This window comes from Paenibacillus spongiae (assembly GCF_024734895.1).
In the GTDB taxonomy this organism is placed as follows: Bacteria; Bacillota; Bacilli; order Paenibacillales; family Paenibacillaceae; genus Paenibacillus_Z; species Paenibacillus_Z spongiae.
The window spans coordinates 7,122,843-7,180,513 of the sequence record NZ_CP091430.1 but is presented as its reverse complement, the minus strand read 5'-3'; the positions used below and the strand labels follow the sequence as shown (position 1 = coordinate 7,180,513).

The window sequence follows — 57,671 nt, the reverse complement described above, 5'->3', positions numbered from 1 at the left end:
AAGAAAAGCGGCTGCTTGCATTGTTCTATGCGCTGGTGGATGGATTGATCGTGGAACGGGAGCTGTACGAGAAGGAGCTGTTTCTGGAAAGACAGGAGCAGCTGTGGAATTGGTTCTGTAAAGCAATAACTTGCAAGAGAGGATGAAAATTAAATATGGCATGGGTGTATTTGCTCGTGGGCGGCATGCTTGAGATCGGCTGGGCATTCGGGCTGCGCGCTTCGGAAGGATTTACGATTCTGCTGCCTTCCGTGCTGACGGTTATTATGCTGGCAGCCAGCTTCTATCTGTTCGCGAAGTCGATGCGGATCATCGAAGTCGGTACGGCCTATGCGGTCTTCACGGGGATCGGCACGGCAGGAACGGTGTTGATCGGAATGCTGCTGCTGAACGAGCCGGCGGATTGGCTGAGACTGTTTTTTGTGGCGCTGCTTGTCGGCGGCATTATCGGGCTCAAGATGATCTCGTCAGACGATAAGTCGGATAAAACCGGGGCGAAGCAGGAGGAAGCTTCGATTCAAGCGGCACAAGCCGATAATTGAACATTGATATTAGCACCAGAGTAAGGCAACGGAGGAATGACGAATGGCTTGGATCTATTTGCTGCTGTCCGGCATAGGTGAAATCAGCGGCGTTACTTGTATGAAATGGTCGGACGGATTTAAGAAGTGGAAAGGAACGGTCGGCGCTATTATTTCGGGCTTCTTCAGCTTTTATTTCTTATCGAAAGCGCTGCAGGAAATTCCGATCAGTACGGCTTACGGCGTATGGACCGGCATTGGCTCGGCCGGAAGCGTTCTGCTGGGCATGTATCTGTTCGGAGAGTCCAAGGACAGGCGGAAGCTGCTGTTTATCGGCATGATTATTGCCGGCGTTGCCGGCTTGCGGATCGTTGGGGGAGGGCATTAGTGCCGAGCCTGCGGCGATCTTTCTTTTTGCTGCAGTGCGGATTACAATGGTATGCAAGAGAAGATAATAATCGTGACTGAAGGGGCAAAATCGGACGTGATCAACCCTAACCAAATTCGCGAGTTCGCATCATGGGTAGAGCAATCGCTGCTTCCGGAGCTGGTGCTCGAAAGCGTGCATGACGGAGAGCCGATCATTGTCCGGCGTTACCCGGAGCAGTGGAGCAAGCTCGGAGCCGGCAATTATGCAGGCGTATTCGCGCATCCCCTTGCGGATGATCTCGTCGTCAAAGTATATACGCCCGGCCGGGGCGGCTTCGAGGACGAGGTTGAGGTGTACGGACGGCTCGGCGAGCACGCAGCCTACTCGCAATGTTATGATGCGAACGAAACCGGAGGCTTTCGGTATTTAATATTGAAACGGCTGAGAGGAAAGACGCTGTATCAATGCATCTTGGAGGGGATTCCGATTCCTGCCCGGGCCATTGAGGATGTAGATGAAGCGTTGGACTATGCACGGTCAAGAGGGCTTCGCCCCCACGATGTTCACGGGAAGAATATCATGATAAATGAAGGACGCGGATTTGTCGTGGATGTATCGGATTTTCTGAAGCAGGATGCTTGCACGATGTGGGACGATATGAAGAAAGCATATAAGCATCTCTACTTGCCCTATCTGTCGAAGCGGCCTGTTCCGATCCCGGAATGGATCATGGATGGCGTGCGCAAAGGCTATCGCTTGTTCAAGTCCTGAGCAAGGGCAAGCGAGCGCATGACCCTATAACAGAAGAAGCGGGCGCCTGCATCTGGCAGGGAGCCCGCTTCTTTTCGGTTATTCCGAGTTCTTCACGCGATGCATGAGCTCGACGAGCTTATCGGGCGGATAGGCTCCGGACAGCGCATATTTGTTATCAAAGATAAAGAAAGGCACTCCGGTAACGCCGATTCTCGACGCTGATTCCAGGTCGGCATTCACGGCATCCTCGCCGGCTCCTTGGCGGAGCTGCTCAAGGACGGCAGTGGCTTCCTCGCCCAACTCAGTTGCAATGGCTTCGATCTCCCCGAATAACGCAATATCCCGGCCTTCTTCGAAGTAAGCGCGGAATATGGCGTTTACGGCCCTTTCCTGAAGATCCGGCTTCAGCAGCGCGACGAACCGGTGCGCGAGCTTCGTATTCGGCATCCGCTGTACCCGGTCAAACCGGTATGTCAGTCCGACGGCTGCACCGGCGCTGGTTACCTGCTCCGTAGCTTGCTGCACGCGGGAGCTGTCTCCCATCTTCTGTGTCATGGCTTGCTTGAACGGAAGACCTTCGGGAGGCAGATCCGGATCAAGCTGGAAGGCACGGAACGTAATTTCGGCAGGCTCGCCGCCCTCGCTCGCCCATAGCTCGAGCGCTTTATTCAAATTCTGCTTGCCGATTCGGCACCAGGGACATACCATATCGGAATAGATATCGATTTTCATGTGTGATCATTCCTTACTCTTATCGATTTGGAACCTCATTTTCATGCTAAATCAGTTTGCATTCGATTGCAAGTCAGGTTTCTTCATCAACTTTAGAGAGGGGGAGTGAGCGTGATCGCAATTGGCCTTGCCGGCTGGGGGGATCATGACGAGCTCTACAATCCCGGCGTAAGAGCGGGCGATAAATTAACGCATTACGCCAAACATTTTCCAGTCGTTGAAGTGGACTCGACGTACTACGCCATTCCGGCTGCGGAGACTTGCAGGAAATGGGCAGACATGACGCCGGCATCGTTCTCCTTCATTGTCAAGGCCTACAAAGGGCTTACCGGTCATGACCGCCGCCAACCAAGCCTCGCGGAGCTGGAGGCAGCGATGCGCTCATTCCTCGAATCGGTTCAGCCCTTCTGGGAGGCCGGCAAGCTGAAGGCGATATTATGTCAATATCCGCCCTGGTTTGACTGTACCCGGGACAACGTCGAGGTTCTAAGGGAGACGAAGCGCATGATCGGTCATTTGCCGGCGGCACTGGAATTTAGGCATGAAAGCTGGTTTTCAGATGCATACCGGACGAAGACGCTGCACTTTATGAAGCGTGAAGGCTGGATCCACAGCATATGCGACGAGCCCCAAGTGCCTCCCTTTTCAGTGCCGACCGTTCTTCAAGCAACCGATGCCGAGGTGACGATGGTGCGCATGCATGGACGCAATATATCCGGTTGGAGCAAACGCGGAGATCCGAACTGGCGTGCTGTCCGTTACTTATATCGTTACAGCAGGGACGAGCTTCGGGAATGGGCGGACCGTCTGCGCTTACTCGAACAGGAGAGCAAAGAGGTCTATGTCGTGTTCAACAACAATTCCGGAGGCGATGCGGCCGCCAATGCGAAGGAATTGATGAACTTGCTTCATATGGACACCTTACCGATGGCCCCGCGGCAGCTGGATCTGTTCGAATAGCCTTATCACGGGAAGAATCATGAAGAAGAAACGGTGAAACGGTGTTTGACTTGCCAGGTACGTGGTAATGGAAGGTGGGAGCGCAAGGTCGGCGGGCGTAAAATAAAGCCAGCATCTATTGGGGACGGCAGCGTCGAATAAAAAAGTGCCCCATTTCGCAAAATAGGAACCTGTCCGCATTGACAACGACAACTGTAACTGATATGATTACAGTACAAAGCGGGGGTGGCGGTTACACATGAATAGCGAATTTACGATAGCCGTACACAGCTTGGTTTACTTGGCCTATATACCGGATCGAATGGCATCCAGCGAGGCGATTGCCGAGAATGTGTCGACCAATCCGGCTCGGATCCGCAAGGTCATGAGCTGCTTGCGCAAGGCTGGTTATGTGGATACCCGCGAAGGTGCCGGCGGCGGATACCGGTTGACGCTCAATCCGGCTGTTGTAACCTTATCCGATGTGTATCGGCTGATGGCGCATGGGTCTCTTATTCCGAACTGGTGCTCAGGCAATCCGGAGATGGATTGCGTTGTCGGCTCCAATATGCAGGAGGTTATGCACGAGATTTTCTGCAAAGCGGAGAAACAGCTGGAAGCCTACTTTGGGAGCATTACCATTGCCGATGTGCTTGGACAAATTCACAGCTGCGAGGAATGCTGACTCTCTTATGCTGAAGCCGGCAAGAGAGGCAAGAATTGGTGTGATGGGTCTTTCCCTTCTCATACATGGAGAATAAATATTATTATACCGAGAGGATGATTTTCAATGGCAGTAGCATTGACGAAAGATACGTTCAAACAAAACATCGAGAGCGGCGTAACGCTCGTTGATTTCTGGGCGCCATGGTGCGGACCTTGTAAAATGCAGCTTCCGATCGTTGAAGAGCTTTCCGGCGAAATGGAAGGCCAAGCAACAATCGCGAAGATCAACGTTGACGAAGAGCCTGAAATCGCGTCCCAATTCGGCGTGATGAGCATTCCGACGCTGATTCTGTTCAAGGACGGACAGCCGGTAGACAAAATGGTCGGCCTGCAATCCAAAGACGCGCTCAAAAACAAAATCCAAGGCCAACTGTAAGACGGTTTGACCGCAGCTTGCAGCGGCCTAGAGGCAGAAGAATCCCTGCGCCAATATGGCGTAGGGATTCTTTGTGTGTACATAATCGGAATAACGGGATAGGCTGTCAATTGAGATTACGTGCCCTCACTGTCAGCGGCATTGCTCCATTTTCATTTTCAAATGGTCTGTATCGATGGCGGTGAATGCGGGCGAGTTGTTACATAACCTTGTACATCCAACTCGTATAGAAAAGCTGGTGCAGCCTATCGGATATATCGTATTCATCCGTATAATTACTTTGTTCAAAAAATCTATGTAACCCCTTGCAACTTTTCCTTCCAACCATGCGTCATAACTCCTGAATGGCAAACATTGGGGGGGAGAACGGATGAGTAAACGCAATAAACAATGGCTAGTCGCACTATCGACCGCGGTTGCGCTGAGCGCGGTAGTACCGGCGGCCGCCTATGCGGACAAAACAGCTCCCGGGGTACAGGCGGGTGCAGGGGACAGTTCTTCGGATTTACCGATTAAAACCGAGGTGACCGCGCCGGTGAATACGGCGATTACGAAGGAGAAAGCGATCGCGCTTGCCAAGAGCTACGTCAGCGTACCGGAAGACTATAAGCTTCAGAATGTAAGCCTGAACAGTCGTTTGGATATAACCAATACGAAACGCAATGTGTGGAACCTGTCCTTCGTAAAGACGGTCAACGGCAAACATAAAGGCAGCATCGAGGTGAGTCTCGATGCCGATAACGGCGATATGCTCGGATTCAATACGTATATTGACGATCCCGGCGCCAAGCCGTCTTATCCGCTTAAGGTAGACCGCGAGAAGGCGCAGGAAGTCGCACTCTTCTTCATTGCGAAGATGTCGCCTAAGCTGAAGGATCAGATCCGGCTTAACGCCGATTACGGCGCCGATGTTAAGCCGCCGCTGAACGGGCAGGTGCGGCATTTGCTGCGCTATGACCGGCTTGTGGGCGAGTTCCCGTTCGCGGACAACTACATTAATATCGAAGTGGATAGCGAGGGGCGCGTTCTAAGCTATCAGATCAATTGGAATAATGATGCCCAATTCGAACAAGCGAAGCCGGGGCTGTCGATGACGGAGGCGTTGGCGAAAATCCGCGAGGCGGCGAAGCTGGAGCTTGCGTATGTCGTTCCTTATCAAATGAAGCAGCCGCGCAAGCCAGTGCTCAGCTATGAGCTAGGGCCGGCCGTTCTGGATGCTGTAACCGGCAAGGTTCTGCAGCCTTCGGGCGATTCGCAGCAGGTTGCACCGGCCCCTCTCGCCGAGTCCGCGCTTGGAAGCAAGCCTGGCAGCGGGAAGAACTTGACGCGCGAGCAGGCGGCGCAGGCCGTGAAGGACAGCTTCACGATCCCGGCCGGAGCTGCTCAGGATCAAGCCAATTATAACGAATATACGGATGAAAACAGCGGAATTACGACAGCCGAATGGAATATAGGATGGACCTTGAAGGACGGGGATAAAGAAATCGGCAGCGTGAATGCATCCGTCGACAGCCGTACGGGCGTCATCCGGAATTTCTACTCGTATACGTGGCAGGAGCAATCCGGGCAATCGGCCAAGCGAATCTCATATGAGGATGCGCGTAAGAAAGCGGTTGACCTGGTGAAGAAGCAGCTGCCGTGGCTTGTCCAAGAGCTCTATCTGAGCGAGCCGAGCGAGGCGGAAATCAAGCGGATGAATGACGAGAAGTACGGCGAGTATTCGTTCCAATTCGTACACAAGGTGGGCGATGCCCGAGTCGATTACGATAATATCCGCGTGTCCATCGATGCTAACACCGGTGAGATCCGGAATTACTACGGCAATATTTCAACATTCGACTATCCGAAGCAAGCCCCGGCCGTCATAAGCCGTGATAAGGCTATGGATGCATGGTTAAACTACTATAAGCTGGAACTTACGTATGTGTTCGACTCCGAATTTATGTTGAACGGGCAGCCGATCTCGCGGGAGAAATACAATCTGATGGTAGCGTCAGGCGAGCTGAAGCCTAATGAAGGTCAGACGAAGACGAAGCTGGTTTACCGTCTGGTGCCCAAGGCGATCGACGAGCCTGTCTTCCTCGATGCGCAGACCGGCCAATGGCGCGATTACAGCACAGGCGATGCGGCATCGTTAGAGAAGCCGAAGGCAAACGATATTCACGGCCACTGGGCGCAGCGCGAGCTGGAGCTGATGGTAGCCTACAAGGCGCTTGACGTTGTCGACGGCAAAGTGCGTCCGAACCAGGTCATTACCCGCGGCGAGCTGATCAAGATGCTGGTGCTGTCCATGAACAGCGGCCGTCCGCCGATCATGTACGAAGGGGCTGCAGCCAAATCGAGCTTCGACGATGTGAGTGCAGACTCCAGCTACTTCGTGTATGTGCAAAATGCGCTGCAGCAAAACTTGATCGACCGCGGCGATGGCTCTTTCAATCCCGAGGGCAAGGTCGACCGTGAAGAGATGGCCGAGCTGATCGTCCGTGCATTGGGATACAACCCGCTTGCCGAGCGGAACGAGCTATTCAATATTACGTTCAAGGATGCGGCCAAAACGGAGCAGAAGGGTCAGGCAGCCATTGTCGTCGGCCTTGGCATCATGAGCCTCAAGGACGGCAATTTCGTGCCGGACCGTGAAGTGACCCGCGCAGAAGCGGCTGCCGCATTCTTCCGGTTCCTGAGCGTCAGCGCCGATCTGAAGGAAGCGCCGCTCCGCAACGATTAATGCGAATATAGAACAAGAAGATCCCGTTCACTGGTGAACGGGATCTTCTTTTTGAATAAGTACCCACAACTCAATTAGCCGCCAATGACGGTGCTCCATTTCTTTTTTACCCTCAAATCCGGGAAGTCCCTTGCCTCTAAACTTCCTGACTCAGGTAGTGAGCGTGTAGATGAGGGACGAATCGGTGCTCGTAGTATTTTGTTTGCCGACAAACATACGAACGTACATTCCTTTTTTATGGTATAATCGACGAATGGGGTGATCACGTGAATACGGCTTATTGGTTCAGAATCTATCCCAAATCTATCCCACAACAGAGCAAGAGAGCTGAAGCAGCAGAGGTAGCGGACACCAGAGACGCTATTCATGCGAATATAATTGTGGTCATTTGGTGCGAATAGAGGATCTGATGTCCGGACGGTTCGTCCATATAAGGTGTTTGTCACAAATAACGGATGCTATTTCCGTATACCGTATATTGAAAGTGGGCTGGAATGGACATCGGATGCGCTATTGTTGGATATGGAGCCGAATTGGAGAGGTAACGGATACTAGATCCGTAATTCATGCGATTATCGGAGGAAATGTGGTCATTTGGTGCGAATAGCGGATCTGATGTCCGGACGGTTCGTCCATATAAGGTGTTTGTCACAAATAACGGATGCTATCGGTTCAACCCCCTAATATTGGACACTAACCACGCTCATACTACCGAAATTACATCATAGCGCAATTTCTTTCGGTTTTAGTGCTCCGGAGGTAACCAAACGTAAGTATTCTTTGGGAGGCCAGTCTTTAAGACTGCCGTGAATACGATCATTGTTGTAATAACGAATGAATCGATCGACCTCAGCAAAAGCTTCTTCGTAACGTTCAAAGCAATTGCGGAGGTAACATTCCCTCTCCAAAATGCTGTGGAACGATTCAATATACGCGTTCTTATTTGGCGTTTGGTTCGGGATACGCTCATGCTCAACGCCTGCCTGCTCACAAAAGGCATAGAAGGCTTTGCTAATGAACTGAGGCCCATTGTCCGTCCGAATCACCAGCTTGTCAGCTTGCTCATGTATGTTACGTTTCAGTAAGGCTTTTTGTACCGTCCTTATGACATCACTTGTGCTGCATGTTTTGCCCCGATGGTACGCCACAATGGCACGGTCGAACACATCGATGATGCTTGCAAGGTAGAAGTGTCGGCGCATTCCGGCGATATACCCGTACTTAATATCCAACTGCCACAGTTGGTTCGGTCCTGTAACGGTCCGGTTATTCGCGATCTTTTTGGGTACGGAATGGCTTGTTTCTCGCTGTGGAGCAAGTAGGTGAAGTTCCTTGCAAAGCCGGTACACTTTCTTCTTGTTGATGACCAACCGGTATCTCCGACGCAACAAGACGGTCATTTTCCGGTAGCCAAAAGATGCGTTGAGCCCTTGAAACAGACGTCGTAAATACGTCTTTATCCGAATATCGCTGACAACTTTTCCTGTTTTATCGTACGAATAGCCCGGAATCGAACGTCCCGTACTTACAGGCTTCCGCCTTTCAGGATGCCGCAAGTGGTAGTAATACGTGGAGCGAGGCACATCACAGATTCGTAGCACTGTCCGAACGGGATGACCTCGTTCAATCCATGCTAGCGCTGTCTCCAGTCGGGGTGCTTTTTTTACCAGCTCTCTTAATATGCTGAGCTCTAATTCCTTCTCACCCAGCTGCTTGATCGCTTGGTCATATCGTTGCTGGAGCTCCTCCAGTTCGGCTGCATCTTGCTTTAGTTTTTCTGCATCGTCACGTTTCTTTGCCATCAGTTCGTCCACCTCATCCTGGTATTGCCGGACCCAGTTACTAAGCGTTTTTGGGGACATTCCGTGTTGACGTGCTACCACTTCTGTTCGATAACCGGATAACACTTCAACCACTAACTCCTTCTTCACTTGAACGGGGCACCGAAACCGTCTCTTCATGAACCTTCACCTGCTTATCTATTAGTGTATCTGAAGTGGGTGAAGTGTCCAAGTGGATTAGGGGGCTATATAGCTATGTCCGTATACCGTGTAATGAAAGTGGGCTGGAATGGACATCGGATGCGCTATTGGATATGGAGCCGAATTGGACTTGTAACGGACACTAGAGCCGTCATTCATGCGAAATCTAGGAAATGCACGAAATTTAACTTTCTTTTTGAATGAGGTTTCTCTATCATGGTTAGAAAAAACGAACGTGGTGAATGCAATGACGAATGTTCTCTATATTGAAGACGATTTGGAAATCGGCCGTTGGACGGCCGGCGATCTGGAGAAGCGCGGCTATACGGTGGAATGGCTGACCTCCGGCGAAGGCGCATCGGAGCGGGTGCATGCGGCGGATATTGTCGTGCTCGATGTGATGCTCCCGGGGCTGGACGGCTTCACGGTCGGGCAGCGCCTGAAGAAGGAAGCGCCGGGCGTGCCGGTCCTGATGCTGTCCGCCCGGTCGTCCGTTGACGATAAGCTGCAGGGGCTGCAGTTTGCCGACGACTATTTGACCAAGCCGTTTCACCCGGATGAGCTGGCGGCGAGGCTTGATGTGCTGCTTCGCCGGTTCGGGCAGACCGGGGGGCAGGAGGTAAGACTGGGCCATCTCGTCGTACGGCCGGATCAGCAGACGGTGACGGATAGCCGGACGGGCGAGGAAATACCGCTGACCGCCAAGCAGCTGCAAATTTTAATGTATTTTCTGAAGCATCCCAACCAAATTATGACCAAAGAGCAAATTTATGAAGCGGTCTGGGGGGAGCCCTACATGGAAGGCGACAAAACCGTCATGGTCCATATTCGTTATCTGCGGGAGCGAATCGAGCTGGACCCGGGCAATCCGACGATTATCGAGACGATCCGCGGGCTGGGCTACCGGGTGAAGCAATGAAGTTTTTTAAGCTGAAGAATTCGCTGCTTTCGAAGTATTTGCTTATTATTCTGATTGCCCTTGTGCTGCTTCCGTTTACATTCCCGATCATGATGGTTCTGATCTATTTGCCGATGACGCTCAGCGGCAATGATGCATTCATTGCCGAGAATGAGATGTATAAGGACGGCTTGAAGTTAGAGCGGATGTGGCATGCGGAGGCGGGCAAGCTGAAGGATGCGGAAGACTCCGAAATCGACCGCCGCCTGCGCGCGCTCAAGGAGAAGTATCCGAAGGCGGCCATGTTCTGGGTGGACGAGTCGGGAGCGACGCGCCTGCAGCTGCCGGCGAATCCTAAGCTTCCGAAGGTGTGGACGCCTTCGTATACGGTTCAATTCATGAAAGAGGGCTTTAACGGGAATCCGTTTACGATTGTAGCTTTCATCGGAGGCAAGCAGCAGGGCGGGTTCATGGTCTTCCAGCTGCCGCGCACGGTCATGAAGCCGGTGGGCCAGGACATTCAGGACAATTACAATACGATCTTTATAGGAGGCACCTTTCTCGTTCTGGGCTTATTCCTGTTTATTTCCCTGCTCTTCTTCTATCGGATCCGCAAGCGGCTCGTACGGCTGCAGACCGCGATGACCGAGCCGAGCGGAAGCGGAATTCCGGGTGCTGTCGACGTGCTGAATATGGATGAGATCGGCCGTCTGGAGAGCGCGTTCAACGGGATGGTCGAGAAGCTGGAGAGCAGCCGTCTGCGGGAGGCCGAGGAGGAAGCGCTTCGCAAGGAGCTGATTGCCAAGCTGTCGCATGATCTGCGTACCCCGCTAACGACGATCCGCAGCCATGCCTATAGTCTTCGAAGCGAGCCGCTGACGGAACGCGGCAAGGAATCGATTGATCTGATCGACCGCAAAATCGTCTATCTGAGTCAGCTGATCGAGAACCTTTTCTCCTACTCCCTGCTCTCGGCGGGCAAATACCCCTACCGTCCGCGCTCCTTCGATATTGTGCGGATGGCCAGGACGTCGTTCGCAGGCTGGTATCCGGTATTCGAGCAGGAAGGCTTCACGATCGAGCTTGATCTGCCGGAGGAGTCGGTCCACTGGACGGTCGATCCCGAGTGGCTGGAACGGGTGCTGGACAATTACTTCCAGAACGCGATACGCCACGCCAAGGCGGGCCGGTATGTCCGGCTGGAGGTAAGCGCCGAGTTGGGAGGCCGAATCGTCATCGCCGACCGCGGACCGGGGATGGGCGGCGACTCCAACGAGAAGGGCGCAGGGCTGGGCTTGTCGATCGCCTCGCTGATGCTGAAGGAAATGGGGCTTCGCAGCGAGGTTATAAGCGGCGAAACCGGAACGACCATTACGATCATGAAGGTAGAACGAATCGGCGTTAAGAGTCTCCAAACCACGTGAGCCGTGGCGCGGAGGCTCTTTTTTCGTTTCGAGGCAGCCGCACTGGAGGTTCCGCAGCGTTTTTTAAACGGATTTTAAACGCCGGTGCACATTCGCTTTAAACTTCATCCGTTACGATAAATACCGAGGTGATTAAAGTGAATGAATGGATCATGCAAACGGAAGGTTTAACGAAAAAGCTGGGCGGCAAAGCCGTCGTCAACAATTTGAATTTGAAAATAAAGAAAGGGGATATCTACGGCTTCCTCGGACCTAACGGCGCCGGGAAGACAACGACGATCCGTATGCTGCTCGGCCTGGCCAAGCCGACGCGGGGCCAGATCCGCATATTCGGCAAAGACATGCGGAAGGAGCGGATGGCTGTACTGCGCAAGGTCGGCTCGTTAGTCGAATACCCGTCCTACTATGGCCATCTGAGCGCAATAGAGAATTTGGAAGCCGTCCGCCGTCTGCTGGGCGTGCCCAAATCCCGGATCGATGAAGTGCTGGAGGTCGTTCGTTTGACGAAGGATGCGAAGCGGGCCGTCAAGGGCTACTCGCTGGGCATGAAGCAGCGTCTGGGCATTGCAACCGCGCTGCTGGGCCAGCCGGAGCTGCTCGTGCTGGACGAGCCGACGAACGGGCTTGATCCGGCCGGCATCCTCGAAATCCGCGAGCTCATCAAGAGCTTGCCGCGGGAGCAGGGCGTCACGATTCTCATCTCCAGCCACTTATTGTCCGAGATCGAGCAGATGGCGACGCGCGTCGGCATTATTACGAAGGGTGCGATGATCTTTCAAGACTCTATCGATACGCTGCGGGACCGGGCGCGCAGCAAAATCCGCATCGGCGTCAGCGATCCGGAAGCGGCGTGGAAGCAGCTGCTCGCGGGCGGTTACCAAGCCGATTGGGACCGGCAGAAGCTGACGGTCGACAGAGCGCCGGACGAGACCGTCGCGGCCATGGTCGCGAGTCTGGTGAAGCATGACTTCTCCGTCTACCGGGTGGAGGAGGAAGGCGCTTCGCTGGAAGATATCTTCCTGGATCTGACCGGGGGGGAGGGAAGCTTGTGATGATGCGCGTGATGTCCGCCGAGCTGCTCAAAATCCGCAAAAAGATGGTCTGGTTTCTGGTTGTTCTCGGACCGCTAGGGGTCATCGGCCTTCAAGCAGTGAACTTCGGCCTGCGGTACGATTACTTAACCAAGCAGTACGCCGACGACCTGTGGGGCGGTTTAATCGGCAACGTCGCCATGCTCATGGTGCCGACCTTGTTCATGGGGCTTGCGATCCTTGCATCCATGACGGCCGGAATCGAGCATCAGACGAATGCATGGAAGCAGACGCTGGCGCTGCCGATTTCAAGGGCTCAGGTATTCGCAGGGAAGTTTCTGCTCAGCGTTCTGCTGCTGTTCTGCTCCAGCACTCTGCTGGTCGCAGGAACAATCGGGCTGGGAGCCGCGCTGGGCTTCGATCCCGGCACTGTTCCTTATGCCAAGCTGCTCGAGCTGATCTATTACCCTTACCTGGCCATTATGCCGTTCATTGCTCTGCAGGTATGGATGTCGGTCATGATGCACAATCAGGCGATCCCTTTGACTGTCGGCATCGTGGGAACCGTATTCTCCATGTTTTCCACCCGGTTCGAGGATTGGATGCCCTACAAATGGCCTTATTTGATCAATGCGGCGGATAATCCGCTCTACTCCGTTGCGGCCGGCGTCGCAACCGGTATCGTGGTTCTCGCTGCCGGTACATTGAACTTTGTCCGAAAGGATGTGAAATAGCCATGATTCGGATGTTTCGTTCGGAATGGCTGAAGCTGCGCAAGTCGGTGATCTGGCTGCTTGCCGTGGTCAGTCCTCTCCTCGCGGGGCTCGTCGGCTTTCTTAGCAGCTTGGAAGATGCGGAGGTGATTGGCGGCTCTCCTTGGCTGTACGCGCTATCGATGATGGCGGCACTGCATGCCATGCTGTTCCTGCCGCTGCTGACCGGCGTATTCGCCGCCCTCGTATGCAGGTACGAGCATGCCGGCGGCGGGTGGAAGCAGCTGTTTTCGCTGCCTGTGTCGCGAAGCCAGGTTTATTTGGTGAAATATGTGTTTATTATGCTGCTTCTTGCGATTACGCAGCTGTTATTCTTGGCAGCGCTCATTGGAATCGGTCTGGCGCTCGGCTTCCCTGGCCCTATCCCATGGAAGGAAATTATCATCTCCTGCGCCGGCGGCTGGATTGCCTGTCTGCCGTTAGCGGCTCTGCAGCTCGCCGTATCTACGGCATGGTCTAGCTTCGCAGCCCCGCTTGCCGTCAATGTGGTCTTCACGCTGCCGAACATGCTGGTGGCCAACTCGACTGAATATGGCCCGTATTACCCTTGGGTGCAGCCGATGCTTGCCATGATTCCGAGCGATGAGATGAGCTTCGGCGCGTTCAATATCTCTCCGGTTACGTTGTTTGTCGTCATTGGAGGAAGCTTCCTGCTGTTTCTGGTATCGGGCTGGACGTATTTCGCGAAGAAGGCGGTCTAAGGACAGGCCTGATTCTTCCGGCTCTTGCTTGAAACGGCCGCCTTCTGGTATGTTCTTGTCACAGGATGATCAGGAGGGGAGCTGCCGTTAAAGTGAAGCTGGATCGATTGCTGGCCATTACCATGCTGCTCCTCGGACGCCGCAGAGTCAGCGCCAAGGAGCTGGCGGACCGCTTCGAGGTATCGCTGCGCACTGTATACCGGGATTTGGAGACGATTAATCAGGCCGGCATTCCGATCGTTTCGTATACGGGGGCGACCGGCGGATACGAAATTATGGATCAATACCGGCTGGACCGCCAGTTCCTGTCGCTGGAGGAGCTCCAGTCGATCGTCATTGCCCTAAGAGGGATCAGGTCCTCCATGGACGAGAAGGAAATCGGCGGCTTGCTCGACAAGGTCGGGGCGCTGGTCGCCAAATCGGAGCAGGGCGCAGCCGCCAGCATGAGCCAGCAGCTGTTAATCGATATTAATCCTTGGCACGAGGGAGAGGCGGATAAAGAGAAGCTTAACGTGCTGAAGACAGCTATCCGTTCGGCGCGCCTTATCCGGTTCGACTATACGAACGGGAACGGAGAAGATTCCCAGCGCGTATGCGAGCCCATGAGCGTCGTGCTCAAGGGCTATGTCTGGTATTTGTACGGATACTGCCGGTTACGCCAAGATTTCCGCATCTTCCGCTTGTCGCGCATCGGGAAGCTGGCGGAGCTGCCCGAGACGTTCGAGCGCCGCGAAGGCAATTTGGAACAGCTCAATTACCGTTCCATTCGTCCGCAGGATGCGCCGACGCTCCATCTTGTGCTGCGGTTCCAGCCTCGGCACAAAGCGCGGGTCAAGGACTATTTTCCAAACTGCGAGATCGAGACGGAGGAAGAAGGGACGCTGCTCGTCACCGTCGTTCAGCCGGATGAACCGTGGGTGCGCGCCATGCTGATGAGCTATGGCACCGATGTAACGGTGTTGGAGCCGGTATCGTTGGCACAGGAGCTTGTCCGGGAAGCGAAGAAAATTATCCGCAAGTATGAAAGCACGCTGGCATAGGGTGAAAAGACCGGAAACGGATGAAGGAATTTCGAGAGCAAGAAGGAGAGTGGCGGAATGCGGGAATGGCTGAAGTCGCTTCGCAGAGGATATGGGAAAAAACTCGTACAGCTTCATGCTTGGAACGGCTGGATCGTCGTGCTGCTGGCGATAACCGGCCTCGTCCTGTTCGGCGGCTTCTGGCGCGGGGTTCTTGGAGAAGGACGCGTGTGGGTACGCTGGCTGCATATCGTTGTGGGCCTGGCTTCCTTGCTTCCGGTAATGTACTATCTCCTGCTGGCGGGCAAGCATTGGAAGCAGCTGAAGGGTAGGCCATGGCAGCGGGCGAATGTGCTTATCGTGCTTGCGCTCCTTCTGGGGTGGCTGCTCTCGGGCGTTCTGCTCTGGCAGTTCCGGGCGGTTGGCCCGTATTGGTCGAATGCCGCGCTGTACGCGCATGATCTGCTCACCTGGATCGGACTGCCTTACATCATCTATCACTCCCTGGCACGGACCAAATGGTTGAAGGAGCCTCATAGGCGTACCATTAAGAGCGGCAAACCGGAGCCTGAAGTCGGCATACACCCCGCTGCCGGGCCGCAAGCGGTCTACACGCGCAGAGCCTTCATCAAGGTGTCGGTGGGAGCGGGACTGGCGCTTACGCTCGGACCATCCTTCCTGCAATGGCTGGGCAGCAGCCTCGGCTCCGGTGCCAGCCTGGAGAAGCTGATCGAGGAAGACGCCAACCGGCTCATGCCCGCCCCGGTACCGCTTCCCGGATCATCGCCGCCGCTCGGCGGAGGAAGCCAGGGATCGTTCCGCGTGTATACGGTAACGCCTATTCCAGCCTTCACCAATACCAATTGGTCCTTCGTTGTGGACGGACTGGTCGAGCGCAGTATAGAGTGGGATTGGGAGCAGTTCGTCCAGCTGAAGCGCACCGTCCAGGTCAGCGATTTTCACTGCGTGACGGGGTGGTCGGTCTACTCGAATACGTGGGAGGGAATCCCGCTGAAGGAGCTGCTTAAGCAGGCAGGCGTCAAACCTCAGGCGACGACAGTCAAACTATATTCCGGAGACGGGGTATACACCGATAGCCTGACGCTTGAACAGGCGGATATGGACGACGTCATGGTGGCGGTCCTGCACGACGGCAAGCCGATTCCGAGCGACCTCGGTGGACCGGTGCGGCTTGTCGTGCCGAAGATGTACGCTTATAAATCGGTCAAATGGCTAAATCGAATCGAGCTTATCGACCGCGACCATACCGGGTACTGGGAAGAGCGCGGATACGCCAAGGACGCATGGGTGTAGCTGCGGTAGTGCCGCGAGGAAATGAATATATGATAAAGAAAGCCTTCCAGTTTGCCGTGTTTGGTGCGGTGCTGGAAGGTTTTTTGTGTTAATGAGGCGGCGGCAGCCGAAGCGTCTGCTTAACAGGACCGGACACTGGAAGAAAGATATTCGGAGCAATATTTTCCTAAATATGTATTTACAGAAATGGAACGTCCTGCTAGGATTACTCTGGAAGCACTACGTTTTGTATCATTTTCACAAAAAAATGATGAGGAGAGAACGCTTTGTCCAAGTTGAAGCAGGTTATGGCATTGTTAATCGTACTAGTACTTGCATTACCGAACAGTGTATACGCGAGCGAGAAGAATTTCACCGATACGACCGGTCATTGGGCGGAGGAAACGCTGGCCAAGTGGCACGAGAAGGGCTGGATCAGCGGTCAAGCGCCCGGACGGATGAATCCGAATCAGCCGATTACGAGAGCTGAGGTCGCTTCGCTCATTAACAAATCATTCGGGTATACCGAGACCAGCAGTGAACTCAGTTATAAGGATATCAAACAGGGACAATGGTTCTATAACGATATTTCGATCGCCGCGAAAGCCGGGTATATGAAAGGCTTCGACGACAAAACCTTCCGGCCGAACGCAACGATTACTCGTCAAGAGGTTGCGGCTCTGGTTGCGCGGCTCCTGGAGCTGGAACCGAGCGAACCGGATCCGGCCTATGCAGATGCAGCAGATGCTCCGCAATGGAGCAAAGGGTTGATCGGCGCCGTTATGAAGAATGGCCTCATGATCGGCAAGGACAAGCAGTCCTTCGGGCTGCACGCCCAGACATCGAGAGCGGAAGCGGTTGTCATCCTCGATCGTGCGCTAGCCTTCAAAGATCGTGCCAACGCAACGATCGTGTACGATAAGCCGGGCGAGTACGGAACCGATGAAATGACTGCCGTAAACGGCTCGGTTCGCATTACGAAGCCGGGAACGAAGCTGCGGAACATGACGATTACAGGCGATCTGACCGTAGATAAATCAGTAGGCGAAGGCGATGTGACCTTGGAAGGCGTCACGGTAAAGGGGAAGACGAGCCTGCTCGGCGGCGGTCCGAACAGTATCGTTCTTATCGACTCGACGCTGGGTACGGTCATTATCTTCAAGGAGAACGGAGTGATCCGTGTCGTCACTCAAGGCTCTACCACCGTTCAGAAGTTCGAGCTTCGATCGGGGGCGAATTTGGAAAGCGCAGGTACGAATCCGATCGGAAGCGTCATCTTGAGCAGCCTTATTCCTAAAGGCGCGGAAGTCCGTTTAAGCGGAGCATTCCAGCAAATTGACGCACTGTCGAATGGAATCTCGATTCTGCTGCAATCCGGCTCCGTTCGCACATTCAACTTCCTGCCGGAGGCAGGCCGCAATGCATTCAAGCTTGAGAAGGGCACGCAGGTGGACGAGCTGACGCTCGGAGCTGGTACGGACGTTACGGGTGAAGGCGGCATCGCATCGGCAATCATCACAGCGGAAGGCTCGAACCTCCAGCAAAATCCGGACAAGCTTACACTCGACAACGGCATCTCCGCGACCGTTGCGGGCAAGAAAGTAACGGAGAGCTCCGGCGGTCTTCCGGTTGGAGGCATTCCTTCTGGCGGAGGAGGCGGTGGTGGTGGAGGCGGATTCCCGCCGAATCCAGGCGGTGTCGTCGTCAACTTGAAAGGGACGGTCGAATGGAAGGGTGAACAAGATGAGAAGGCGATGCTGGATCTCTATAATGTAGAAATTAAAAAGTACTTTACTGTTACTATTAAAGAAGGGAAATTCAGTATTTTCCTTCCGGATGGAATATATGAAATTTATTATTCTGGAAGTAAGCAGTCTATGAAGCTAGAGGATACCATCACGATAAAGAATGGTAAGCCGGACCCGAACAATGATTTTAGAATTACTATCCCGGCAGCCAATGTTAAAGGAACGTTGGTCCAACAGGCTTCTACAGATGGGGATCGTGCAGAGCGATTGTTTTTTTATAGTGCAGACGAGGGTAGCGTCTACAGTACTACTGCCGTAGTGAGCGATGGTAAGTTTAGTTTATACATGCCGGTTGGCGAGTACAAAATGAATGCTTATGTTACGCAGGATGGGACATACATCTTGTATGACTCACCTGCTTTCAGTGTGGATGATGAGAAGAAGCAGATAGAGATATCTATCCATCTAACGACTCCTGGAAGAGGAACCATCAAATATGAGTCTAGTGAACCTGTCTCAGAAGTCGTTATTCTTCTCCAACAAGGAGACAAGCATTACAAAATCTTTTCAACAGAAGGTACATTCAAGTTCCATTTACCTGATGGCGAATATGTCGTTACGGGAATAAGGGAGCTACGAACGCAGCGATATTATAATTTGTTCTCAACATTCAATGTTATAAACGGTCAACCCGAACATCCGCTTGAACTAATTGTTCATGCGGATAATGTGGAGGGTGAGTTAAAATTTCCAGATGGATCAAAAGTAAATGATGGTCTGGTTGCAGTGACTAATTCCGTGACATCACAAACTTATTGGCTGCAAGTCATGAACAATAAGTTTCGAGCTTATCTACCGGATGGCATGTATACCGCAAACATAGATTCGCTTATAGGATTCGCCGTCAGAAATCATAACAAAAATTTCACCATTAAAGACGGAAAACTGGAGAATGGCCCAATTGTTATTGAAATTGATGCTTTGGTGACTGGAAGCTTATATACCGCAAGCGGTGAAAAATCGGGAGAAGGTGTAGTGGAAATCACCCGTCGTACAAACGATACTGATAATAGCATCGCCCATCTCATAAGTGTACATGAAGGAGAGTTTGGAATCCGACTGCCCGATGGAGACTATGAAATAACGTCTTACAAGGATGGGCAAACCGAGGTGGAGTATCCGTTGACATTCAAATTTACGGTAGATGCCGCAGGTAATCAGCCGGAACTCATGGAACTGGAGCTGCCGGATCTGAATGTAAATGGAACTGTCACTAAGGACGACGAATTACTCCCTGATGGAGAGGTTATATTCCGGGAGGAAAAGACAGGAAAAGAATACTGGACTAAGGTAAAGAACGGCACATTTCAGACGTACTTAACAGACGGTAACTACTCGGCGGTTTCATATTCGTCTTCTTCTCGTGAGTTTGTTTTGCCTCTTCTAGGTTCTTTTAGTGTGAAGAACGGTGTAACTGAGCCGCAATTCATTGAATTGATAGTACCGGCACACAATGTAACAGGTACTTTGGTGTATGAAGACAATACACCAATCCATGCGGTCAATCTTGAGATTGTAAATTTACTGGAAGGACGGACATATTTTGTCCCGGTGAATGATGGCAGCTTCTCCATGTATTTGCCGAACGGTAATTACTCGGTTATGGGATATCGGGACTTGACGACCGATGAGGCGACACTATTGTATGCATCATTCGTTGTCGAAAACGGATCTCTGAAGGGTGAGTTAAATCTTGTTGCCCATAGGCCGAATGTGACAATCACTGCAATTTATAGTGATGGACTGGCTGTTTCTGGTACATTGAATATAACTAAGGTCGATTCTTCGGAAAATTACGTTGTCTCAGGCAACGGTACGTACAGCTTATATTTACCAGACGGCGAGTATCGGTTATCAGGGATTTATATGCCTTCTGTGAGCGGTATTTTCCCCACTTGGAATGTGATTAAGGTAGAGGGAGGAGTACCGACCAAAGATTCCCTCCTTGATTTCGTTGTTCCGGAACCCACAGTGGCAAGCGTGGTTTGGGGGAACGGAGGCGAGCCGGCTGCGGGGGAAATGTCAATTATCGTTTATAAAGATGGTTCCGATCACGGTTTTGGATTACCAGTACAAAATGGAGTGGTTAAGCTATTATTGGAGCCGGGCAGTTATAAAATCATTGGTTATCATCTCAAAGATCAAGGTTTTACATTGGGATTGAATGTTCCCTTCCAAATCTATGAGAACGCAACCGAGCCGCTCGTTATAACGCTTCCTGCACAACAACAGCAGCCATAAGAAGCTGTACCCCACTATTGAGCGTACGAATAAAGCAAGAGGTCCTGTGAAACCGCGGCCGCGGCTTTCTCAGGACCTTCTTTTTAGGGATGTATATATGTGTTTGCAAGGCGCTACTTATCGGTCTTATTTTTCTTGTCCTGAAAATTCGTAACGGATTTAGTGTCCTCGAGCGTGTCGTTGACGAAGGCCATATCCTGGTTTTTGGCGTTCATATGGGTCGTGCCCTTGTAATTGCCTGCATGCGTTTTGTTTTCCATGGCGATTGTCACCTCCTAAGGAGGTAGTATGCAACGGTGACGGGAAACTCATTCCGTTAGAGCTCAAAGCGAGTAAACTCAAGCTCTGTAGACATCAAGCATCAAGATAGTTAGCTACATGAAATGAATCCATTATCAGCACAATCCCGCAAAATAAGCAGAAATGGTTGCACAACTCAACTCAACTCAACTCAACTCAACTCTACTGTAACCGAATCTTGTATGCCAACTGCTTATACGGACCATGCGGGATGCGATATCGGCCGGGGCCCTCGAATGTTGTACAACATGCAACAATTCGCCTTCTTCCAGCCCCATAATGATCATTTTGTTGTATTACATACAAAAATGTGCAGTTTGAAGCCGGTTTGTACCATCCTGCAGTTGGAATTCATGCAGAATATGCAACAATACCCGATTCCTCGGCGTTTTCGCCCCCTATTGTTGTATTTCGTACATAATTTTGATGTCATTAACAATCCAGAGGACTTCAGATTCCGGACATTTCAAGTTCGTCCTCTCTTTGATACCGCCTATAGACTTACTTCCCTGATTCATCCCAAAATCCAAGAGAATTATGGATGACACTGTAATTCGCGTCAAGATATAGGAAGCGACCCATGTCTTTTATTCCGGAGCCGCATCGGGTATAATGTTCGAAGTATTGCTATTCGGAACAGGGGTGTCATTCATATGGCTTTGAAGGCAGGAATCGTCGGTCTCCCGAACGTGGGCAAATCGACTTTATTTAATGCAATTACACAAGCGGGCGCGGAGTCCGCGAACTATCCGTTCTGTACGATCGATCCGAACGTCGGCGTCGTGGAAGTGCCGGACGAGCGGTTGGATAAATTGACCGAGCTGGTCACGCCGAACCGCACGGTTCCGACGGCATTCGAATTTATCGATATCGCCGGGATCGTGAAGGGCGCAAGCAAGGGCGAAGGGCTGGGCAACAAATTTCTCGCCCATATCCGCGAAGTCGACGCGATTGTTCATGTCGTTCGCTGCTTTCAAGACGAGAACATTACGCACGTATCCGGAAAAGTAGACCCGATCGGCGATATCCAGACGATTAATCTGGAGCTGATTCTGGCCGATCTGGACTCCGTGGAGAAACGCATCGATCGCAGCCGCAAGAACATGAAGGGCGGCGACAAGAAGTACGCCCAGGAGGTCGAGACGCTCGAGCGCATCAAGGAAGCGCTCTATGCCGATCAACCGGCGCGCGCAGTAGAACTGAGCGACGAGGATCGCCTGATCGTTCGCGACATGCATTTGTTGACGATGAAGCCGGTGCTCTATGCGGCCAACGTGAGCGAGAGCGAAGCGGCGAATGCCGACGGGAATCCGTACGTGAAGCTTGTCCGTGAATTCGCCAGCTCGGAAGGCGCGGAAGTGGTGCCGATCAGTGCGAAGGTAGAAGCGGAGATCGCCGAGCTGGAAGGCGAAGACAAGGACATGTTCCTGGAGGAGCTTGGCCTCGAGCAATCCGGCTTGAACCGGCTTATCCAGGCGGCCTACAAGCTGCTGGGACTGTATACGTATTTCACGGCTGGGGTACAGGAGGTTCGGGCTTGGACGATCCGCAAAGGCATGAAGGCGCCGCAGGCGGCTGGCGTTATTCATACGGACTTCGAGCGCGGCTTTATCCGGGCGGAGGTCGTATCCTATGACGATCTTGTAGCGGCGGGCTCCATGAACGCGGCCAAGGAGAGAGGTCAGCTTCGTCTGGAAGGCAAGGAATATGTCGTGCAGGACGGCGATGTCATGCACTTCCGCTTCAACGTGTAGAGACGGCAGGCAAGCTGCACCGCTCAACACACCGGCCCCAAAAGGCTGATGCAAGAGAAGAAGGACCCGGATGCGGGTCCTTTGTTCTGTGGAAATAGGCGCGCGGATGCCCAATAATCACACGTTTATCGAACGTGCGGCAGTATGATATAATAGGAAGACTACTCAAAAAGACTAACGACATAGGGGTGAACGCACATGTTAGACCGTTTGCAAGCGCTCGCCGATCGGTATGAAAAACTGAGCGAGCTGTTGTGCGATCCTGATGTGGCAAGCGATCCGAAGCGGCTGCGCGACTACTCGAAGGAGCAGTCGGACCTGCAGGAAGCTTACGCGGCATATACGGAATACAAGGAAGTTTCGGAACAGCTTCAGGACGCCAAGCAGATGCAAAGCGAGAAGCTGGATGACGAAATGAGCGAAATGGTGAAGATGGAAATCGAAGAGCTGAGCCCCCGGATGACCGAGCTGGAGGAGCGGATTCGCGTGCTCATGCTGCCCAAGGACCCGAACGACGAGAAGAACGTCATCGTGGAAATCCGCGGTGCGGCAGGCGGCGACGAAGCGGCTCTGTTCGCATCCGACCTGTATCGGATGTATACGAAGTTTGCGGATGCGCAGGGCTGGCGCATAGAGGTCATGGAAGCAAGTGAGAGCGATCTCGGCGGCTTCAAAGAGGTTATCTTCATGATCGAAGGCAAAGGCGCGTACAGCAAGCTTAAGTTCGAGAGCGGAGCACACCGCGTACAGCGCATTCCGGTCACGGAATCGGGCGGCCGGATCCATACGTCGACGTCGACGGTTGCCGTTATGCCGGAAGTAGAAGAAGTCGAGGTCGAAATTCTCGACAAAGACATCCGCATCGACACGTTCTGTTCGAGCGGCGCCGGCGGGCAGTCCGTCAACACGACGAAATCGGCCGTTCGCGTTCTGCACGTTCCGACAGGCATCATGGCGACTTGTCAGGACGGCAAATCGCAGAACGACAACAAAGCGAAGGCGCTGCAGGTTCTGCGCGCCCGCATCTCCGATATCCGCCGTCAAGAGGAAGAAGCCAAGTATGCCGGCGAACGGAAGAGCAAGGTCGGAACCGGCGACCGCAGCGAGCGGATACGCACGTACAATTATCCGCAAAGCCGCGTCACGGACCACCGGATCGGACTTACGCTGCATAAGCTGGATTCCGTCATGAACGGGGATATGGATGAAATTATCAATGCCTTGACCATAACCGCGCAGGCGGAGCTGCTGGATCAGGACAATCAGATCTAAGAAGCGGATGCGCCGGTAATAATTCAATCGTTCAAGAACGCAAGACCGCTGTATTTACGGTAATCACAGCGGTCTTGCTCAATAGAGAGAGGGGCGCTGTACCATGGAGCGCAGATTGGACGGCAGCGGGGCGGAGAATTCCCAAGGGAAAGCTCCGGCAACGCTTAGGGAAGCCTGCATGCAGGCTTCTTTGTTTTTGGAGGAGCGGGGCATCGGCGAGCCACGGCCGAATGCGGAGCTGCTGCTGATGCATCTGCTCGGCATCGAACGCGCGGCGCTGATGCGCGATTGGCAGGAGCCCTTTCCGCAGCAGCGCCACTCGGAATGGGAAGGGCTCGTGCAGCGCAAGGCGGCCGGCGAGCCTGTGCAGTATATTATCGGCGAGCAGTGGTTCTACGGCTTGCCGTTCACGGTGACGCCGGCCGTGCTGATCCCGCGCCCGGAGACGGAGCTGCTGATCGAGGCGGTGCTCGAAGCCGCCGACCGGCTCTGGCCGGAAGCTGCGGGAAGCATGGCTGCGGCTGCGACGCCCGCCGGGGGGCACGGCGCAGGCGCAGAGCGCCGCGGCAGCGGCTGCGGGCCGACGGTGCTGGACGTCGGCACCGGCAGCGGCGCCATTGGCGTGACGCTTGCGGCGCAGCGTCCGCAATGGCGCGTGTGCGCGTCCGATCTGTCGCCGGACGCGCTGGAGGTCGCCCGCACGAACGCGGCGCGCCATGGCGCAGCGGCGCGCATGGCGTTCGTGCAGGGCGACCTGCTCGCGCCGTTCCTGCGTCGGCGCGAGGCGGCCACGGGCGCACCCGGCGGCGAAGATAACGCCGCCGCCGGAATGCGCATCGATGTGCTCGTCTCCAACCCGCCGTATATCCCGGCTGGAGACATCGCGGGCTTGCAGCCCGAGGTGCGCGACCACGAGCCGCGCCTCGCGCTGGACGGAGGCGCGGACGGCCTCGCGCCCTACCGCGCCATAGTCGCGCAGCTGCCGCAGCTGGCGGCGATGCCGCAGATCGTCGCCTTCGAGCTGGGCCTCGGCCAGGCGGAGGCCGTCGCCGGACTGCTCCGGCAGTGCGGCGCGTGGCGCGAGATCCGCACGATCCGCGATTACGCCGGCATCGACCGCCATGTTATGGCGGTCGGCATTGCGCAAGAATAACGCACGAGAAAGAGGGGATGGTTTCCGATTGAGAAAGGAATCCGTCCCTATTCTTGCGTTTTCTCCTTGCATCGACCGCCACGTCATGGCGATCGGCCTTGCGCATGAATAACGCAAGCCGGGAGGGACGGTTTCCGATAGCGATGGGAACCGTCCCTTTTTCCGCGTTTTCTCCCGTGATTGTCCAGAAAGAGGAATGGACGCAGGAGGCGCGGTGTGATAACCTCTTTGTCAGCAAGGCGATAGAGAAGGAGGCGCGATATGAAGAAGAAGATCAAGCTCGCTGCTCTTATCGGTATAATGACGGCCCTGCTCGCACAGACGGCTGCTTTCGCCGCCGCTGAAGAAGCGACCACGCCGACGTACGATATTATCCTCGACGGAACGAAGCTTGCGCTATCCAGCCCGCCATTCCTGCAGAACGGGGCGACGATGGTTCCATTCCGGACCGTGTTCGAACGGATCGGTCTTCGCGTTTCATGGAATGCCAAGACAAAACAAGTCACCGGATCAAACGCGGAACGGGAGATCGTCTTCACGCTCGGTTCCAAGGTAGCGACCGTTAACGGCAAAGCCGAGACGATGCTCCTTGCTCCGGTCATCAAGAATGATACGACCTATATCCCGCTCCGGTTCGTCGGCACGGCGAGCGGTGGGGCCGTAGAGCTGTATAGAGGCGGCTTGAACGTCGTATGGATGCTTTCGGCCATCCAGAATGAGTTATACCAAGCGGTTGTGGCTCAGAACACGGCACAGGTCGAGAAGCTGCTCGCGCGCGGAGCGGATCCGGAAGTGCTCGTTGGGCCGCTGGGCCCAGCGATCTTCGCATTCGTCGACGACTCGGTGGACATCGCCCAATTGTTTATCAAGCATGGCATGGATATTAATGCGAAAAGCGCCGACTATTCCGGCTATACGCTGCTGCATAATGCGGCTGCCAATGGCCGGGTCGAGGTCGTCAAGTTTCTTCTGACCGCCGGCGCCGATCATACGATCAAGTCGGGGACCGATAGCACGGCGCTTGAATTGGCGGAGTTTTGGCGGGAGCAGCTGCGATACGGCTATATGGACAACCTCCCTGCCAAGAGACCGACCATCAGCGACTATGACACCATTATTGCACTGCTGAAGGAGTATATGGGCCAAAAATAGACGTTCAATACATCGATCTGCGCCAGCCGCCCAGGCTGGCTTTTTCATGGTTGAAGTCCTGCTTGCGAGGCTGACCCGCATCGCAACCCGAAGAAAATCTATCAACCTTTCATCACAATGCTAGGTTTAATTGCGAGATCGGCCGGACATACTAGGGTTATAGACGTTCCGGAACGCAAGCCGAGCGCACCGACGGGTGCCAGTAGAGGAGCTTGTGTATATATGATCCGCACTTATTCCCGTTTTCCTTACCGTCCAACGTACGGTTATCTCTTATTCGTCATTGCCATTCTTCTCATGAGCTGGGAAGGCCAACGAGCCGATGCATCGATTGCCGGCGGCGAAATTCCAGCCGAATCGATTCGTCTTCGCATTCTGGCCAATTCCGATTCGCCGGCCGATCAGGCGGTCAAGCGTTATGTGCGCGATGCCGTCATTGCCGAGATGGGCAGCTGGGTTAGCGGTCCGCAGTCGATCGAGCAAGCCCGGGCGACGATTCGTTCCCGCATGGGAGAGATTGAGCAGGTTGTGACTGATGAGCTGCGTGCACGCGGTTTTACATACAGCTTCAAAGCAGAGCTGGGCATCGTCCCTTTTCCAACCAAAATGTACGGTAACACGGTGTATCCGGCCGGTAACTACGAAGCGCTTCGCATTACGCTGGGCAGCGGCCAGGGTCAGAACTGGTGGTGCGTCTTGTTTCCGCCGCTCTGCTTCGTGGATGCGGTGAGCGGCGAGGCTTCCGTTGCAGCTGCCGTAACGACATCGGCAGACGCCGGCCAGGGGGCGGAGAGCGTTTCTAAGGCCAACGAACCGACACAGGATGCTGCAAACGCAAACGCCGACCCGGAAGTGAAATTTTTTCTGTGGGAGATCATCCAATCGATCCTCGAATTTTTTAAAAACCTGTTTAGCTGATTGGAACACAAGCTGCCATATAGGCCGAATGCGAATACGATCCATGTACGAATAAAAGCAAAGGCTCACCCGTGGAAGGGCGAGCCTTTGCTTTATGGTGAAAAATATGACCAATTCCGCTATTCTTCAAATCGTCCTTGCTGCTCATAAGTGAGGGCCTCCATAACGATAGATGTCATAACTATCCAAATAACGGGAATTAATATACAACCGCTGCTTATTCAAGTCAAAAGGTGACTGAAAAACGAGCTGTGGTATAATAAATACCAGCAACTGACTATGAGATAATAAGGATTGAACTGGGTAATGGTTAATACTCGCATTTGGCATGCAAACACAAAGGAATGGGAACGCGAGGCGCTTAATGAAGCCGCCGCGGTGTTAAGGGATGGCGGGACGGTTGCCTTTCCGACCGAGACGGTTTACGGGCTTGGCGCCGATGCCCGCGATGATGCGGCGGTGGCGCGTATCTTCGAGGCGAAGGGGCGGCCGTCCGACAACCCGCTCATCGTTCACATCGCGAATTTGGAGCAGCTGGACGAGCTGGTACTCCCTTATGGCGAAGCGGCGCAGCGGCTGATGGCGCGATTCTGGCCCGGTCCCCTTACGATCGTGCTTCCCGTGAAGCCTGGTGCCGTATCTCAGCGCGTTACGGCCGGTCTTGATACGCTTGCGGTGCGGATGCCCGACCATCCTGTCGCGCTGCAGCTTATCGAGTCATCCGGCTGCCCGATCGCAGGGCCCAGCGCGAACCGGTCCGGCCGGCCGAGCCCGACGCGGGCGGAGCACGTCAAGGACGATCTCGATGGCCGCATCGACGGGATTGTCGATGGCGGCCCCGCAGGCGTCGGACTTGAATCGACGGTGGTCGAGATCGATGGCGATGCCGTGCGCATTCTGCGCCCAGGCGGCATAACGGCTGGAGCATTGCGTGAAATAACAGGCCGTGTAATCCATGATGTTGAGGCTGTTCCGGACGAAGCAACCGGTGCTGCTGTCCGCGCCGGGACGATTGAAGCTCCGCGCTCACCCGGTATGAAATACACGCACTATGCACCGAAAGGGCTCATGCAGCTCGTCATCGGAGATGCAGGCGATGTGACGGCCTACATTAAGGAACAAGCCGCAGCAGCAAGGTCGCGCGGCGAACGGGCCGGTATACTTGCTTTTGCCGAGCACGGGGCCTGTTATGAAGGCGATGATACCGTTATCGTGGGCAGTCTATCTCAGCTGGAGACGGCTGCACAAGGCTTGTACGCCGCGTTAAGGACCTTCGATGAACGCGGCGCGCAATATATATGGGCGGAAGGCTGTCCGCAAGAAGGGATTGGACATGCCCTGATGAACCGGCTCGTCAAAGCCGCCGGACACCGGATCGTCCGCGTCTAGCGCTTGTGTCTTAAGCATCCCCCGTCATCTTTCCATCCTTGTCCGCATATGCTTGGATGAGAATGGGACAGGGGGTATGTCAATGATTGAAGCGAGCTTGCAGGCCGGTCAACTGCTCACGCTCCTCATCATCGCGGTCGCGCTCGGCATGGATGCGTTTTCGCTGGGCATCGGGATCGGGCTGAGGGGGATTGCGGTTTTTGACATTTTAAAAATGAGCGCCCTAATTGCGCTATTTCATATTTTGATGCCGCTAATGGGCATGTTCACGGGGCAATATGTGAGCACGCTGCTCGGCGGCGTGGCGACAACGGTTGCAGGCGGTCTGCTGCTTCTGCTTGGGGCTCATATGATATACAGCTCGCTGCGCGGAGATGCCGTGCAATCGATCAATCATCGCACAATATGGGGAATGCTGCTGTTTGCTCTCAGCGTCAGCATCGATTCCTTCTCGGTCGGCATTTCGCTTGGCATGTTTGCGGCGGATGTTGCCATAACGGTGCTGCTGTTCGGCTTTTTCGGCGGAGTGATGTCCATTCTGGGCCTGCTCCTCGGCCGCCGGGTGGGCACGAGCCTCGGCGAATACGGCGAGGCATGCGGCGGCGTCATTTTGTTTACGTTCGGCATTTTGTTTATACTTTAATTAATCTGGAGCTCACCAATGGCGGGAGCGCCTATATGTTATAGAAGGAGCGGATGCCGCTATGACTGACGTGAAACGAATCTTGTTCGTCTGTACCGGCAACACGTGCCGTTCGCCAATGGCCGAAGCCATGCTGATCGCGCACTCGCGCAGCGCCGGCCTGGAGCTGGAGGTCCGGTCTGCCGGAGTCTCGACCGTAGACGGGCTGCCGGTATCCGAGAATGCCAAGGCTGCGCTGCGGCGGCGGAATATTCATCATCCCGAAGGCTCAAGCGCCCTCGATGGAGGAATGGTCGGCTGGGCCGATCTGGTGCTCACGATGACGACAAGCCACAAGAAGCATGTATTGCAGCGTTTTCCCGATGCGGTGGACAAGACCTATACGCTGAAAGAATACGTGCACCGGGACGAGTCGGTTCTGTCCGATATAGCCGAGCTGGAAACGTTATATACGGAATGGCATATGAAGCAAGCGCTTGGCCAGCAGCTTTCGAACGAGGAGAGAGACCGTCTGATCGAGCTGGAGCAGCGAATCCCGGGCTTCGATATCGCGGATCCCTTCGGAGGCTCCATTAGTCTCTATGAGAGCTGCGCCGATGAGATTGAACAGGCGCTGCATAAGCTTTTAAACAAGATGGATGATTATGGAAAGTGACATTGCCGATTGATTTTCATGCCGCGATCCGGTATGATAGTGACAACTAAGACAGTTTCCGATGTGACTGGCGACGAAAGTGGATCAAACCACGGTGGAGCATCGGATCATACGGCCGGTCGCCTGGGCAAAGAGCAGCGTGCGTTAAGCGCGTCATGCTCTTTTTTCGTCTTTTTGGGATAATGGGGTATAATGGAACCATCGTGATTCGACATTATCCGTCCTACAGGCGGACCTTTCGGGAGGATTAACTTCGATGAAAATCGCTATTGGCGCCGATCACGCCGGCTACCGGCTGAAAGACGAAATCGTACCTTTTCTCAAATCGCTTGGACATGAAATTGAAGATGTGGGCTGCAATTGCGAGCAATCCGTCGATTACCCGGACTATGCGCTACCGGTATGCGACCTCGTAACGCAAGGGAAGGCAGACCGCGGCATTCTTATATGCGGCACAGGCATCGGCATGTCGATCGCGGCGAACAAAGTACAAGGAATCCGTTGTGCGCTCGTGCACGATATGTTCTCCGCGCAAGCGACGCGCGAGCATAACGACACGAACGTGCTGGCTATGGGCGAACGGGTCATCGGCCCCGGACTTGCGCAGGAAATCGTGCGGATCTGGATCGATACGCCGTTCTCGGGCGGCGAGCGTCATATCGGTCGCATTAACAAGGTGATGCGGATCGAATCGGCCGGCCCGGTACATCCTTAAGGGGGCTGTAATGGACGATCAACAGTTATTCCAGGGGATATCGCGCGATGTGGAACAAGCCGTACGCGAGCTTGCGTCCTCAGCCAAGCTGCGTTCCGGGCAGCTCCTCATCGTCGGCGTAAGCACGAGCGAGGTGCTTGGCAAGCGAATCGGCACATCGGGGACGCTGCAGACCGCTGAAGCCATATTTGCGGGGATCGACAAGGTGCGCCGCGAAATCGGCTTCTATCCGGTGTTCCAGTGCTGCGAGCATTTGAACCGTGCGCTCGTCGTGGAGCAAGAAGCGGCGGAACGGTACGGGCTGGAGCTGGTATCGGCCATTCCGGCGCCGAGAGCAGGCGGCTCGATGGCGGCATATGCATACCGGCATCTGCCGGATGCTTGCTTGGCGGAGACGGTGCAGGCCCATGCGGGCATCGACATCGGCGACACCTTCATCGGCATGCATTTGCGCCGCGTCGCGGTACCGCTTCGTCCGTCGAAGAAATCGATCGGCGAAGCGCATCTGACGATGGCGTACACCCGGCCGAAGCTTATCGGCGGCGAACGGGCGGTCTATACCTTGGGGGCAGCCGGTATTGCCGGAACATCCGCCATCGATAAGGACGGCCCAGTACCGGGCAGTCCGGAAGCGCCCGGCGGAACCTGCGATTAACGAGCAGCATTTAGATTCGATTCAAGGAAACTACGCCAGTCCAGGCAGCGGCAGCGCAGCCGAACCGGCGTTCGTCATAATGGATAATACTAAGGAGGATATTGAACAATGGAAAATTTGCGTAAACAAGACCCCGAATTGATGAATGCACTGAACCTCGAGCTGCAGCGTCAGCGCGACAATATTGAGCTGATCGCTTCCGAGAACATCGTTTCCGAAGCCGTGCTGGAAGCTATGGGCACCGTGCTGACGAATAAATATGCCGAAGGCTATCCGGGCAAGCGGTATTATGGCGGCTGCGAGCACGTCGATATCGCGGAAGATATTGCCCGCAACCGCGCCAAAGAGCTGTTCGGAGCAGAGCATGCCAACGTGCAGCCGCATTCCGGCGCGCAAGCCAATATGGCCGTTTATCTGGCGGCGCTCAAGCCCGGCGACACCGTATTGGGCATGAACCTTGCGCATGGCGGCCATTTGACCCACGGCAGCCCTGTTAACGCATCGGGTATTCTCTATAACTTCGTAGCTTATGGCGTTGACGAGAACACGTTCACGATCAATTACGATGAAGTGCGCAAAGCGGCGTTCAAGCACCGTCCCCGCATGATCGTAGCCGGCGCTTCCGCTTACCCGCGCATTATCGATTTTGAGAAGCTGGGTCAGATTGCCAATGAAGTAGGCGCATTGTTCTTCGTCGACATGGCACATATCGCAGGTCTGGTCGCTGCGGGTCTTCATCCGAATCCGGTGCCGCATGCCCATTTCGTTACGACGACCACGCACAAGACGCTTCGCGGACCGCGCGGCGGCATGATTCTATGCCGCAAAGCTTGGGCGCAAGCGATCGACAAGGCCGTATTCCCGGGCTCCCAAGGCGGTCCGTTGATGCACGTAATCGCAGCCAAAGCCGTGTCGTTCGGCGAGGCGCTTCAGCCATCGTTCAAAACGTATGCCCAGAATGTGATCGACAATGCGAAGGTGTTGTCCGAATCCTTGATCGAGCATGGCCTCAACCTCGTATCCGGAGGTACGGATAACCATCTGATGCTGATCGACCTGCGGAACCTGAACATTACGGGCAAGGATGCCGAGCATGTGCTGGACAGCGTCCAAATCACGGCGAACAAGAATGCCATTCCGTTCGATCCTACGAGTCCGTTTATTACGAGCGGTATCCGGATCGGTACTCCTGCTGCTACGTCCCGCGGGATGGGCACGGATGCCATGAAGACGATTGCCGAGGTTATTGCCATGACGCTTAAGAATCCGAACGACGAAGCCATCTTGGCCAAAGCGCGCGGTATGGTTCAGGATTTGACGGCTCAATATCCGCTTTACCCAACGATGAAATACTAATTCGTTCAAGCTCCTGCTTCAGTGGGTAGATGAACGCTTCAGCGGCCTCAGACACATCCTCTTCAGGATGAATCTGAGGCCTTTTTCATGTTATCCACAATAATGTCGATAGTTGTGCATAGTTTGTGGATAATCCGGTGGATAAACGAAGCTGCTATAGGCGACTGCACGCACTATGTTTAAAAGATCGTTAAAAATTGCATGGAGCGGCAGATGCTCACAGCTTCTTCATGGTATGCTGGAGGCAGACTACGATAAGCGGGTGATCAATATGGAAGCTCTAGTCATTATAGGTGTCATTGTTGTCATTGGATTAATTGTCAGATCAACTCGGCGTCCAAATAGGCAGCGCACGGAGCGCGGCAATAGCCGTTCTTTGACTAGCTCAATAGGCCGTCCATCCGCAACCAGACAGCCGCCCGCGGCGCTGGGCGTTCCGGAGGGCCATCCGGCCCGGCAGGCGGCCCAGCGGCTGGATTACGCGCTTACGGCAGACTTCGAAGCCAGAGTGAAGGATCGTATGCTGAGGAAAGAGCCGCGCATGTCGGAGAACGACTGGCAGTGGCGCTGGTTTGAGCTGAAGAGATATTTTCTGATGTGCGGCGTGCTCCGGAATGTTCCGATGTACAGCGCCAAGGTGGATGATGTCTGGCATGAAATGCTGATGTTTACATGGGAATACGAGCAGTTCTGCAAATCGTTCAGCGGGACCTTCATCCATCACGCGCCGCACGCTCCGGGAGCGAAGCCCGATTCTGCCGAGCGCGCCTGGTTCGATTGGGTCTATGGGGAGCTGTTTGCGGTTTTCCCGGCAAGCGCGCAGCTGTGGGGCGCCTTCTATCGCACGCCGCTGTCCCGGGAGCGGATCGAGGAGCTGGAGCTCGCGCAGGCGGATGAGCTTCGCGCGCGCCGGTTCAATGGGCAATCGGCGGAAGCCTATCCCGATTTGGACGGGACGGTCGATTACCTGGTGAAGCGGGGCCGCCAGCTCGCGCAAGAAGCCAGAAGCGGGGTTGGGACGGCCGGCATCCATGAAGACCGTTATCGAGACCGTAATATGGCGAGCGATTCGATGATGGCGACTGGGGTGCTATCGGGCGCTTTGTTCTTCTCTTCCATGGGTCCGGCCGATGAGTTCGACCGCCATATGGACGAAGCCCAGACGGAGGTACAGCGGCAGGCTAATGGCGGAAGCGGCGGTGGGGCTTCAGGCTGCGGAGGTTATGGCGATGGCGACCGCGATCACGGTTCAAACGGCAATGACGGCTCTTCCTGCGGAGGCTCGGGCGGCAGCGATGGAGGCGGTTCCTCAGGCAGCTCGGGCGGCGACAGCGGAGGCGGCTGCAGCAGCGGCTGCGGCGGCGGATGCAGCAGTTAAGGTGCCAAAAGAAAGCTCTTGACGAATTCGGGTAGTTCCGAAATAATGGGACTGCCCTGCTTTTGCGTCGAAATTCGGAAAAAGAAGTGAAGTTGTGCAAAATAGAATCATCCGGTGCTATAATAAACAAGATTGTGATTCAATCGTAAACATGGAAGTCGCACGTCCGCGAACAAGCTTCCCCAGGAGGACGATACTTTGAGCAAATTGACCATTTGCGATCACCCGCTAATTCAGCATAAGCTGACATTCATCAGAGACAAGAACACGAACACCAAAGACTTCCGCGAGCTGGTTGATGAAGTCTCGACTTTAATGGCGTACGAAATCACGAGAGATTTGCCGCTCGAAACCATTCCCGTATCGACACCCGTTACGGAAGCGCAGGGTAAGGTCATTTCCGGACGCATGCTCGGGATCGTGCCTATACTTCGCGCCGGACTCGGCATGGTTGAAGGGATGCTGAAGCTGATTCCGTCCGCCAAGGTCGGCCATATCGGACTGTTCCGCGACCCCGAGACGTTCGTTCCCGTAGAGTACTACGTCAATCTGCCGACGGACGCGACGGAGCGGCTGCTCATCGTCATTGATCCGATGCTGGCGACAGGCGGTTCGGCGAACGCTGCTATCGAAACGCTCAAACAGAGAGGCTGTACACAAATTAAGCTGATGTGTTTGATCGCTGCGCCGGAAGGAGTTAAGGCGGTGCAGGAGGCTCACCCCGATGTCGACGTCTACATTGCGGCGCTTGACGAGTGCTTGAATGACCACGGCTATATTGTACCGGGTCTCGGCGATGCCGGAGACCGGATGTACGGCACCAAATAACGCGTTTCATAGGAGTGACAAAGATTGGCTAAACTGAAAGTAATGACGATATTCGGAACACGGCCGGAGGCGATCAAGATGGCGCCTCTCGTTCTTGAGCTGCAAAAGTATGAAGATGAGATCCAGTCGATCGTCTGCGTAACCGCGCAGCACCGGCAGATGCTCGATCAGGTGCTCGACTTTTTCGAGATTGTGCCGAACTACGATTTGAACGTCATGAAGGACCGTCAGACATTGACGGAAACGACGGTTCGCGTGCTGGAGGGTCTTGATCCGGTGCTCCGTGAAGCCAAGCCGGATATCGTGCTTGTTCACGGCGATACGCAGACGACGTTTTTGGCGAGCTATGCTGCGTTCATGCAGCAGATTCAGGTTGGACATGTCGAGGCGGGCCTGCGTACGTGGAACAAGCTCTCCCCTTATCCGGAAGAGATGAACCGCCAGCTGGCGGGGGTGCTCTCGGATGTGCACTTCGCGCCTACCGAACGCTCTGCGGACAATTTGCGCAGAGAGAACAAATCGGAAGCCTCGATCTATGTTACAGGCAATACGGCAACGGATGTATTCCAGTATACGGTCGACCCTTCGTTCTCCCATCCGGTTATCGAATGGGCGCGCGGCAAGAGATTGATCCTGATGACGGCGCACCGCCGCGAAGCGATCGGAGAGCCTCACCGCAATATCTTCCGCGCCGTGAAGCGGATCGCGGACGAGTTCGAAGATGTGGCCATCGTATATGCCGTCCATCTGAACCCTGCTGTGCGCGAACCGGCTAATGAAATATTGGGCGACCATCCGCGAATCAAGCTGATTGAACCGCTCGACGTGTTCGAATTCCATAACTTCTACCCGCATACGTATATGATCATGACGGATTCGGGAGGATTGCAGGAAGAAGCCCCTTCGTTCGGCGTACCGACGCTCGTTCTGCGGGATACGACGGAACGTCCCGAGGGAATTGAGGCAGGCACGCTGGAGCTGGTAGGGACGGACGAGGAGAATGTTTACAACCGCGCACGCGCATTGCTGACGGATGCGGCGCACTACGAGCGGATGAGCCAGGCTGCTAATCCGTACGGTGATGGACAAGCGTCGGTGAGGATTGTACAAGCCATCTTGCATCATTTTGGCAAACTCGAGGAACGTCCGAGCTTGTTCACAGAACGTTCATAAGTGACATGTCAGATAAGTCAAATCGCGAACATTACAGCATACAGTAGTACTGTACGGTTGGTAAAATTGAGAAAGCCAGAGATATCAAGGGTTTGAAGCCGATTGTTCACGGAATGTTTTCTTTTAATTGAATTGACAAACCTTCCTTTGCTCCGATAAAATGTATGAGGATTGACAGGGGTAAAAAACCATGACACAAAAGAGCAATGGAGATAACCCGTGGCGTACGCTAGCCATGGTCGGAGCCTTAGGTTTCGATGTCGCATTCTGTACCGTGCTCGGCCTATTCTTGGGTAAGTGGCTTGGCGGATCGCCGGGATGGATCATTTTCGGCGTGCTCTTCGGTCTGGCTGCCGGAATCATCACAGCCATCCTCATTGTCAAGAAAGCTTTGGAGGACACCGATGGATGAAATGATGAAGAAGGCAACCCGGGCGGCTCTGTTATTTTCGGCGTGCTGCCTGCTCGTCTGGGCTGCTGTGCCGGAATGGCGTACCGTAGCTGCCGGATTGGTACTGGGCTTGGCTGCGAGCGTGTCGAATACGTTTCTGCTGCGCAGAAGGGTAGATTGGATTGGGAAGGTTACGGCCATGCAGGGGCCTCGGAAGATGAGCCTTGGCTTGGCGGGCCGACTGGCGACTGTACTGCTAGCCGTCATGATCGCCAAGAAGTACCCGGAACAATTTAGTATGCCGGCGACGTTGAGCGCATGCTTCATCATGCCCTTTGTAACTCTGGCATACGCCTATTTTTTGAACAAACGAAATTCGTAGCGGAAAGGGGTGAAATACGGTATGCATTTATTTCCAGAGCTTAGCATCGGATTCTTGACCATTGATATTTCGTCTTTCATCGCCATTACGGTTTCCGTGATCATCACGTTTGTATTGGCAAGATTGGCGGTTCGCAACCTGTCGGTCGATAATCCGTCCAGAATGCAGAATTTTCTGGAATGGGTCGTCGATTTCGTGCATAACACGATTGCCAGCACGATGCCGCTGAATAAGGTGAAACCTTACATCTGTCTCGGCATGACGCTCATCATGTTCATCTTCATCTCCAACGTGCTGGGCCTTCCGTTCGGTATTGTAACGGAGACGCACACGGTTAACGAGACGCTGGGCATTACGCAAGCGGACTTGGATAAGCATGGCGGACACGTGGAAATCGCTTGGTGGAAATCGCCGACGGCCGACCTTGCCGTAACGGCAGGGCTTGCACTGATTGTCTTCGCGCTCGTTCATTTCCTGGGTCTGAAGCTGAACCGCAAGCATTACTTTAAACACTACTTCGAGCCTTACCCGATCTTCTTCCCGCTCAACATTATTGAGGAATTGGCGAAACCGCTCACATTGGCACTGCGGCTTTACGCCAATATCTTTGCGGGCGAGATTCTGATCGCAACGATTCTGATGCTGGGTTGGGTCGGTACTCCGTTCCTGATCGCATGGCAGGGCTTCAGCCTATTTGTAGGCGCTATCCAGGCCTTCTTGTTCACGATCCTCACCATGGTTTATATTTCCAAGACGACCGTGCACGAGGAGCATTAATACCGTGTTGACCCGATTGGAACAGGCGCATACCGCTGTTTGGACGGGATAAGGCATACGATTCACAACAATAAAAAACTTTTACATTTTTGAGGAGGATTTTAACAATGGAAGTATTGGCAGCAGCTCTAGCAGTTGGTTTGGGTGCCCTTGGCGCTGGTATTGGTAACGGTCTGATCGTCAGCAAGACAGTAGAAGGCATCTCCCGTCAACCAGAACTTCAAGGTAAATTGCAAACGACGATGTTTATCGGCGTTGGTATCGTCGAGGTTGTTCCGATTATCGGCGTTGTTATCGGCTTCTTGGCGTTCTTTAGCTAATAGACCCGTAATAACGAATCATGGCGGGGAAGGCCATAGCCCTCCACGCCTTCGTTTTGATTAAGAGGATACTGGGAACAGAAAGGAGCTGCATCTATGTCCCTCCATTGGGAATCGACAGTGTATGCGATTATCGCTTTCGGAGTACTGTACTGGCTGTTAAGCAAATACGCATTCGGACCGTTATTGGGAATCATGGAGAAGCGCAGATTGCTTGTCCTTGAACAGATGAATTCGGCGGAAGCAAGCCGCAAGCAAGCGGAACAGCAGTTGGAAGAACAGAAGCTTGCCCTTCAGCAAGCGCGTAAAGAAGCATACGATATTATCGAGCAAGCCAAGCTTACCAGCGTGAAACAAGCCGACGAAATCGTGCAAACGGCGAAATCTGAAGCGAACCGTGTGAAGGAAAACGCTGTACAAGATATTACAAGCGAGAAGAACAAGGCGATCGCTGCGCTCCGCAGCGAAGTGAGCGGCATGTCCGTTCAAATCGCGTCCAAGATTATCGAGAAGCAAATCGACGAGAAGTCACAAGAGCAGCTTGTTGACCAATACTTGAAAGAGGTTGGAAGCAAATGAGCCGCGATAGCGCAGTAGCGAAGCGCTACGCCAAAGCGCTGTTTGACATTGCGCAGGAGCAGAACATTATCGCAGACGTCGAGCAGCAGCTGAAACTCGTCGTGGAAGCGCTCGAGGGAGATGCCGAAATACGCAAGTTTCTCGCGTTACCGAACGTTAGCGTAACGAAGAAAATCGAGCTTATTAATAGCGTCTTATCCGACAAGGTATCTGCGGTCGTCCTGCGTACAATCGGAGTTCTTATTGAACGTGGCCGCCAGGACGCGCTGAGCGGTGTTTACGACTCGTACACGAAAGTGTCGGGCGAAGCGCTGGGCAAGTCGCATGCCACGGTTTATACCGCGAAACGTTTGTCGGCAGCGGAGCTGGCCAATGTAGAAGCAACCTTCGGAGCGCTTGCAGGCAAGCGGATCGAAGCAGAGCAGATCGTGGAACCATCCTTGCTTGGCGGTGTGCAGGTGCGCATCGGAGACCGTCTGTATGACGGAAGCTTGTCCGGCAAGTTGGCACGTCTGGAAAAAGCGTTGAAATCTCAAGCACTGTAGATAGGGGTGAGCGGAATTGAGTATCAGACCTGATGAAATCAGCACGCTGATTAAACAACAGATCGAACAATTTAAATCCGAGATTCAAGTCGTCGATGTCGGTACGGTCATCCAAGTCGGTGACGGTATTGCTCGTGTACACGGATTAGAGAATGCAATGGCGGGCGAGCTTCTTGAGTTCGCGAACGGCGTTGTCGGCATGGCCCTCAACTTGGAGGAGAATAACGTCGGTGTCGTTATCATGGGACCTTATACTGGCATCCGTGAAGGCGATCAAGTCAAAAGAACCGGCCGCATTATGGAAGTGCCGGTTGGCGAAGCTCTGCTTGGCCGCGTCGTGAATGCACTGGGCGAGCCGGTTGATGGCAACGGCCCGATCGCAACGACTGCAACGCGTCCGGTAGAATCTCCAGCCCCGGGCGTTATGGCTCGTAAATCCGTTTTCGAACCTATGCAAACCGGTATTAAAGCAATCGACGCCATGATTCCGATCGGCCGCGGCCAACGGGAACTTATCATTGGCGACCGTCAAACGGGTAAGACGCAAATCGCAATCGATACGATCGTCAACCAAAAGGGCAATGGCGTTATCTGTATCTACGTTGCAATCGGACAGAAGCAATCCACTGTTCGTACCGTCGTTGAATCCTTGCGTAAGCAAGGCGCGATGGATTATACGATCGTCGTTACGGCGAGCGCATCCGAGCCATCCCCATTGCTCTACATTGCGCCTTATACAGGCTGCTCGATGGGCGAGTACTTTATGTACAACGGCAAACACGTTCTTGTTATCTATGACGATCTCTCCAAGCAAGCGGCAGCATACCGTGAGCTTTCCTTGCTGCTCCGCCGTCCTCCGGGTCGGGAAGCTTATCCAGGCGACGTCTTCTACTTGCACTCCCGTCTTCTCGAGCGCGCAGCTAAGCTGAACGACGAGCTTGGCGGCGGTTCGATGACCGCACTTCCGTTCATCGAGACGCAAGCGGGCGACATCTCCGCTTACATCCCAACGAACGTTATCTCGATTACGGACGGACAGATCTTCCTGGAGTCCGATCTATTCTACTCTGGCCAGCGTCCAGCGGTTAACGTAGGTAACTCCGTTTCCCGTGTCGGCAGCTCGGCTCAGACGAAGGCTATGAAGAAGGTGGCCGGCACACTCAAGACTGACTTGGCACAATATCGCGAACTGGCTGCATTCGCTCAGTTCGGTTCCGATCTCGATAAAGTTACGCAATCCCGTCTGAATCGCGGTGAGAGAACGCTTGAAATTCTGAAGCAGGGCATTAACCAGCCGCTGCCTCTGGAACGTCAAGTCGTATCGCTCTATATCGTGACCAAAGGGCATGCAGATGTTATTCCGGTGCAGGACATTCGCCGTTTCGAAGCCGAATTCCTTGCCTACGTGGATGCGAACAAGCCTGAAATCTTCGCTTCCATCCGCGATACCAAAGATTTGAACTCCGACAATGAGAAAGCATTGATTGAAGCGATCAACACCTTCAAGAAGGGCTTTGCAGCGTCGGTTTAATAACGCGGAATAGAGCCGGGCTTGCCTAACGTGTCAAGCCTGGCAATAAGGTGGTGACAACGATTGGCTAAGGGAATGCGCGAAATCAAACGCCAGATTAAGAGCAAACAGAATACGAAGCAGATTACGAAGGCGATGGAGATGGTTGCAGCTGCCAAGCTCAAGCGGTCACAGGATGCAGCCATCGCCGCAAGACCGTATACCGACACGATCAGGGAAGTGGTCGCAAGCATCGCTTCCAGCGGCGGCAGCGTGAAACATCCAATGCTGCAAAGCCGTGAAATCAAACGGACGGCTTACCTGGTACTCACTTCGGACCGTGGGCTCGCAGGCGGTTACAACGTAAACGTACTTCGCAAAGTGTCAAATACGCTGAAAGAGAATCATAAGTCGGCCAGCGAATATGACATCTTCGTAATCGGACGCAAAGGCCGCGATTACTTTACCCGCCGCAATATTGCCCTTGCAGACGAAACCACGGGTTTATCGGATTCGCCGAAATTCTCCGACATCAAGAGCATTGCGGCTAAAGCGGTTCGCGGCTTTGAAGACGGAGCATACGACGAGCTGTACCTCGTATATAACCAGTTCCAGAATGCTATGACGCAAATCCCCGTCGTAAAACGGCTGCTTCCACTGGAACAGCCGCAATCGAGCGGAGGGGCCAAGGCTGAATATGAGTACGAGCCGTCTCCGGAAGAAGTATTGAACGTACTTCTGCCGAAATATGCGGAAACCGTTATTTACAGTGCGATTCTGGAGAGCAAAGCAAGTGAGTTCGGCGCTCGTATGACAGCAATGGGCAATGCGACGAAGAACGCAACGAAGATGATCTCCGGTCTGACATTAACGTACAATCGTGCGCGTCAAGCGGCAATTACGCAGGAAATCTCGGAAATTGTCGGCGGTGCGAACGCACAGCAATAGTAGGTATCGATGTTCTGATTGCATGAACCAGCCTTTAGCAGTATGAAACGTGGTTTATGCTTTCGAAGCGAGTTATGCTGCGGCTGCAAAGCATCAGCGAGAAGCGGCATAACCGCACAATACTGTTAGGAGGGACCCCAATGAGCAACGGGCGCGTTGTCCAGGTAACTGGACCGGTAGTCGATATTGCATTCGACAATGGTCAATTACCGGACATCATGAATGCGATAAAAATTGAAAAAAAAGCTCAAGACGCGAGTGAAGTCGACATTAGTTTGACTGTCGAAGTGGCCACTCACCTTGGCGACAACATGGTACGCTGTGTCGCGATGTCGTCCACGGACGGCCTCGTTAGAGGTACAACTGCAGTTGACCTCGGAGGACCTATTACCGTACCGGTAGGCCCTGCAACGCTAGGCCGCGTATTTAACGTACTGGGTGATCCGATCGACAACAACGGCGACGTAGACCGTTCGATCTCGAATCCGATTCACCGTCAAGCTCCGCCATTCGAAGAACTGTCCACGTCGCAAGAGATGCTGGAAACCGGCATTAAAGTCATCGACTTGATGGCTCCTTACGCCAAGGGCGGTAAAATCGGACTCTTCGGCGGCGCGGGCGTTGGTAAAACCGTAACGATGCAAGAGTTGATTCACAATATCGCTCAAGAACACGGCGGTATCTCCGTATTCGCCGGTGTCGGCGAGCGTACGCGTGAAGGTAACGACTTGTACCATGAGATGAGCGACTCCGGCGTTATCGCCAAGACGGCGATGGTGTTCGGTCAGATGAACGAGCCGCCGGGCGCGCGTCTTCGCGTAGCTTTGACCGGCTTGACGATGGCGGAATACTTCCGTGATGCAGAAGGCCGTGACGTTCTTCTGTTCATCGATAACATCTTCCGTTTCACGCAAGCGGGTTCCGAGGTTTCGGCACTACTCGGCCGTATGCCTTCCGCGGTAGGTTACCAGCCGACGCTGGCAACTGAGATGGGACAATTGCAAGAGCGTATTACTTCCACCAAAAAAGGCTCCGTTACATCGATCCAAGCGATCTATGTACCTGCCGATGACTATACTGACCCGGCTCCAGCAACGGCGTTCGCCCACTTGGACGCAACGACCAACTTGGAGCGTAACATCGCGGCGATGGGTATCTTCCCAGCCGTTGACCCGCTCGCTTCTTCTTCCCGGATTTTGACGCCGGAGATTTTGGGCGAAGAGCATTACCAAGTCGCGCAAGGCGTTAAGAAGCTTCTTCAACGTTATAAAGAGCTTCTCGATATTATCGCGATTCTGGGTATGGATGAGCTGTCTGAGGAAGACAAGCTGATCGTACTTCGTGCTCGCCGTATTCAGTTGTTCCTGTCGCAGCCGCTTCACGTTGCCGAAGCATTCAACGGCATGCCAGGACTGTACGTACCTGTTAAAGATACTGTCCGCAGCTTCAAGGAAATTCTTGAAGGGAAGCATGACGAACTTCCGGAACCGGCATTCCATAACGTCGGATCGATTGAAGGCGCAATCGAGAAGGCTAAACAGCTTGCTCAAGGATTGTAATTCGCCGTTAATGGAGGTATCCGCATGAGCACCTTTTTATTGGAAATCGTTACTCCTGAGCGTAAAGTCTACGCTGAGGAAGTCAATATGGTGATCGTCAAAGGCGTAGAGGGCGAGATGGGCATTCTGCCCAAACACGTCCCGCTAGTAACGCCTTTGAAGATTGCACCGGTTACGATCAAGCAGGACCGGGCGAGCCATGTAATCGCCGTGAACGGCGGTTTCCTGGAAATTCGCAAAGACAAGGTCGTTATCCTGGCCGAAAGCGCAGAAATGCCGGAAGAAATCGACGTAGATCGCGCACAAGCTGCCAAGCAGCGTGCCGAACAGCGTTTGTCCGACAAGAAGCGTGCAGATCTGGACGCTCTCCGTGCGGAGCTTGCGCTCCAGCGGGCTATGAACCGTCTGGATGTCAAAGGCCGGATGTAAAAAGACTCGATGAAGCACCGATATGCAGATGCATAGCGGTGCTTTTTTTTGAATGAATCCGATGCGGCAGAAACCTGCGCGGACAATTTCAAGCCTCAATCATCCAACGGGAAGTTGCCGCAGAAGCAGGAAATAAACGTACACAACCGTTAATTATTGGGAGTCTTGTGCAATAACGTCATAGACGGAAGTGGCAGGTTTTGTTATAATTGTGAGTGAATTTTGACCTAGTGGCGTGGCCCCTATCCGCCCGAATATCGATGCGCACGGAGGCGATTGTATGGAGAAATACATCAACAACTACGTGATTGTAACGATTTTCATTTTGCTTGGCATCCTCCTTCCGGTGGTAGCCTTGACTGTGGGCCGCATGCTGCGCCCGCACAAGCCGACGGAAGAGAAGAAGACGACTTATGAAAGCGGGAACGAACCGGTGGGGGACGGTCAGATCCGTTTTAACGTGCGCTACTATTTGTTTGCGCTCATGTTTGTGATCTTTGATATCGAAACCGTTTTCCTATATCCTTGGGCCGTTGCGTATAATCAGCTCGGCCTATTTATTCTTGTCGAGATGGCGATCTTTATCGGGTTGTTGTTAATCGGACTCACCTACGCCTGGAAGAAGAAGGTGCTGAAATGGAATTCAATCTAGAGTCAGTTACACCGGAAGAACGGCGGGAATTGGAACGCAACGTTTTTATGGGTACGCTTGAGGAGTTGAAGGCCTGGGCACGCAGCAACTCCTTGTGGCCGCTGACATTCGGGCTGGCCTGCTGCGCCATCGAGATGATGGGCACCGGCGCATCGCATTACGATCTGGACCGGTTCGGGGTGATGTTCCGTACCTCCCCGCGGCAATCGGACGTGATGATCGTTGCCGGAACCGTAACGAAGAAGATGGGCCCGCTGCTGCGACGGCTGTATGATCAGATGCCGGAGCCGAAGTGGGTTATTGCCATGGGCTCCTGTGCAACGGCAGGGGGGCCATATGTAAAGTCTTATGCGGTCATGAAAGGCGTCGATCAGATCGTACCGGTTGACGTATACATACCAGGATGTCCTCCTAACCCGGCAGCGCTCATCTATGGCATTAACAAGCTGCAGGAGAAAATCCGCTATGAGGCGAAGACCGGGAAGCGGGTGACGAACCGATGAGCGAAGAGAAGGACAATAAGGACGAGAAGCTTTCCGGCGAACATAACGTTGAACCGCAGAAGGATGGCATACAGGAAGCCGAGACGCAGCGGGTCGAAAAGACTGGCGGAGCCGACTCATTGGAGGCAGGGCAGGAATTGTCTGATTCGGAACGGAATCAGACAGAGCCGGAGTCGGCGACGAAGGCAGCGGAGGGCGATCCCGAGCGCGAAGCGAAGCTGAAGGCCGCGGCGGAAGCGCGTGCGGCCCGTGCGGCGGCGAAGGCAGCGGAGGGCGATGTCGCAGGCGGCGATCCCGAGCGCGAAGCGAAGCTGAAGGCCGCGGCGGAAGCGCGTGCGGCCCGTGCGGCGGCGAAGGCAGCGGAGGGCGATGCCGCAGGCGGCGATCCCGAGCGCGAGGCGAAGCTGAAGGCCGCGGCGGAAGCGCGTGCGGCCCGTGCGGCTGCGAAGGCGTCGGAGGGCGATGCCGCAGGCGGCGATTCCGACCGCGAAGCGAAGCTGAAGGCCGCGGCGGAAGCGCGCGCGGCCCGTGCGGCGGCGAAGGCAGCCGATGCTGAGCCGGCCGAACCGAAGCCGCCATCGCCGAAGCAGCCGCAGCTCGACGAGACCGTCCAGCTGCTGCGCTCATTAATCTCGGAGCATGCCGTTGAGGAAGCATACATAAATGAAATAAACGACCACATGCCGGTAATCGTCGTATCCCGCGATCACTGGCAAGCAGCGGCGGACTTGCTGCGAACGCATGCCGGTCAGCAGTATAGCTATCTCCGCAACGTGTCCGGTGTCGACTATGAGACGCACATGGAGGTCGTCTATCATCTCGTCTCGCTGGAAACGAGACGGGAGCTGGCCGTGAAGCTGCGGACAGACCGGGAGGCCCCTTCAATTCCTTCTGCAACACCGATATGGGCAACAGCGAACTGGAACGAACGGGAAATATATGACCTGCTTGGCGTAGATTTTACCGGCCATCCCGACATGCGGCGCATCATGATGCCGGATGAATGGGTAGGCCACCCGCTGCGCAAAGATTATGAACCATTAGACCCGGAGGTGTGACAAGCCGTGATTCGCACTGAAGAACTGCTGCTTAACGTCGGCCCCCAGCACCCGAGCACGCACGGCGTATTCCGCATCGTCGTCAAGCTGGACGGCGAGGTCATTAAAGAAGCTATTCCGGTGATGGGCTATTTGCACCGGGGTACGGAGAAGCTCGCGGAGAATTTGAACTATACCCAAATCATTCCGTATACCGACCGGATGGATTACGTATCGGCTATGACCAACAACTACGTTCTCTGCCATGCGGTCGAGACGTTAATGGGTTTGGAGATCCCGGAGCGCGCCGAGTTCATGCGGCTGATTGTCATGGAGCTTCAGCGCGTGGCAAGCCACCTTGTATGGTGGGGCACGTATTTGCTCGATATTGGGGCGATGAGTCCGTTCCTATATGCATTCCGCGACAGGGAAATCATTATTGATTTATTTAACGAGCTGTGCGGCGCAAGACTCACGTACAACTACATGCGAGTAGGCGGGGTCAAGTGGGATGCGCCGGAAGGCTGGATCGATAAAGTGCGCGATTTTATCCCCTATATGGAAAAGAAATTGGTCGAGTACGACAATCTGGTGAGCGGCAACGAAATATTTCTGGCGCGCATCAAGAATGTCGGCCGATACGATGCGCAGACCGCGATCGATTACGGCCTGTCAGGGGCGAACCTGCGGTGTACCGGCGTAGACTGGGATTTGCGCAAAGCAAAGCCGTACAGTCTGTACGACCGTTTCGAGTTCGATGTGCCGCTTGGCACGAGGGGCGATTGCTATGAACGTTATTTGATTCGGCTTGAAGAAATACGTCAGTCATTGCGCATTCTGAAGCAGGCCGTGGAGCAGTTTCCTTCCTCCGGCGACACGATGGGCAAAGTGCCTCGCGTCATTCGGCCGCCGGCTGGAGAGGTCTATGTCAGCATCGAATCGCCGCGCGGCGAGATCGGCTGCCACATTGTTTCCAAGGGCAAAGCAGAGCCCTACCGGCTGAAATTCAGGCGTCCGTCATTCGTTAATCTTCAAATACTGCCGAAGCTGCTTGTTGGTGAAACCATGACGAACCTCGTTACGATTCTAGGCGGCATTGATATTGTCGTCGGAGAGGTGGACTGCTGATGGGCAACTGGCTGGACGAAACGCTAACTTGGGGCAATACCCTTATCTTTGCTCTATGGGGGATTGTACTGCTTGTTCTGGTTCTTGGCTTTGTCACCTATGCGATCTACTTTGAGCGAAAAGTTATTGGATGGATGCAGCTGCGGATCGGCCCGAACCGGGTAGGCCCTCTCGGCCTGCTGCAGACGGTGGCGGATATCACCAAGCTGCTCATAAAAGAAGACACGATTCCGCGGAAAGCCGACCGGCTGCTGTTCATTCTTGCGCCCGCGCTTGCATACGTTCCCGCATTCAGCGTGCTCGCGGTCATTCCGTATACGAATAAACTATATTTCGCCGATATTAACGTCGGAGTGCTCTATTATGTTGCGATTTCGGGCATCACCACGATTGCGATCGTGCTTGGCGGATGGGCATCGAACAACAAGTACGCTCTTCTAGGAGGAATGCGTTCAGCCGCGCAGATGATCAGCTACGAGGTGCCGCTCGTCATATCGGTAGCCGGCGTCATTATGATGTCGGGCAGCATGAATCTCCGTACAATCGGCGAGCTGCAGGGCGATTGGTTCTGGCAGTGGAACTTCCTTCCGCAAATTGTCGGCTTCATCGTGTTCATTATCGCGGCTGTATCGGAGCTGAACCGTACGCCGTTCGACCTGCCTGAGGCGGAATCCGAGCTAGTCGCCGGTTATCACGTAGAGTACAGCGGCTTCCGCTTCGCGTTCTTCATGTTATCGGAATATGTGTATGTATACGCCATTGCAGCGTTGACGACGGTTCTGTTCCTAGGCGGGTGGCATGCACCGGTGCCGTTCCTCGATTTTGTGCCGGGGATTCTCTGGTTCCTGCTCAAGTTTGCGCTGGTCGTGTTCTTCCTGTTCTGGCTAAGGGCTACGCTGCCGAGAATCCGGATCGACCAGCTGATGGGCATGGGCTGGAAGGTGCTGCTGCCGCTGGCGATTCTGAACGTGTTTATTACAGCTGTCTATCTCGAGCTGTTCATTAAAGGATAAACGGAGGGAAGAGGAATGAAGGGTCTCTTGAAAGGGCTTGGCGTCACGCTCAAATCGATGACGGCGAAGAAAGTTACCACTTCCTATCCCGACGAACCGTTCGTCATGCCGGACCGCTTCCGCGGGATTCAGCATTTTATACCGGATCAATGCATTGTGTGCAATCAATGCGCACGCGTATGTCCGACAGAGTGCATCACGCTGACCGGCAAGCCGAATCCGGATCCGGAGAAGAAAGGGAAGGTCATCGATACCTTCGACATCAATTTTGAAATATGCATCCTTTGCGATCTGTGTACGGAGGTTTGTCCGACCGAAGCGATCGTCATGACGAATAATTTTGAGCTGGCGTCCTACAGCCGCGATGATTTGTATATGGATATCGACTGGCTGGACGGCAATAACAAGAACGTGCGCAAGGATAATAATAATATCGGCGCTCCCCAAGCGGGGAAGGGGGGCGCTAAGAAGGATGTTTAACGTACCATTGACAGGCGAGTTCGTCGCCTTCTTTGTCTTATCCGTGATCATTATAAGCGGTGCGGTGCTCATGGTCAGCTTCGCGAAGGTCATTCATATGGTCGTCTCGCTGGCAGCCGTCTTCATCGGGATCGCCGGTATGTTTATTCTCCTGAATGCCGATTTTCTCGCCTTCGTCCAAGTGCTCATCTATGCGGGGGCCGTCTCCATTCTGATGATCTTCGGCATCATGATGACGAAGCACCAGGATGCGGAAGCGGAGAAGGGCAGACCTTCGCATGAGGCGCTGGCCGCGGTCGGAGCCCTGGCGCTGTTCGGCATTCTATTCTATGCGATCCGCCAAACCGAATTTCCGGTATCGCAGCCTGCTCAGCTTGTAGAGGATAGTGCGCTGGAAATCGGCAAGCTGCTGTTCACAGGCTATGTCGTGCCGTTCGAGCTTGTCTCTGTGGTGTTGACGGTTGCCTTTATCGGTGCGATCGTGCTCGCGAAGAAGGAGGCGGATTGAGATGTTATCTTCCTATTTGACGCTGGCTGCCATTCTGTTCTGCATCGGGCTCTACGGCGCGCTCGTCAAGCGCAATGCGGTCGTCGTTCTGCTCTCGATCGAATTGATGCTGAATGCGGTCAACCTCAATCTGGTGGCGTTCTCCAAATACGGAGCCGTACCCGCATTATCAGGCCAGGTGTTTACGCTGTTCACCATTGCGGTTTCCGCAGCCGAGGCGGCTGTTGGCATCGCGGTGCTGATCGCGCTGTTCCGGGCACGCGGTACGGTTAACGTTGACGAATTCGACGAGATGAGGAGGTAGTCGCACGTGGAAACCGTATTTACGCAATACGCCTGGCTTATCCCGCTTTTTCCACTGGCTGCATTCATTCTGCTAACGTCATTCGGACGCAGCTTCAAGGGGCTTGGGGTCATGATCGGCTCCTTGGCCTCGCTCGCCTCGCTCGTGATGGCCATTCTCGTGCTTTTCGAACGCATGGGAGAGGGCGTGGAGGACTATCGGGACGGGTTCAAGTGGATCGATCTGGGCACCTTCCAGCTCAACATCGGATTCGAAGTCACGAACCTGTCGGCGCTCATGCTGGTGGTCGTTACGGTCGTCAGCTTTCTGGTGAACGTCTACTCAGCCGGATATATGAAAAGCGATGAGCGCATTACCGTCTTCTACGGTTACATCGCGCTGTTTACGTTCTCCATGCTGGGACTTGTGCTCGCAGACAATATGCTTGCCCTGTATATCTTCTGGGAGCTGGTAGGGGTCTGCTCGTTCCTACTCGTCGGCTTCTGGTATCAGAAGCCGGAGGCGAAGGCTGCGGCGAAGAAGGCGTTCATCGTCACGCGGATCGGCGATGCGGGACTGCTGATCGCCATTCTCCTGCTGTACTGGTATATGCCGAATCACGCAATCGACTTTGTGAGCATCCAGAACGTATTCGACGAACAGACCGGGGCGATCGCGGCAGGCATTACAACCTTGATCGCGCTGCTGATCTTCGTCGGCGCGGTCGGCAAATCGGGTCAATTCCCGCTGCATGTCTGGCTGCCGGATGCGATGGAAGGTCCTACGCCGATCAGCGCCCTCATTCATGCGGCTACGATGGTGGCCGCGGGCGTATATTTGGTCGCCCGTACGTTCGATATCTTTCAAGCGTCGCAAGCGGCGATGGACACCGTGGCTTATGTGGGCGCCTTTACGGCGATATTCGCTGCGACGATCGGCGTTGCGCAGAATGATATCAAACGCATATTGGCCTACTCCACCGTCAGCCAGCTTGGTTACATGATGATGGCGCTGGGTCTGGGATCGTTGACAGGCGGCATCTTTCATCTGTTCACACATGCGTTCTTCAAGGCGCTGCTGTTTCTTGGGGCAGGGAGCGTCATTCATGCGGTACATACGCAAAATATTCAAGAGATGGGCGGCCTGGGCAGCCGAATGCGGATTACGGCCGTTACGTTCGGGATCGGTGCATTAGCTCTCTCGGGCATCCCGCCGTTATCGGGCTTCTGGTCCAAAGATGCCATTCTCAATACGGCTCTTCATGAGAACCCTGTACTCTTCGCGGTTGGCGTAGTGGCTGCTTTCTTCACGGCCTTCTATATGTCACGCCTGTTCTTCCTCGTCTTCGCAGGCAAGCCGAAGAGCGAGAAGCAGGCGCATGAGTCTTCTTGGACGATGACGCTGCCGCTGATCGTATTGGCCGTGCTTGCGGTTGTTACCGGCTTCGTGGAAACGCCATGGAACAATACGCTTGGAACGTGGCTCTCCGGCGGTACGGAAACGACGCATACGGGCGGCGGGCTTGTTATGGTGATCTCTGCGGCGGTCGGTGCCCTGGGTATCTACCTAGGCTGGCTGATGTACGTCAAGGGGACGATTGCGAGCGATGCGGTATCCTCACGCATGCCATGGCTGCTCAAGCTGCTGGAACGCAAATATTATATCGACGAGCTGTACCATGCCGTATTCGTTCGCGGGCTGCGCGGGCTGGGCATGCTCCTGCAAGCCATGGATGACTTTATCATTGATGGTATCGTCCGATGCGTCGGCGGGGCGGCTGTTCTGCTCGGCAGAGGCGGAACAAGGCTGCAGAACGGACAAGTGCAGACTTACGGAATCATCACGCTGTTTGGTCTGATCATTCTGATCGTGGCGATTGCCGGAAGGAGGTTTTGGTAATGCTGGCCGATATTCCGATTTTGTCACTCATTACCTTCTCGCCTCTGATTGGCATACTCATACTGCTCTTCCTGCCGAAACAAAACAGCCGATTGCTGAAGGTGACCGCGATTACGGCGACGATAATCCCTCTTGCTCTCTCGCTTTGGCTGTATGCCGACTATGACGGGGCAGCAAGCAGCAAATCCTACAGTGAAAGCGCAACATGGGTCAATGCTGCTTTAAATAAAGAAACGATGCCCGACCTTGCTTCATATGTATTCAAATTTCAATATCAGATGGGCATCGACGGGGTATCGCTGCCTCTTGTTCTGTTAACGACGATCGTCGCTGTCATGGCAGCGCTCGCTTCCGTTCATGTGAAGAAACGATGGAAGTCCTTCTATCTGTGGTTTCTGCTCCTGGAAATCGGGATGCTCGGCGTGTTCATGGCACGGGACGTCTTTCTGTTCTTCATCTTTTTCGAGCTTACGCTTATCCCGATGTTCTTCCTGATCGGCATATGGGGCTTCGGTGGACGCGAGAAGGCGGCCAACCGGTTCCTGATCTATAATGGTCTTGGTTCGGCTCTAATGCTCATGGCATTCGTGATGCTCGTCATGACGGCCGGATTGCAGGTCGATCAGATCGACCAACAGACGCAGCATGTGTATTATAGCGGCAGCTACGAGATCATTAAAGAAAATATGACCGCTCCGGATTCATTGGTTAACGCCAGCCCGGAAAGTCCGCTCTACCTGTCGGATACGATGCGGTGGTCAATCTTTATCCTGCTTCTGATCGCGTTCGGCATCAAGCTGCCGATCTTCCCGTTCCATACCTGGATGCTGCGGGTGCATACGGAGGCGCCGCCTTCAATCGTCATGATACACTCCGGCGTTCTGTTGAAAATGGGCGCTTACGGCCTGCTGAGATTCGGCGTCTTCCTCTTCCCGGCGGAGACGAGAGAGTGGGCGGCGGTCCTGGCGGTCCTTGGCGTAATCAATATTTTGTACGGCGCGATACTCGCATTCGTACAGAAGGAATTTAAGCTCGTGCTGGCTTATTCCTCGATCAGCCACATGGGTATCGTCCTGCTTGGCATTGCATCATTGAACGAAATCGGACTGCAGGGCGCGATGGTTCAGCTCGTCTCCCATGGCTTGATTTCAGCGCTGCTGTTCCTGATTGTAGGCAGCCTGCAGGAGAGGACGGGTACGACGGAGCTTGGCGAGCTTGGCGGCTTGGCGCGCAGCCTGCCATTTATGAGCGGCATTCTGTTAGCGGCCGGCATGGCTTCGCTGGGCTTACCCGGATTGTCGGGATTTATCGGCGAGTTTCTATCGCTTCTGGGATTATTCGATTCGATGAAGGTGCTCACGGCAATAGCGGTGCTGGGGGTCATTCTAACGGCTGTCTATGTGCTGCGGAGCGTCCTCTCGATCACATTCGGCCCTATGCCGGAACGGTTCGGCGCATTGCGCGACGCACGGCTCATTGAAGCGGTACCGATGATAGCCCTGCTCGCCTTCATCATCCTGATCGGGGTCTACCCATCGGTAGTAACCGAACCGATGAAGCATGGCTTCGACGCTTTTCTGCAGCAGCTTAATGTGAAGGTGGGGGGATGACATGAGCGTGGACACAGCGCAGCAGTCCTTTCAGCCGCTGACCTGGAGCGATGCGATGTATCTCGCCCCGGAATGGATTTTAATCGTATTCATGGTTGTACTCGTACTGCTGGATCTAGCCCTGCCAAGGCGGGCGGGCCGCAATATAATAGGCTGGCTGACGCTGGCCGGACTATTGACCTCGCTTGGTTTCGTGATCTGGCGGGTAATCGATATGAATGCCGGGGCAGACGGACCGATCAGGCTGCTCGGCGACAGCTACCGGATCGACGCCTTCGGCAGCATGCTGAAGATCGTATTCCTGTCGGCTACCATACTCATCGTATTGATGAGTCTCGGAACGGTGAAGCGGGAAGATATACCCGACAAGGGGGAGTTCTACTACCTTCTGCTTCCGGCGGTTACCGGCGCGATGATGATGGCATCCTCGGGCGATCTGATCACGCTCTATGTCGGCTTGGAGCTGCTCAGCATTACGACTTATATTCTGGTAGGTATTCGTAAGCATTCGGCCCAGTCTGCGGAAGGCGCATTCAAGTATGTGGTGACAGGCGGGATCTCATCGGCACTGCTGTTATTCGGTATGTCATACCTGTATGGGCTGACAGGCGCAACGAACCTGGGCGTGATTAATCAAGCGCTGCAGATGCAGGGAGCCGCAGGAAATATTCAAGAGCTGCTGTACGTCGCATTCTTCCTCATGATTGCGGGCTTCGGGATCAAGGTTGCGGCCGCTCCATTCCACGTGTGGGCGCCGGATGTTTACCAGGGCGCGCCAACGCCGGTTACCGCATTCCTGGCCATTGTTTCGAAGGGCGCGGCGCTGGCCGTATTGTTCCGGATCACGTTCAATTTGCTGTTCTTCATGTCGCCGGGCTTCCATCTCGGCGAGGATATCTTCATGGCGCTGCTGATTTTGGCCGCCGCCGCAATGATCGTGGGCACGACATCGGCTTTGAGGCAGCGTAATGCGAAGCGGTTAATGGCATTATCAGGCGTGGCGAATGCCGGCTACTTACTCGTACCGATCGGCGTATCCATTAAAGGCTTGCATATGCAGAATTACGGGGAGTTCTTATTCTATCTTGCGGCATATGTTCTGATGAACGTTGGCGCATTCGCGGTACTATCCGTCGTAAGCAGAGCTGCCGGGCATGACGAGCTGAAGGGCTTCGCCGGATTGTATTACCGAGCCCCCTGGACGGCTGCCGCAATGATCGTCTTCGTCTTATCGCTTGCCGGCTTGCCGATAACAGGCGGATTCTTCGGGAAGCTGTTCATCCTTCTGGGTGCCGCGCAGTCTCAGGCTTACTGGATCGTCGCCATCATGGTTGCAAGCAGCGTGATCTCGTATTATTTCTACTTCGGCATCATCCGTCAAATGTTCATGCGCGGAGGCGGAGATGAAGCAGAGGTCCATATGCCGGCAATGACGGGTATCGCGGTCTGGATATGCGCTTTGCTTACCATTGTGCTGGGCGTCGTTCCAGGACCGGTAATCGGCTGGGTGAACGAGAACTTCTCGATTGTCCGCGACCTCTTCATCACCATTTCATAACGACAGGTCACTTGATTGTAGGGCTGAGAACGGCTTGTATGCCGTGCTCAGCCCTTGTTTCATTTCTTAGCGATTGCAAGATGAATTTAGTTCACGTATCATGAACATGAAGGTATCGAATGGCCTAAGACCTTCTACCCATTCTTGCCCTTTATGAATATTTAATCATTTTGTCACAAGGAGAAGCGTACTTGAAACGCGAAAAGTTTCATATACCAATTTGCAAGGTTAAAGGCATATTATGATGAAGCTATCGAGCTGGGGATGGAATTCCTACAAAAGTAATGGAACGAGCTGCAGAACGGCCATCCCGGCCCGTGCTTCAGACGCTCCTCCAAGCGGCCACGGAGCAAGAGCCGCACAAGCGCCGAGCATCGCATCGGCGGCGCTGCCGCATGCCGCTTGGCGGGCACTGCTGAGCGTGCTCGCAGCGCTGCTGCTATGCAGCGCCCCGCTGTCTGCGGCCGCTGCCAGCGGGACCGCGGCAGCGCCGCCGGAGGCGCCAAGCGGCGGCCCGGCGCAGCGGCAGCCCGCCGCCGGCACCGCCGATGGCGCCGAAGAGGAGCCGCATAGCTGGCTCCTCAAGTGGCGCGACCCCGCGCTGGCGAAGCCGCTGCGGGGAACGCGCGTCATTCACCGCCAGGCGGAGCCTGCTGCGGTGGACGTGGTCCGCCCCGCGGATCCGGGGGCGGACACGGAGGAATGGCTCCGGCGGCTGCGCGAAACGCCGGGCGTCGAATATGTGCACCCGAACAGCCGCGTAACGTTGCTCGCAGCGCAGACCACCAACGATCCGGAGCTGCCCAAGCAGCACTATCTGGATCAAATCGGAGCGAAGACCGCATGGTCGACCGTGCACGACCAGACGAATTTTACGATTGCGCTCGTGGATACGGGCGTCGACTTGGATCATCCCGATCTGAAGGATAATCTGGTACCCGGTACGAATCTTGTCGCTCCCGGCAAGCCGCCGGAGGACGACAACGGGCACGGCACCAGCGTTGCCGGCGTGCTTGCGGGAGAAGGCGACAATGGAGCGGGCATATCCGGCATTCTATGGAAGGCCAAGATTATGCCGATTAAGGCGCTGGATGCCGGCGGGTACGGGGATGAGGAACGATTGGGCGATGCGATTCTATATGCGGTGAAGAACGGTGCCCGCATTGTCGTGCTCTCCGTCGGCTTGTACCGGTACTCCCCTTACTTGGAGGATATCGCGATATATGCCGAAAGCAAAGGCGTTCTGCTGGTAGCGGCAAGCGGCAATGACGGGCTTGTTCTTGGTACGAAGGCGGAGGTGAAATATCCGGCCGCTTACCCGTCGGTGCTGGCGGTCGCGGGAGCCACGCCGAACAATAAGCCGGAACCCCGTTCGAATCCGGGATCGGAAATCGATATTGCGGCACCATGGAACGTGTATACGACAGCGGTCGGCGGCGGATACAAGAAGGAGCAAGGGACTTCAATGGCCGCTCCTCAAGCGGCTGCCGCAGCAGCATTGATCTGGGCGGTGCATCCGGAGTATAAGCCTTATCAAGTGAGAGAGCTGCTCCGGCAGAGCGCGAAGGATATCGGATCGGCGGGTGTAGACGAAGCTACCGGGTACGGGCTGCTGCAGGTCGACCGGGCCGTGACCGCAACGTTGAAGATCGATGCGTACGAACCGAACAACACCCGCGAATATGCGAAGAAATTCCCGCTCGGCACGAAGATTACGGGGGACTTGAGGGGTGGCGGCGACAAGGACTGGTACATCGTCGACGCACCCTATGACGGCTTTCTTTCCCTGCAATTTCAAGGTATCGTAGCGTCAGGTCAGGCGATCCCGCCGGTTCGAATGATTCACTATGCCGGGGATCAATCGAAGAGTACGAAGGATACGAAATTAGGAAACCAAACCGTTGAATGGAAAGTGAAAAAGGGACGAAACTACATACAGCTTCAGCTGTACGATAAGCGCAACAAAACGCAGCTTCCATACTTGCTGACGACCTCCTTCCGGAATAGTCCGGATGTTTATGAGACAAACGATAAGCAGTATCAAGCATTCACGCTGATGCCGCGGACGCAAACCTTGACCGGCAACTTTCATCAAACGGGGGACCGGGACTGGTACGTCGTGCATTTCGAGAATGGAGGGACGCTTCGCGTCACGGCCACGCCGAGCTCGGTACGGATCGATCCCGCGATCGGCATCCAGCGCAAGGGAGGCAAGCTGATGGAAACGGATGAGAACGGCGAAGGAGAGACGGAAATTTCGCAAGAAATAACGATCACGCCCGGTACGTATTACATTCGTGTTCATAATGCGATATCGTCGCAGGCGAGCCCGACACCGGCCCAGTACGTATTAAAGATGGAGTACCGCACGAAGTATTCGGACCCGAACGAGCCCAACAATAAAATGTACGAGGCGACTGTTATCGGGCTCGGGTCCGACTATTTCGGCGTGATCAATAAGAAGTCGGACCTGGACTGGTATCAGCTGAGGCTCGACTCCCGAAGCATCGTTACACTGACGGTCAAAAGCATTCCTTCCGGCGTACGGATGAAAGCTGAGCTGTACGATAAACGGCAGAAGCTTCTTGCGACCTTGAAGTCGGAACGGAACCGGACCGTCATGATGCGCGAGCAGCTGCTGGATCCCGGCGTATATTACGTGAAAGTGACAGCCGATATCCCCTTCGACCGGCAGTATTATGAGCTCCGGATGGATGCCGACAAGGTCGTATCCGGAATGCGGGATATTGACGGGCATTGGGCGGAGTCGCCCATTGTCCAATTGAGCAGTCTGGGCATTATCGGCGGCAGCGGCAGCTACCGCTTCAACCCTGACCGCAGCATCACGCGCGCAGAAGCCGTAAGCATGCTCGCGCGGACATTAAGTCCGGCCGCAGCCAAGGCGGGCCCCATGTCGTTCACGGATGTGAAGACGGGGCATTGGGCCAATGCTTCCATTATGAGATCGGTAAGATCAGGCTGGGTCGGCGGCTATGTCGATGGCACATTCAAACCGGACCAGCCGATTACGCGGGAAGAAATGGCCGTCATTTTGTCAAGGGCATGGGAATTGAGAGAGGTACGGCCGACTCGTTCTCCGTTTGGCGATGTCGACCAGAAACGCTGGTCATCCGCAGCGCTGAACACGATGAAGCTAAAAAATTGGGTAAGCGGATATCAAGGCAACCGCTTCATGCCGGAAGAAACGGCAAGCCGCGCCGAATTCGCTGCGGTTCTGCAGCGGGCGCTGGGAAGCAGCAGCAAGGACGGATAGGGAACGAAACTTGACGATATTGGACTATCCTTGGCTTAAGTGCAACCACATTAACATTTGAACGTATTTATTCCGATACTATAATTTAGAGCAATTAGGTGGTCACCACCTGTACCTTGGAGGCGTATGATGAATTTGGATCAACTTGCGGCGGAAGCCGGCATGCAGGGCCTGATGAAGATTATTATAGAATTGTTTTCCATTACGGTCGCATGGTTTGTTATCCAAGAAGTCCGGTTCGATCTGTTTCTGCGCAAGCCAGGCAGCCCAAAAGCGCGTATCCTGCAGATTATGCTTGCCGTGATCATCGGACACCTTTTCGCATCCTTCTTGTTTTTGTATGGACAATGGTCGAATGCGCTCAGATGGCTTGTCGAATAACAACGATGAAACATGTTAACAATGGGTAATACAAGGACGGTCCGAAAAGCTAAACCGCTTACGAATATTATGAAATGTGGGTTTCGACAGGGAGAAAATAACGCTTGTCGATTCATGTAAAGCGATGATAAGATGGAGACTGTGTATCAGTTAAGGGTGGCATTTATTTCAGTATTAGGAAGAAGAATCTACTGCGCGCGGAGGGAAACCTAAAGATGAGCAAAATAATCGTCCGCGGCGGCCAGCGACTAA

At 54.3% G+C, this 57,671-nt stretch carries 57 protein-coding genes, 1 pseudogene and 1 riboswitch (2 of these 59 cut by a window edge); of the genes and pseudogenes, 55 read left to right on the top strand and 3 right to left on the bottom strand.

Annotation, left to right across the window (positions count from 1 at the left end):
* From L1F29_RS32255 to L1F29_RS32240, 4 genes are all read left to right on the top strand, one after another.
* Positions 1 to 146, top strand: partial view of a TetR/AcrR family transcriptional regulator gene (locus L1F29_RS32255; protein WP_258386054.1) — the final stretch only. 442 nt of this gene lie to the left of the window's left edge; the window shows 146 of its 588 coding nt (coding positions 443–588); its start codon lies off the left edge, out of view; it ends in the stop codon at positions 144 to 146.
* Between the two features lie 9 nt (positions 147 to 155).
* Positions 156 to 542: a DMT family transporter gene (locus tag L1F29_RS32250; protein ID WP_258386053.1), complete on the top strand. Its 387-nt coding sequence runs from the start codon at positions 156 to 158 to the stop codon at positions 540 to 542.
* Positions 543 to 585: 43 nt separating this feature from the next.
* Entirely contained in the window at positions 586 to 909 is a 324-nt protein-coding gene (locus tag L1F29_RS32245) for a DMT family transporter (RefSeq protein ID WP_258386052.1), read from the top strand.
* Between the two features lie 72 nt (positions 910 to 981).
* The gene (locus L1F29_RS32240) at positions 982 to 1,662 is read left to right on the top strand and encodes a serine/threonine-protein kinase (protein ID WP_258386051.1); all 681 of its coding nucleotides are present in this window, start codon (positions 982 to 984) and stop codon (positions 1,660 to 1,662) included.
* A gap of 78 nt (positions 1,663 to 1,740) precedes the next feature.
* On the opposite strand, the gene L1F29_RS32235 is transcribed toward L1F29_RS32240, so the two are convergent.
* The gene (locus L1F29_RS32235; protein ID WP_258386050.1) at positions 1,741 to 2,376 is read right to left on the bottom strand and encodes a DsbA family oxidoreductase; all 636 of its coding nucleotides are present in this window, start codon (positions 2,374 to 2,376) and stop codon (positions 1,741 to 1,743) included.
* A 111-nt stretch (positions 2,377 to 2,487) separates the two neighbouring features.
* On the opposite strand from L1F29_RS32235, the gene L1F29_RS32230 reads away from it, so the two are divergent.
* The 4 genes from L1F29_RS32230 to L1F29_RS32215 all read left to right on the top strand — a co-directional run bounded on the left by L1F29_RS32230 (position 2,488) and on the right by L1F29_RS32215 (position 7,142).
* Positions 2,488 to 3,336, top strand: a complete 849-nt coding sequence (locus L1F29_RS32230) for a DUF72 domain-containing protein (RefSeq protein ID WP_258386049.1) — start codon at positions 2,488 to 2,490, stop codon at positions 3,334 to 3,336.
* Positions 3,337 to 3,574: 238 nt separating this feature from the next.
* Positions 3,575 to 4,000, top strand: a complete 426-nt coding sequence (locus tag L1F29_RS32225; protein ID WP_258386048.1) for an RrF2 family transcriptional regulator — start codon at positions 3,575 to 3,577, stop codon at positions 3,998 to 4,000.
* Positions 4,001 to 4,105: 105 nt separating this feature from the next.
* On the top strand, positions 4,106 to 4,417 hold the full coding sequence (trxA, locus tag L1F29_RS32220) for a thioredoxin (RefSeq protein ID WP_258386047.1): 312 nt from the start codon (positions 4,106 to 4,108) through the stop codon (positions 4,415 to 4,417).
* Positions 4,418 to 4,787: 370 nt separating this feature from the next.
* On the top strand, positions 4,788 to 7,142 hold the full coding sequence (locus tag L1F29_RS32215; protein ID WP_258386046.1) for an S-layer homology domain-containing protein: 2,355 nt from the start codon (positions 4,788 to 4,790) through the stop codon (positions 7,140 to 7,142).
* A gap of 722 nt (positions 7,143 to 7,864) precedes the next feature.
* Here the strand turns inward: L1F29_RS32215 and L1F29_RS32210 are convergent.
* On the bottom strand, positions 7,865 to 9,103 hold the full coding sequence (locus tag L1F29_RS32210; RefSeq protein ID WP_258386045.1) for an IS3 family transposase: 1,239 nt from the start codon (positions 9,101 to 9,103) through the stop codon (positions 7,865 to 7,867).
* Positions 9,104 to 9,371: 268 nt separating this feature from the next.
* Between L1F29_RS32210 and L1F29_RS32205 the strand changes: the two genes are divergently transcribed.
* The 9 genes and pseudogenes from L1F29_RS32205 to L1F29_RS32170 all read left to right on the top strand — a co-directional run bounded on the left by L1F29_RS32205 (position 9,372) and on the right by L1F29_RS32170 (position 20,312).
* Positions 9,372 to 10,043 carry a response regulator transcription factor gene (locus tag L1F29_RS32205; protein ID WP_258386044.1) on the top strand — a complete coding sequence of 224 codons (672 nt, stop codon included), beginning with the start codon at positions 9,372 to 9,374 and terminating at the stop codon, positions 10,041 to 10,043.
* Positions 10,040 to 11,446 (top strand): HAMP domain-containing sensor histidine kinase, encoded by a 1,407-nt coding sequence (locus L1F29_RS32200; RefSeq protein ID WP_258386043.1) that lies wholly within the window; start codon positions 10,040 to 10,042, stop codon positions 11,444 to 11,446. The genes L1F29_RS32205 and L1F29_RS32200 overlap by 4 nt, the downstream gene beginning before the upstream one ends.
* 137 nt (positions 11,447 to 11,583) lie before the next feature.
* Positions 11,584 to 12,498 carry an ABC transporter ATP-binding protein gene (locus L1F29_RS32195; protein ID WP_258386042.1) on the top strand — a complete coding sequence of 305 codons (915 nt, stop codon included), beginning with the start codon at positions 11,584 to 11,586 and terminating at the stop codon, positions 12,496 to 12,498.
* The gene (locus tag L1F29_RS32190; protein ID WP_258389876.1) at positions 12,498 to 13,211 is read left to right on the top strand and encodes an ABC transporter permease; all 714 of its coding nucleotides are present in this window, start codon (positions 12,498 to 12,500) and stop codon (positions 13,209 to 13,211) included. The genes L1F29_RS32195 and L1F29_RS32190 overlap by 1 nt, the downstream gene beginning before the upstream one ends.
* 2 nt (positions 13,212 to 13,213) lie before the next feature.
* Positions 13,214 to 13,951, top strand: coding sequence for an ABC transporter permease (locus L1F29_RS32185; protein WP_258386041.1), 738 nt, complete (start codon positions 13,214 to 13,216; stop codon positions 13,949 to 13,951).
* Between the two features lie 92 nt (positions 13,952 to 14,043).
* Entirely contained in the window at positions 14,044 to 14,991 is a 948-nt protein-coding gene (locus tag L1F29_RS32180; protein ID WP_258386040.1) for a helix-turn-helix transcriptional regulator, read from the top strand.
* A gap of 57 nt (positions 14,992 to 15,048) precedes the next feature.
* Positions 15,049 to 16,284 (top strand): molybdopterin-dependent oxidoreductase, encoded by a 1,236-nt coding sequence (locus tag L1F29_RS32175; protein ID WP_258386039.1) that lies wholly within the window; start codon positions 15,049 to 15,051, stop codon positions 16,282 to 16,284.
* 287 nt (positions 16,285 to 16,571) lie between these two features.
* Positions 16,572 to 16,700 (top strand): annotated as a pseudogene (locus L1F29_RS34570) (hypothetical protein); the annotation flags it as partial.
* A gap of 21 nt (positions 16,701 to 16,721) precedes the next feature.
* Positions 16,722 to 20,312 (top strand): S-layer homology domain-containing protein, encoded by a 3,591-nt coding sequence (locus L1F29_RS32170; protein ID WP_258386038.1) that lies wholly within the window; start codon positions 16,722 to 16,724, stop codon positions 20,310 to 20,312.
* 113 nt (positions 20,313 to 20,425) lie between these two features.
* Here L1F29_RS32170 and L1F29_RS32165 read toward each other — a convergent pair whose 3' ends face one another.
* On the bottom strand, positions 20,426 to 20,572 hold the full coding sequence (locus L1F29_RS32165) for a hypothetical protein (protein ID WP_258386037.1): 147 nt from the start codon (positions 20,570 to 20,572) through the stop codon (positions 20,426 to 20,428).
* Positions 20,573 to 21,265: 693 nt separating this feature from the next.
* Between L1F29_RS32165 and ychF the strand changes: the two genes are divergently transcribed.
* The 38 genes from ychF to murA all read left to right on the top strand — a co-directional run.
* Complete coding sequence (gene ychF, locus L1F29_RS32160) at positions 21,266 to 22,366, top strand: redox-regulated ATPase YchF (RefSeq protein WP_258386036.1); 1,101 nt, start codon at positions 21,266 to 21,268, stop codon at positions 22,364 to 22,366.
* Between the two features lie 198 nt (positions 22,367 to 22,564).
* On the top strand, positions 22,565 to 23,638 hold the full coding sequence (gene prfA / locus L1F29_RS32155) for a peptide chain release factor 1 (protein WP_258386035.1): 1,074 nt from the start codon (positions 22,565 to 22,567) through the stop codon (positions 23,636 to 23,638).
* 103 nt (positions 23,639 to 23,741) lie between these two features.
* On the top strand, positions 23,742 to 24,791 hold the full coding sequence (gene prmC / locus L1F29_RS32150; RefSeq protein ID WP_258386034.1) for a peptide chain release factor N(5)-glutamine methyltransferase: 1,050 nt from the start codon (positions 23,742 to 23,744) through the stop codon (positions 24,789 to 24,791).
* Positions 24,792 to 25,052: 261 nt separating this feature from the next.
* A complete protein-coding gene (locus tag L1F29_RS32145) occupies positions 25,053 to 25,943 on the top strand; it encodes a stalk domain-containing protein (protein ID WP_258386033.1) in 891 nt (296 codons plus the stop codon).
* Between the two features lie 222 nt (positions 25,944 to 26,165).
* Positions 26,166 to 26,861, top strand: coding sequence for a stage II sporulation protein R (gene spoIIR / locus L1F29_RS32140; RefSeq protein WP_258386032.1), 696 nt, complete (start codon positions 26,166 to 26,168; stop codon positions 26,859 to 26,861).
* Positions 26,862 to 27,167: 306 nt separating this feature from the next.
* Positions 27,168 to 28,250 (top strand): L-threonylcarbamoyladenylate synthase, encoded by a 1,083-nt coding sequence (locus L1F29_RS32135; RefSeq protein WP_258386031.1) that lies wholly within the window; start codon positions 27,168 to 27,170, stop codon positions 28,248 to 28,250.
* Positions 28,251 to 28,332: 82 nt separating this feature from the next.
* Entirely contained in the window at positions 28,333 to 28,893 is a 561-nt protein-coding gene (locus L1F29_RS32130) for a manganese efflux pump MntP (protein WP_258386030.1), read from the top strand.
* A 61-nt stretch (positions 28,894 to 28,954) separates the two neighbouring features.
* Positions 28,955 to 29,548, top strand: coding sequence for a low molecular weight protein arginine phosphatase (locus tag L1F29_RS32125; RefSeq protein ID WP_309252357.1), 594 nt, complete (start codon positions 28,955 to 28,957; stop codon positions 29,546 to 29,548).
* A 53-nt stretch (positions 29,549 to 29,601) separates the two neighbouring features.
* Positions 29,602 to 29,684: riboswitch (ZMP/ZTP riboswitch) on the top strand.
* Positions 29,685 to 29,804: 120 nt separating this feature from the next.
* Positions 29,805 to 30,263, top strand: a complete 459-nt coding sequence (gene rpiB, locus L1F29_RS32120) for a ribose 5-phosphate isomerase B (RefSeq protein ID WP_258386029.1) — start codon at positions 29,805 to 29,807, stop codon at positions 30,261 to 30,263.
* Positions 30,264 to 30,273: 10 nt separating this feature from the next.
* Positions 30,274 to 30,918: a TIGR01440 family protein gene (locus L1F29_RS32115; RefSeq protein ID WP_258386028.1), complete on the top strand. Its 645-nt coding sequence runs from the start codon at positions 30,274 to 30,276 to the stop codon at positions 30,916 to 30,918.
* 108 nt (positions 30,919 to 31,026) lie between these two features.
* On the top strand, positions 31,027 to 32,274 hold the full coding sequence (gene glyA / locus L1F29_RS32110) for a serine hydroxymethyltransferase (RefSeq protein ID WP_258386027.1): 1,248 nt from the start codon (positions 31,027 to 31,029) through the stop codon (positions 32,272 to 32,274).
* 175 nt (positions 32,275 to 32,449) lie between these two features.
* Positions 32,450 to 33,652, top strand: a complete 1,203-nt coding sequence (locus L1F29_RS32105; protein WP_258386026.1) for a UCP032817 domain-containing protein — start codon at positions 32,450 to 32,452, stop codon at positions 33,650 to 33,652.
* A gap of 198 nt (positions 33,653 to 33,850) precedes the next feature.
* Complete coding sequence (gene upp / locus L1F29_RS32100) at positions 33,851 to 34,480, top strand: uracil phosphoribosyltransferase (protein ID WP_258386025.1); 630 nt, start codon at positions 33,851 to 33,853, stop codon at positions 34,478 to 34,480.
* 24 nt (positions 34,481 to 34,504) lie between these two features.
* Entirely contained in the window at positions 34,505 to 35,653 is a 1,149-nt protein-coding gene (gene wecB, locus L1F29_RS32095; RefSeq protein ID WP_309252356.1) for a non-hydrolyzing UDP-N-acetylglucosamine 2-epimerase, read from the top strand.
* A 190-nt stretch (positions 35,654 to 35,843) separates the two neighbouring features.
* Positions 35,844 to 36,065 (top strand): AtpZ/AtpI family protein, encoded by a 222-nt coding sequence (locus L1F29_RS32090; protein ID WP_258386024.1) that lies wholly within the window; start codon positions 35,844 to 35,846, stop codon positions 36,063 to 36,065.
* A complete protein-coding gene (locus L1F29_RS32085; RefSeq protein WP_258386023.1) occupies positions 36,058 to 36,426 on the top strand; it encodes an ATP synthase subunit I in 369 nt (122 codons plus the stop codon). Before L1F29_RS32090 ends, L1F29_RS32085 begins: the two co-directional genes overlap by 8 nt.
* Before the next feature lie 21 nt (positions 36,427 to 36,447).
* Positions 36,448 to 37,203 carry a F0F1 ATP synthase subunit A gene (gene atpB, locus L1F29_RS32080; RefSeq protein WP_258386022.1) on the top strand — a complete coding sequence of 252 codons (756 nt, stop codon included), beginning with the start codon at positions 36,448 to 36,450 and terminating at the stop codon, positions 37,201 to 37,203.
* 107 nt (positions 37,204 to 37,310) lie between these two features.
* Positions 37,311 to 37,523, top strand: a complete 213-nt coding sequence (gene atpE / locus L1F29_RS32075) for a F0F1 ATP synthase subunit C (RefSeq protein ID WP_258386021.1) — start codon at positions 37,311 to 37,313, stop codon at positions 37,521 to 37,523.
* Between the two features lie 96 nt (positions 37,524 to 37,619).
* Positions 37,620 to 38,102: a F0F1 ATP synthase subunit B gene (gene atpF, locus L1F29_RS32070; protein WP_258386020.1), complete on the top strand. Its 483-nt coding sequence runs from the start codon at positions 37,620 to 37,622 to the stop codon at positions 38,100 to 38,102.
* On the top strand, positions 38,099 to 38,647 hold the full coding sequence (locus L1F29_RS32065) for a F0F1 ATP synthase subunit delta (protein WP_258386019.1): 549 nt from the start codon (positions 38,099 to 38,101) through the stop codon (positions 38,645 to 38,647). Before atpF ends, L1F29_RS32065 begins: the two co-directional genes overlap by 4 nt.
* Positions 38,648 to 38,663: 16 nt before the next feature.
* The gene (gene atpA / locus L1F29_RS32060; RefSeq protein WP_258386018.1) at positions 38,664 to 40,178 is read left to right on the top strand and encodes a F0F1 ATP synthase subunit alpha; all 1,515 of its coding nucleotides are present in this window, start codon (positions 38,664 to 38,666) and stop codon (positions 40,176 to 40,178) included.
* A 63-nt stretch (positions 40,179 to 40,241) separates the two neighbouring features.
* Entirely contained in the window at positions 40,242 to 41,105 is an 864-nt protein-coding gene (gene atpG / locus L1F29_RS32055) for an ATP synthase F1 subunit gamma (RefSeq protein WP_309252355.1), read from the top strand.
* Positions 41,106 to 41,245: 140 nt separating this feature from the next.
* Positions 41,246 to 42,664, top strand: a complete 1,419-nt coding sequence (atpD, locus tag L1F29_RS32050; RefSeq protein ID WP_258386017.1) for a F0F1 ATP synthase subunit beta — start codon at positions 41,246 to 41,248, stop codon at positions 42,662 to 42,664.
* A gap of 24 nt (positions 42,665 to 42,688) precedes the next feature.
* A complete protein-coding gene (locus L1F29_RS32045) occupies positions 42,689 to 43,093 on the top strand; it encodes a F0F1 ATP synthase subunit epsilon (protein ID WP_258386016.1) in 405 nt (134 codons plus the stop codon).
* A gap of 280 nt (positions 43,094 to 43,373) precedes the next feature.
* On the top strand, positions 43,374 to 43,745 hold the full coding sequence (locus L1F29_RS32040) for an NADH-quinone oxidoreductase subunit A (protein ID WP_258386015.1): 372 nt from the start codon (positions 43,374 to 43,376) through the stop codon (positions 43,743 to 43,745).
* On the top strand, positions 43,730 to 44,248 hold the full coding sequence (locus tag L1F29_RS32035; protein ID WP_258386014.1) for a NuoB/complex I 20 kDa subunit family protein: 519 nt from the start codon (positions 43,730 to 43,732) through the stop codon (positions 44,246 to 44,248). The genes L1F29_RS32040 and L1F29_RS32035 overlap by 16 nt, the downstream gene beginning before the upstream one ends.
* Positions 44,245 to 45,306 carry an NADH-quinone oxidoreductase subunit C gene (locus L1F29_RS32030; RefSeq protein WP_258386013.1) on the top strand — a complete coding sequence of 354 codons (1,062 nt, stop codon included), beginning with the start codon at positions 44,245 to 44,247 and terminating at the stop codon, positions 45,304 to 45,306. The genes L1F29_RS32035 and L1F29_RS32030 overlap by 4 nt, the downstream gene beginning before the upstream one ends.
* A gap of 6 nt (positions 45,307 to 45,312) precedes the next feature.
* A complete protein-coding gene (locus L1F29_RS32025; RefSeq protein WP_258386012.1) occupies positions 45,313 to 46,413 on the top strand; it encodes an NADH-quinone oxidoreductase subunit D in 1,101 nt (366 codons plus the stop codon).
* Positions 46,413 to 47,426 (top strand): NADH-quinone oxidoreductase subunit NuoH, encoded by a 1,014-nt coding sequence (nuoH, locus tag L1F29_RS32020; protein ID WP_258386011.1) that lies wholly within the window; start codon positions 46,413 to 46,415, stop codon positions 47,424 to 47,426. Before L1F29_RS32025 ends, nuoH begins: the two co-directional genes overlap by 1 nt.
* 15 nt (positions 47,427 to 47,441) lie before the next feature.
* Positions 47,442 to 47,906, top strand: a complete 465-nt coding sequence (gene nuoI / locus L1F29_RS32015; protein ID WP_258386010.1) for an NADH-quinone oxidoreductase subunit NuoI — start codon at positions 47,442 to 47,444, stop codon at positions 47,904 to 47,906.
* Entirely contained in the window at positions 47,899 to 48,414 is a 516-nt protein-coding gene (locus L1F29_RS32010; RefSeq protein WP_258386009.1) for an NADH-quinone oxidoreductase subunit J, read from the top strand. Before nuoI ends, L1F29_RS32010 begins: the two co-directional genes overlap by 8 nt.
* A 1-nt stretch (position 48,415) precedes the next feature.
* Positions 48,416 to 48,718 (top strand): NADH-quinone oxidoreductase subunit NuoK, encoded by a 303-nt coding sequence (gene nuoK / locus L1F29_RS32005; RefSeq protein ID WP_258386008.1) that lies wholly within the window; start codon positions 48,416 to 48,418, stop codon positions 48,716 to 48,718.
* Positions 48,719 to 48,724: 6 nt separating this feature from the next.
* On the top strand, positions 48,725 to 50,596 hold the full coding sequence (gene nuoL / locus L1F29_RS32000) for an NADH-quinone oxidoreductase subunit L (RefSeq protein ID WP_258386007.1): 1,872 nt from the start codon (positions 48,725 to 48,727) through the stop codon (positions 50,594 to 50,596).
* A complete protein-coding gene (locus L1F29_RS31995) occupies positions 50,596 to 52,206 on the top strand; it encodes a complex I subunit 4 family protein (RefSeq protein ID WP_258386006.1) in 1,611 nt (536 codons plus the stop codon). Before nuoL ends, L1F29_RS31995 begins: the two co-directional genes overlap by 1 nt.
* A gap of 1 nt (position 52,207) precedes the next feature.
* Positions 52,208 to 53,764 (top strand): NADH-quinone oxidoreductase subunit N, encoded by a 1,557-nt coding sequence (locus L1F29_RS31990; protein ID WP_258386005.1) that lies wholly within the window; start codon positions 52,208 to 52,210, stop codon positions 53,762 to 53,764.
* 241 nt (positions 53,765 to 54,005) lie between these two features.
* Complete coding sequence (locus tag L1F29_RS31985; protein ID WP_258386004.1) at positions 54,006 to 57,038, top strand: S8 family peptidase; 3,033 nt, start codon at positions 54,006 to 54,008, stop codon at positions 57,036 to 57,038.
* Positions 57,039 to 57,167: 129 nt separating this feature from the next.
* On the top strand, positions 57,168 to 57,419 hold the full coding sequence (locus tag L1F29_RS31980; protein WP_258386003.1) for a DUF1146 domain-containing protein: 252 nt from the start codon (positions 57,168 to 57,170) through the stop codon (positions 57,417 to 57,419).
* Between the two features lie 215 nt (positions 57,420 to 57,634).
* A protein-coding gene (gene murA / locus L1F29_RS31975) for a UDP-N-acetylglucosamine 1-carboxyvinyltransferase (protein WP_258386002.1) crosses the window boundary here: on the top strand, positions 57,635 to 57,671 show its 5' end (the start). 1,424 nt of this gene lie beyond the right edge of the window; the window shows 37 of its 1,461 coding nt (coding positions 1–37); the start codon lies at positions 57,635 to 57,637; its stop codon lies beyond the right edge, outside the window.

Coding starts and splice junctions, on each gene's coding strand:
- L1F29_RS32115 (WP_258386028.1), top strand. CDS start 30,274: ATGGACGATCAACAGTTATTCCAGGGGATATCGCGCGATGTGGAACAA.
- L1F29_RS32250 (WP_258386053.1), top strand. CDS start 156: ATGGCATGGGTGTATTTGCTCGTGGGCGGCATGCTTGAGATCGGCTGG.
- L1F29_RS32105 (WP_258386026.1), top strand. CDS start 32,450: ATGTTTAAAAGATCGTTAAAAATTGCATGGAGCGGCAGATGCTCACAG.
- nuoI (WP_258386010.1), top strand. CDS start 47,442: ATGAAGGGTCTCTTGAAAGGGCTTGGCGTCACGCTCAAATCGATGACG.
- L1F29_RS32030 (WP_258386013.1), top strand. CDS start 44,245: ATGAGCGAAGAGAAGGACAATAAGGACGAGAAGCTTTCCGGCGAACAT.
- prmC (WP_258386034.1), top strand. CDS start 23,742: ATGGAGCGCAGATTGGACGGCAGCGGGGCGGAGAATTCCCAAGGGAAA.
- L1F29_RS32165 (WP_258386037.1), bottom strand. CDS start 20,572: ATGGAAAACAAAACGCATGCAGGCAATTACAAGGGCACGACCCATATG.
- L1F29_RS32210 (WP_258386045.1), bottom strand. CDS start 9,103: ATGAAGAGACGGTTTCGGTGCCCCGTTCAAGTGAAGAAGGAGTTAGTG.
- L1F29_RS32205 (WP_258386044.1), top strand. CDS start 9,372: ATGACGAATGTTCTCTATATTGAAGACGATTTGGAAATCGGCCGTTGG.
- L1F29_RS32065 (WP_258386019.1), top strand. CDS start 38,099: ATGAGCCGCGATAGCGCAGTAGCGAAGCGCTACGCCAAAGCGCTGTTT.
- L1F29_RS32010 (WP_258386009.1), top strand. CDS start 47,899: ATGTTTAACGTACCATTGACAGGCGAGTTCGTCGCCTTCTTTGTCTTA.
- rpiB (WP_258386029.1), top strand. CDS start 29,805: ATGAAAATCGCTATTGGCGCCGATCACGCCGGCTACCGGCTGAAAGAC.
- L1F29_RS32040 (WP_258386015.1), top strand. CDS start 43,374: ATGGAGAAATACATCAACAACTACGTGATTGTAACGATTTTCATTTTG.
- L1F29_RS31995 (WP_258386006.1), top strand. CDS start 50,596: ATGCTGGCCGATATTCCGATTTTGTCACTCATTACCTTCTCGCCTCTG.
- L1F29_RS32130 (WP_258386030.1), top strand. CDS start 28,333: ATGATTGAAGCGAGCTTGCAGGCCGGTCAACTGCTCACGCTCCTCATC.
- nuoH (WP_258386011.1), top strand. CDS start 46,413: ATGGGCAACTGGCTGGACGAAACGCTAACTTGGGGCAATACCCTTATC.
- L1F29_RS31980 (WP_258386003.1), top strand. CDS start 57,168: ATGAATTTGGATCAACTTGCGGCGGAAGCCGGCATGCAGGGCCTGATG.
- L1F29_RS32085 (WP_258386023.1), top strand. CDS start 36,058: ATGGATGAAATGATGAAGAAGGCAACCCGGGCGGCTCTGTTATTTTCG.
- L1F29_RS32125 (WP_309252357.1), top strand. CDS start 28,955: ATGACTGACGTGAAACGAATCTTGTTCGTCTGTACCGGCAACACGTGC.
- atpD (WP_258386017.1), top strand. CDS start 41,246: ATGAGCAACGGGCGCGTTGTCCAGGTAACTGGACCGGTAGTCGATATT.
- atpE (WP_258386021.1), top strand. CDS start 37,311: ATGGAAGTATTGGCAGCAGCTCTAGCAGTTGGTTTGGGTGCCCTTGGC.
- trxA (WP_258386047.1), top strand. CDS start 4,106: ATGGCAGTAGCATTGACGAAAGATACGTTCAAACAAAACATCGAGAGC.
- atpF (WP_258386020.1), top strand. CDS start 37,620: ATGTCCCTCCATTGGGAATCGACAGTGTATGCGATTATCGCTTTCGGA.
- L1F29_RS32235 (WP_258386050.1), bottom strand. CDS start 2,376: ATGAAAATCGATATCTATTCCGATATGGTATGTCCCTGGTGCCGAATC.
- prfA (WP_258386035.1), top strand. CDS start 22,565: ATGTTAGACCGTTTGCAAGCGCTCGCCGATCGGTATGAAAAACTGAGC.
- L1F29_RS32185 (WP_258386041.1), top strand. CDS start 13,214: ATGATTCGGATGTTTCGTTCGGAATGGCTGAAGCTGCGCAAGTCGGTG.
- L1F29_RS31990 (WP_258386005.1), top strand. CDS start 52,208: ATGAGCGTGGACACAGCGCAGCAGTCCTTTCAGCCGCTGACCTGGAGC.
- L1F29_RS32135 (WP_258386031.1), top strand. CDS start 27,168: ATGGTTAATACTCGCATTTGGCATGCAAACACAAAGGAATGGGAACGC.
- spoIIR (WP_258386032.1), top strand. CDS start 26,166: ATGATCCGCACTTATTCCCGTTTTCCTTACCGTCCAACGTACGGTTAT.
- L1F29_RS32245 (WP_258386052.1), top strand. CDS start 586: ATGGCTTGGATCTATTTGCTGCTGTCCGGCATAGGTGAAATCAGCGGC.
- ychF (WP_258386036.1), top strand. CDS start 21,266: ATGGCTTTGAAGGCAGGAATCGTCGGTCTCCCGAACGTGGGCAAATCG.
- L1F29_RS32090 (WP_258386024.1), top strand. CDS start 35,844: ATGACACAAAAGAGCAATGGAGATAACCCGTGGCGTACGCTAGCCATG.
- atpB (WP_258386022.1), top strand. CDS start 36,448: ATGCATTTATTTCCAGAGCTTAGCATCGGATTCTTGACCATTGATATT.
- L1F29_RS32190 (WP_258389876.1), top strand. CDS start 12,498: ATGATGCGCGTGATGTCCGCCGAGCTGCTCAAAATCCGCAAAAAGATG.
- L1F29_RS32145 (WP_258386033.1), top strand. CDS start 25,053: ATGAAGAAGAAGATCAAGCTCGCTGCTCTTATCGGTATAATGACGGCC.
- L1F29_RS32045 (WP_258386016.1), top strand. CDS start 42,689: ATGAGCACCTTTTTATTGGAAATCGTTACTCCTGAGCGTAAAGTCTAC.
- L1F29_RS32225 (WP_258386048.1), top strand. CDS start 3,575: ATGAATAGCGAATTTACGATAGCCGTACACAGCTTGGTTTACTTGGCC.
- L1F29_RS32215 (WP_258386046.1), top strand. CDS start 4,788: ATGAGTAAACGCAATAAACAATGGCTAGTCGCACTATCGACCGCGGTT.
- glyA (WP_258386027.1), top strand. CDS start 31,027: ATGGAAAATTTGCGTAAACAAGACCCCGAATTGATGAATGCACTGAAC.
- L1F29_RS31985 (WP_258386004.1), top strand. CDS start 54,006: ATGATGAAGCTATCGAGCTGGGGATGGAATTCCTACAAAAGTAATGGA.
- L1F29_RS32175 (WP_258386039.1), top strand. CDS start 15,049: ATGCGGGAATGGCTGAAGTCGCTTCGCAGAGGATATGGGAAAAAACTC.
- L1F29_RS32170 (WP_258386038.1), top strand. CDS start 16,722: ATGAATCCGAATCAGCCGATTACGAGAGCTGAGGTCGCTTCGCTCATT.
- L1F29_RS32200 (WP_258386043.1), top strand. CDS start 10,040: ATGAAGTTTTTTAAGCTGAAGAATTCGCTGCTTTCGAAGTATTTGCTT.
- nuoK (WP_258386008.1), top strand. CDS start 48,416: ATGTTATCTTCCTATTTGACGCTGGCTGCCATTCTGTTCTGCATCGGG.
- L1F29_RS32035 (WP_258386014.1), top strand. CDS start 43,730: ATGGAATTCAATCTAGAGTCAGTTACACCGGAAGAACGGCGGGAATTG.